Below are 57,671 nucleotides of genomic sequence, written 5' to 3' on the forward strand. Positions count from 1 at the left end.
GTTATCAGCGGCGTGATGGCGATTCCGGTTACCAGCGTCGCGATGGTGGTTCCGGTTATCAGCGGCGTGATGGCGATTCTCGTCCCCGGCGCGACGGCGACTCCGGTTACCAGCGTCGTGATGGCGACTTCCGGCCCCGCCGTGACGGTGACTCCGGTTACCAGCGTCGTGAGGGCGACTCGCGTCCCCGTCGTGACGATGCCCGAGGCGGACGCGAGGAGCGCGGCTCGCGCGGTTTCCGCGACGGCGGCGACCGGCGCGATGGTGGTTTCCGCGACGACCGGCGTTCGAGCCGGCCGCCGCAGGATGTCCGCGCGGATCGGCCGAGGGATCCGGAGCTCCCGGAGGACATCACGGCACGCGACCTCCACGGTTCTGCGCGCAACGAGCTGAAGACCCTCAGCAAGGAGAACGCCGAGGAAGTGGCCCGCCACCTGGCTATGGCCGCCCGTCTGATCGAGGATGACCCGGAACTCGCACACCAGCATGCGCTCGCCGCAAGCCGTCGCGCCGGCCGGATCGCTCTCGTTCGAGAGACGGTCGCGATCACTGCATACGCCACTGGCGACTTCGCGCTCGCACTGCGGGAGCTGCGGACGTACCGGCGTATCTCCGGGAACTCGGACATGATCGCTCTCATCGTCGACAGCGAGCGCGGCATGGGGCGGCCTGACCGCGCCCTCGAGGAGGGGCGTGGCGTCGATCGGGCCTCGTTGCCGACCGAGGTTCGGGTGTCGCTGGCCATTGCGATGTCCGGCGCTCGACTCGACCTGGAGCAGGCCGATGCTGCCCTCGGTGAGCTCGATATTCCGGAGCTCGATCCCGACCGCGCGTTCTCCTGGAGCCCGGCGCTGTTCGCTGCCCGCGCTCTGGTCTTGGAGGAGCTCGGCCGCGATGACGAAGCCGCTGAGTGGACTCGTCGCGCCGAGGTCGCGGAGGAAGCCCTGTCGGACGGCATGAGCGACGAGATGATCGTGGTGGAGGATCTCTACGTCGAGGACGAAACCGGCGAGAGCGCGTCCGACGAGAGCGCGTTCGACGAGAGCGCGTCCGACGAGAACGCGTCCGACGAGGACGCGGCGGTGCAGACGGCGTCCGCGGCGGTCGAATCCGATGCGATCGTGGCGGAGGAGCCCGATGGTGTCGCGGCGGAGGTCGCTGAGCTCCTGGGCGAGAACGACGAGCAGACGGCTGTGGCGGAGCCGGTGGTGGCGAAGCCGAAGCGTGCGTCGCGTGCGAAGAAGGTGAACGCTGCTGAGGTCGAGGCTGAGGCTGTGGCGGAGCCGGTGGTGGAGAAGCCGAAGCGTGCGTCGCGTGCGAAGAAGGTGGACGCTGCTGAGGCTGAGGCTGAGGCTGAGGCTGAGGCTGAGGCTGTTGCTGAGCCGGTGGTGGAGAAGCCGAAGCGTGCGTCGCGTGCGAAGGCCGTTGATGCCGACTCGCCGCGCAAGCGTGCCCCGCGTCGCGTCGTCGAGGACTGAGCAGTGCCGCTGTTTCGTCGGGACGCCGCGCGCCGCGAGGCGACGCCGTTGGACGGCGTGGACACGGTCCTCGCGGACCTCGACGGCGTCGTGTACGCCGGAGCGGGCGCGATTCCGTATGCCGTCGAGAGCTTGAATCGGGCCCGATCCGGCGCTCGGATCGGGTACATCACCAACAATGCTTCGCGCACGGATGCGTCCGTGGCTGCGCATCTGTCGGAGCTCGGCCTGCCCACGCGTCCGGATGAGATCGTCACCAGCCCGCAGGCGGCCGTTCGGCTTCTCGCCGAGCGGGTGGCTCCCGGCGCCACGATTCTCGTGGTCGGCGGCGACGGTCTCATCGACGAACTCACGAAGGCCGGTTTCGCGGTGACGCGCAGCGCGGACGATGCTCCCGCTGCGGTGGTACAGGGTTTCGCTCCCGAGGTGGACTGGAAGCAGCTCGCCGAAGCTGCGTTCGCGCTGCAGACGCCGGAGGACGAGGGCGGTATTCCCTGGATCGCGACCAACACGGATTGGACCATTCCGCAGTCCCGCGGCATCGCGCCGGGAAACGGCACCCTGGTCTCGGCCGTCCACACGGCGGTCGGCCGCCTCGCGACCGTCGCCGGCAAGCCCGAGACACCGATCTTCGAGGAGGCGGTGGCTCGCTTCGATGCCACGTCGCCGCTGTTCCTGGGCGACCGTCTGGACACGGACATCGCCGGCGCATCGCGCGCAGGCATGCGCTCGGTCCTCGTCCTCACCGGGATCGATCGGCCCAAGCACGTCCTCGCCGCTCCCGCCGGATCGCGGCCGGACTACATTCTGGCTGACCTTCGCGGCCTCTTCCAGCCTTACCCGACGGTCGTGACGGACGGAGACCGGGTCACGGTCGGGTCGTCGACGGTGCGGGTCGACGGTGCGCACATCGTCATCGAGCGCGCGGGCGATCAGCTGGATCTCCTGCGTGCCGGAGCTCGCGCGATCTGGGACTCCGGCCGGGCGATCTTCGGCTTCCGTGTGCCGGAGCAGCTCTACGCCGACCCGTTCCGCTCACGCTGAGCGTCGGGTCGGGCGCGTAGAGTTGGCTCCGTGACCGACCTCAACACTTCCGACCAGGGATTCGTCAGCCGGTTGCGCGTGATCGAGGAACAACCGCTCGCGTCGCGCGCCGACGCGTACGCGAATCTGCACGACGAACTGTCGCGCCGACTCGACTCCGGCGTTCCCCGATCCACTGCCGAGTCCGCCTGATGGGGCGCCTTGATGCGGAGCTCGCGGCGCGCGGACTCGCGCGGTCCCGCACCCACGCCGCGCGGTTGATCGCGAACGGCCTGGTCACCATCAACGGCACACCGGTCGTGAAGGCTTCGACGGCCGTCCCCGCGGACGCGGTGCTGGGTATCGCCGAGACTGATCACTACGTCTCCCGCTCAGCCCACAAGCTCATCACGGCCCTGGACGGCTTCGGCATCGACGTCGCCGACCGTGTCGCTCTCGACATGGGCGCATCCACCGGCGGATTCACCCAAGTCCTGCGGGAGCGCGGTGCCGAGCCGGTCCTCGCGGTCGACGTGGGCCACGGACAGCTGGACGGACGGATCGCGGACGATCCGGGAGTGCGTCCGGTCGAAGGATTCAACGTCCGACATATGACGCCGGCCAGCCTCGCCGCCGCAACAGGGGTGGCGCTTCCTCCCCAGGTGATCACCGGGGACCTGTCCTTCATCTCGCTGACCCACGTCCTGCCCGCCGTGACTGCGGTGGCCGCTGCGGACGCCGACATCGTGCTGCTGATCAAGCCGCAGTTCGAAGCCGGTCGCACCGCCGTGCGTGGTGGACTCGTGACGGATCCGGGCATCCGGGCGGACACGATCTCCACGGTGCTGTGGGCCGCATGGGACTGTGGGCTCGGCACTGCCGGCCTGTTGAACAGCCCCATCCTGGGCACGCACGGCAACGCCGAGTACCTGGTGCGGCTCTCCGCGGCGGCCGGCGTGAATCCGACAGAATACAGAGACCGAGTCCTCGAGGTGACGGGAGCATGATGGACGAGCGGAACATCCTCGTCGTCGCACACGCACGTCGTGACGACACCGTCTCGGCTGCAGTGCGCGTGATCGAGGCGCTGCACACCGCCGGCGCGCGTGCGGTGATGTCCATCGAGGACCTGCGCGATCTGTCCGAGTCGTTGGGGGACACCACAGCCCTGCGACCGGTCTACCTCCTCGGTGAGCAGGTGGCCCCGGCCGCCCTGGAACTGGCGATCGTGCTCGGTGGCGACGGAACGATCCTGCGCGCCGCGGAACTCGTGCGTGAGGGATCCGCCCCCGTGGTCGGGATCAACATGGGCCATGTCGGCTTCCTCGCCGAGGGCGAGCGCGACAACCTCGACGAGGCCGTGCGCCGCGTGATCGCGCGCGATTACACCGTCGAGGAACGGATGGCGCTGAGCATCCGGGTCAAGAACGAACAGAACGACACGGTTTACGAGACCTTCGCGCTGAACGAGGCGTCCATCGAAAAAGGCGATCGGGAGCGGATGCTCGAGGTCGTGATCGAGGTCGACGGACGTCCGCTGACCAGCTACGGCTGTGACGGGGTCGTCGTTTCGACTCCCACGGGGTCGACCGCGTACAACTTCTCGGCCGGCGGTCCCATCATCTGGCCGAACGTCCAAGCGATCTCGGTGGTGCCGCTGTCCGCGCACGCCCTGTTCGCGCGCCCGATCGTGATCGATCCCGCGTCCTGGGTCGCCATCGAGGTCATGGAGCGGTCAGCCGGCAACGGCGTCCTGTGGGCGGACGGGCGCCGTTCTCGAGAGCTGCCCCCGGGCGCTCGCGTGGTGGTGCAGCGGTCGGTCAAGCCCGTCCGTCTGGCCCGTCTGCACACGGCGGTGTTCACCGACCGCCTCGTCAACAAGTTCCGGCTGCCCGTGGACGGGTGGCGCGGGCCGGACCCGGCGACCGGCATGATGCGGGCGCTGCGAGGTGACCGTTGATCGAAGAGATGCGGCTTCGCGACCTCGGCGTCATCCACGAGGCTGCCCTGCCGATCGGCCCCGGGTTCACCGCCATCACCGGGGAGACCGGCGCAGGCAAGACCATGGTGGTCACCGGTCTCGGGCTACTGCTGGGGGCGCGCGCCGATTCTGGCGCGGTTCGGGCGGGTGCGGAACAGGCGGTGGTCGCCGGCGTCTGGATCGTGCCGGAGACCGGCGCCGTGGCCGACCGCGTCGCAGATGCCGGGGGAGAGGTCGAGCCTCTCGGCAACGGCACCGCCGAGCTGTACGTCTCGCGGACGCTCACCGCAGAGGGGCGATCGCGGGCCAGCGTCGGGGGCCGCGCGGCTCCGGCCGGAGTGCTGGCGGATCTCGCTGATGACCTGGTGGTCGTCCACGGCCAGTCCGACCAGCTGCGTCTGCGGTCGGCGGCAGCGCAGCGCGATGCGCTGGACCGCTTCGGTGGCACTGCGATCGGTGAAGCCCTCGCCGACTACCGGATCGTCCACGACCGGCTGCTCACCATCGACGCCGAGCTGGACGAGCTCGTCACCCGCAGGGACGAGCGCACTGCCGAGGCGGATCGTCTGCGCGCCGAGATCAGCGAGATCGAGCAGGTCGATCCGCAACCCGGTGAAGACACCGAACTGCAGGCACGGGCCGAGCGCCTGTCGAACATCGAAGACCTTCGTTTCGCCGCGGTCACCGCGCACGAGGCGATCTCGAGCGACGCCGATGCTCCGGACGTCACCCTGCTGCTGGGGGAGGCCCGACGGGCGCTCGAGCGCACCACGGATCCGGACCTGAGCGACCTGAGCGCGCAACTCGCCGACGTCGGGTACCGCGTCGCCGACATCGCAGCCGGGCTGTCCGCCTACCTCGCGGACCTCGACGAGTCCGGTCCGCATGAGCTCGCGACCGTCGAGGAACGGCGTGCGCTCCTGGCCGGTCTCGCCCGTGCGCACGGGTCGGTCGATGATGCGCTGGAGCTCCTGGCGACCGGCTCGGCGCGACTGATGGAGTTGGACGACGACTCCGATCGCATCGACCGACTCACCGCCGAGCGAGAGGACACGGCGAGGGCCGTGGTCGATGCCGCCGCGACCCTTACCGCAGCGCGGACGGAGGCCGCGACGCGGCTGAGCGCGGCCGTCACGGAGGAACTGCACGCCCTGGCGATGCCGGACGCCTCTCTGGTCGTCGAGGTCACGCCGGGCACCGCGTCCACCCATGGACACGATGACGTCGCGATCCTGCTCGCACCGCACCCGGGGGCCTCGGCCCGGTCGGTCTCGCGCGGTGCGTCCGGTGGGGAGCTGAGCCGCGTCATGCTCGCGATCGAGGTCGTGATCTCCGCGACCGATCCGGTTCCCACCTTCGTCTTCGACGAGGTCGATGCCGGTATCGGCGGAGCAGCGGCGATCGAGGTCGGGCGGCGCCTGGCGCGGCTGGCGGAGACGAGCCAGGTGATCGCCGTGACCCATCTGGCGCAGGTCGCGGCGTTCGCGAACAACCACCTGTCCGTCGTGAAATCGAACGATGGGAGCGTGACGGCATCGTCTGTGCGTCGCCTCGACGGCGGCGAACGGGAATCGGAGATGGCCCGGCTGCTGTCGGGACTCACCGACTCCGATGCCGCGCTCACGCACGCTCGCGAGCTCCTGGCGCTTCGGGCCGGAGCCTGAGCACGAGCGCACCCCCCGAGATTGCAGTAGGCCGTTCGGTGCGATTCGTCGGCTTGTGAGCGGTACGTATTCTCATCCAAGATCTACGGCTTCCGCACTGCACCGGCGAGAGACATTCCGGCTCCCACGCTGAGAGCAGGGCCCGCGGAGCCGGGGGCAGAACGGCATCTACGCGCGGAGACGCTGATATCGCGCGGAGACGCCTGCTGCGGAGGCGGGCTGGGCGTGCCCCTGCCCAGGATGCGGATCTAGATTCACCGTCATGAGGACTTCGGGGGCGATGGGCTCGGGCGGCACACCACAGACGCCGCCCGCACTGGGTCGCTCTGCCACGATCGACGGCATCCTCGCCCTCCTGCGCGCGCGCCAGGACGTCGTGGTCGACGGCGAGGTGGGGCTGGGCCAGGAGTCGCTGCGAGCCGCGCTGGCCACGGCCGCCGAGAACGACGGATGGCGCGTCGTCGCGCCCGACGGACTGGCCGGTGCCCCGCTGACCACGCGGGTGCTGCTGCTGGCCGACCTTGACGAGATCGAGGGGTCCCACCTCCGCGATCTCACGGCCCTCCGGCTGCGTACTCCCACGCGCTTCGTTCTCACCCGGCGTCCGTTGCAGCCGTTCGCGGCGGCCACTCGCCATGACAGCAACCCGGCCATCGCCGGTGCGGTGCGGGTCGACATCCGGCCGCTCACGCTGAGCGAGAGCGACCAGCTGGTGGATGAGCAACTGGCGCGCGGAGCATTGCCGCGAGACGTCAGCGGTGTGGAGCGTCGGTGGGTGTGGGTGACCAGTGGCGGCTTCCCACGTATCGCGCTGAGCCTGCTGCACGACCTGATGCACGCCGATGAAACACCGGTCGGGCCCGTCGCGCTTTCGCGAGCGACAGTCGTCGAGGCATCGGCCGTGATCTCGGCCCTCCCGAGCGTGCTGCGCGAGCTCGCCGAGTCTTTGCTCCCGTTGATCGGGGTGGGGGTGACTCGGTTGCAGCACAGCTTCGACCAGGCGGAGCTCTCGCTGCTGTTCGAGAGCTTCGTGGTGCGGCGGCATGAGGACGCGCTCCGCATCCCGGCACCGATTCAGGCGGCGTTGCGGTTGCACGCCGGGGGGACCCGCATCGGAGCTCGAGCGCGCGAGGTGCTGGTGGACATCTGCACCGCCATCGCGGTGGATGCCGGCTGCAGCGAGTCGGAGGTCGCGGTGGCGGCCGCGGCGATCATCGCGGACCCGGAGCTGCGAGCACTGCTGACCGACGAGACCCAGCGATCGGTGATGTCCGCCGGAATGTGGGCCGCACGCCGCCGCGGCGACACCACCGCCGCTGCCGCGCTCGCGCGGCGCCTGATGACCGTCTTCCCGGATCAGGAGAGCGAGGTGCTGCGCGTGGCCGCTCGTGGTGCGCGCGATGATTTCGCCGGGTACGCACGTGAGGTCGCCGCCGACGATTTCGCGGGCGTTCCCCCACCGGGGCTGTGGGCGTGGGTGATGAGCATGCGGTTCCCGATGACCGGCGCGGCGGACGGACTGCTGGATCTGCTCGGCGCAGTGCGGGATCGACTCCCGTCGGATGAGGCCCGGCGGCTGGACGCGCTGGTCGTGGCCATTCGGTCTGTTGCGGCGCTCGAGGCCGGGGATGTGGGGACAGCGGTCTCGCTCGCGGCGCAGATCTGCGGTGGTGCGGACACCGACGTGTTCGCTCAGTTCCGAGCGCTCGCGGTCCGAGCCGCGGTGGCATCAATTCGTCTGAACCACGCCGAATTGAGCCGCGTTGACGCCGAGTTCGTCGCTCTCCTGCGCCGCCGAGACCAAGTTCCGGGATTGACGGATGCCTTCGCGCGTCGTACAGCGGCGAATGCTGCGCTGGTGATCGCGTTGGCGTTCACCGGCGCAGGACTGCAGCGAAGTGCGGAAGCGCGGGCGTTCGAAGACACGTGGCTCACCGAGGCGATGATCGTCGGCGACGCCACCCGCTTGCTGCCTCCGCTGGTGACCCGGCTGCTCTCCGCGGTGCATGACGGTGACAGCCGCGAGCTGCAGACCGTGACGGCCTTCATCCGTCGGCACGGCGCCTCGGAGCTGGGCGTGCAGGTGCTCGCGATCCTCGACCGCGACCCCCACGCCCCGCTGGAACGCGCCCGGATGTCGCGTTTCATGCGCTTCGCGGTGTCCGCGATGCGTGCCATCGGGGTGGGCCTGCGCGCGACGATGGGGGAGTTCGCGGAGTCCCTGCGCGCGATCGAAGAACAGCGTTCGCCCCTGCTGCGGCTCGGGCTGGACTTCGTCGCCGCGGCGTCGGGTGTCGCGGTGGCGGCCACCGGACCGGCCCTCGACGCCGAAATCGAGGAGCACACGGTTCCGGGTGCCCTCGCGGGTTATCTCGCCGGAGTGGCCGCCGCGGACCCGACGCCCGTTCTGCGCGCGGCCGCGGTGTTCATCGAGGCCGGTGCCGCGCAGCCGGCCGCCTCTGCGCTGGAGGCGGCGCTGCTGCTCACCGGGGACGATGCAGAGCTGAGCGAGGAGATCCGCGCCATGCGGCAGACCCTCGGCGCCGCGTCGGATGCCGCCGAGCACTCACCCCAAGCCCTGACGGCTCGTGAGCGTCAGGTGGCGTTGCTGGCGGCGCAGGGTATGCGCAACCGGGACATCGCGCGCCGGCTGTACCTGTCCGTCCGCACGGTCGAATCCCACCTCTACCGAGCCAAGCGCAAGCTCCTCATCCCGCGCGAGAGTCTCCAGCTCGCGACTCTGCTGCAAGAACCCGGCCCGCCGACTGACGCCGCCGACCCGGAGGGCGGCCCGGAGCCCGTCCCCGAGGCCTGAGCCGGTGGCGCTCGTGCCGAGACGTCCCGCTGATCGCACGGTCCGGTTCGCGCAAAATGCAGTGCAGAGAATCAACAGGCCGTCCTGGTTGAACGATGTTCGGTGACAGCCCCGAAGCACTACGGAGGGTACCCCGACACGCACGTAGACGAGTGCACGAAAACACTGCGAGCATGCACTGCGTTCTGCGCGTCTGAACTGCATCCCGACTCCCGTGCTCTGGCCTGCGATCGGGGCGACGGCACGCTCGACCGTGCCGGAGTTTGTTCCGGCTGAATGCCGTCCTAGATTCGCCGTCATGACGACTTCGGGGACGGGCAGTCACGCAGCCCATGCGCGCTGGACCGCACCGACCATGGGGCGGGCCGGGATGATCGCAGACATCCTCGCGGCCGTCCAGACCCACCAGTCCGTCCTCATCGACGGCGAGGTCGGATTGGGCCTGGAGGCCGTGCGGGATGCCGTGGCTGACGCCGCGATCGCGGACGGATGGCGAGTGATCGCGCCGGGAGAACTGGTCCGAGCGCAGTCCGGTGCGCGCCTGCTGCTGATCGGTGATCTCGCGGACCTCGGGTCGGCGGAGGCGGGGGCGTTCATCGCCCTGCGCTCGCGGTCCTCCGTACCGTTCGTGCTGAGCCGTCGTCCGGCGCAGTCGTTCGAGGGCTCAGCGCCACTGGACCGCCGCATCGGCGCCGCGGGCGCCGTCCGGTTCACGCTCGAGCCGCTGACCCCGGAGGAATGCGATCTGCTCGTGGACGAGCAGGTGAACAGGGGGGATGTCCCGAGGGATGTCAGTCCGGTCGAGCGCCGCTGGATCTGGACCACCAGTGGCGGATTCCCGCGCATCGCCGCTGCCCTTCTGCACGATCTGATCCGTGCCGACGATGCGCCTCCCGGTCCGATCGCGCTGTCTCGAGGGACGGTGCTGGAAGCCACGACCATCGTGAACGCGCAGCCGCCGCTGCTGCGCACGCTCGGTGTGGCGTTGCTGCCGTTGATCGGTGTGGGCGTCGCGCGGCTGCGGCGCAGCTTTGACGCGGTGGAGCTGTCCCTCCTGTTCGAGAGCAATGCGGTCACGCAGGTCGACGAGGTGCTGCGAATCCCGATGCCGTTGCAGGCCGCCTGGCGTCTGCAGGGTGACACCCACCGACTGCAGGATCCGGCGCGGGAGGTGCTCGTCGACATCTGCACGGCGGTCTCCGTGGACGCCGGCTGCTCCGAGGGCGAGGTCTTCGCCGCTGTGAACGCCCTCGCCATCGATCATGAACTCCGCGTCGTCGTGGGCGAGGACACGCACTTCGCCGTCCTGTCGGCGGGCATGTGGGCCGCACGGCGGCGCGGGGACAACGCGCTGGCAGCTGCCCTCGCGCGTCGTATCGTGACGGCGTTTCCGGCGCGTGCGTGCGAGCTGACCCGCATCGCTGCGCGTGGCGAGGACGACGACCTCGCCGAATACACTCGGGAGCTCCGTGACGGCGAACTGTCGATGACACCATCGCAACTGTGGACCTGGGTGCTGAGTCTGCGTACCGTCATGACCGGAGACCGCTCGGGCGTCGTGGGCTTCCTGTCCGAGGTGCGTGAGCACCTGCCCGCCACTCGCGCGGACAGCGTCGATGAGCTGTCTCGCGCCGCGCAGGCGGCGGATGCGCTGGAGGCCGGCGACTGGGAGGAGGCGGCCGCTCTCGCCGATGCGCTCGTCGGCGACGAATCGGCCGCGGTCACCGCTCGTTACCGCGCGTTGGCCGTGGGCGCCGCGGTGGCCGCGGTCCGCCTGGATCATGACGCCCTGCACCGCGTCGACCGCATGTTCGTGACGGTTCGGCGCCAGCACACCCTCTCGGGACAGCTCTCGGACGATTTCGCGACCCGGACCCAGGCGAGTGTCGCGATGTACATCGCGCTGGCCTTCGTCGGCTCGGGGCTCGCGCGCAGCGCCGAGGCCCTGGACTACGAGAACACCATGATCACCCGGGCGATGGTCGCGGGGGACGGCCCGCTGCTGCTGCCGTCGCTGATCACTCGGATGCTGTCCTCGATGGAGACGGCGGATGCGCGCGAGCTGCAGGCCATCGTCCGCTTCCTGAGGCGGAACGCGGGCAGTGAGCTCGGTCGCGGCATCGTCGCGATCATCGATTCCCCCCGCCCGGGGGGCGAGCGCCGGCGAGGCATGTCTCGATTCGTGCGCTACGGGATCGGGAGCGTGCGAGCACTGACCATCGGACTCCGGTCCTCGACGGCGGACTTCGGGTCCGCCCTTCGTGCGATCGGAGAGCCGGCGACGCCGCTGGTGCAGCTCGGGTTGGCGTTCGTCAACGCCGCCACGGGGACGGGACCGATCGCACCCGACCGGGGGAGCACAGCGCTGGAGTCGCATACCGTGCCCGGGGCTCTGCGGGACTACCTCCTCGGTCGGGAGCGATCCGATCCGGAGACGCTCATGTCTGCGGCGAGTGTCCTGCTGGCGGCCGGTGCCGCTCAAGCCACCGAGGCGGCGCTGAACGCGGTACTTTCCGCGGCCGACGACGATGAGGACCTCGCGCGACGGGTGCGATCGATGCGACGCGTGGCGGGATCGCGTGTGCCGGACCGCTCGCGAGCCCAGCAGGCGCTGACTCAGCGAGAACGACAGGTCGCGCTCCTCGCCGCGCAGGGCATGCGCAACGGCGACATCGCGCGGCGCCTGTATCTGTCCATCCGGACCGTCGAGTCGCACCTCTACCGTGCGAAGCGGAAGCTCCTCATTCCGCGCGAGAGCCTGCAACTGTCCATGCTGCTCCGGGAACCCGAGCGTCGTCAGGCTGATCGGATCGGGGATCTCCGTGACTCGCAGATCCGACGCATTCGCGAGGCGGACACGACCGACGAGGCCTCGGACAGCGGCGAAGCCGTCTGAGCCCGCGGAGGCTCCCCAGCCTCGGCTGACGCGACGCGGAGGTCACTCCGGCGCCCCCGGTGGGCGGCTCGGAGCGGCCACCGTGCCGATGGTCGATGTCGTCTGCGCGCCGGCACCCGGTCGCGCTCCGGGAGCCGATCGGCGGAGCCGCCGGCGTCGGTGTCCGGCCCGGTGAGCGGCGAAACGGCGCGGACGGGGCGAGTGCAGTGAGAAATGCCGTGGATATTCGCGTCATCCGGCAGTGATCGCGCAGCCGGTGCAGAGCGGCCCCGTGAGAATGCGGTTCGCCGCGCGTCGAGCGGGACGAGCTTCCGTTGCTACTTTTCCGGCTGTTGGGGTGTTAGTGCGCGCGATCGTGCCCGCACCCCGGGCTCGCGCCGCGGGCCGACGGGCGGATTCCCGACTGCCGAACTGGGAGGAAACAAGTGAAGAAACCAACGAACGGACGACGACGACCGTGGGGGAGGGTGGCGTCCGGCGGCGTTGCCGCGCTCGTCACGGTCGCGGCGGTGGCACTGCCCTCCGTGGGCGCGAATGCACTGCCGTCCGATGACTCCGAGGCGCAGGCTCAGGTGCTGCGCTCGACGATCTTCCCCGCCGACCTGGCGGGGATCGGCCTCAGCCATTCCGCGCTCCCCAGTGATCCGGGCGTGGACAACGGTGCCCTCGATCTCGGAGTGCTCGCCGCGCAGACGATTGAAATCGGCGGCGTGCAGGTGCCGTTGTTCGGACCCGACGGACTCATCGATCTCGGTGAACTGGGCGCGTTGACCAGCTACAGCGACGCCGTGTCCGAGACGAATGCCAAGGCCGCGGCCGGTCTCCTCGGCGAAGGCGGTTCGATTGCGGTGTCGCCGGGTGCCGGCGTGGGCACGGATCCCGCGTACGTCGATCTGACGCGGCTGTTCGATCAGCTGAACATCAACGGCTTGACCGATCAGGTCCTGGACCAGGCGCGATTGGAGATCGGAGCGCTGGCGGCGGAAGCCGAGACGAACGCAGGGACATTGACGTCCGACTACGTTCTCGCCGGTATCGATCTGAACCTGCGCAGTCCGCTGGTCGGAGGTGTCGCGACCACGCTCGGCGACGGCATCACGTCCGCCCTGGGGCCCGTCAGCGACCTGGTCGCTTCCGGTGGCGCGCTCGATCAGCTCCTCACGACGCTGCAGAACACGATCAACGCCCTGAGCCTCGGTGGCGCAGGAGTGAACGTCACGAGCGCGGATGTGCAGATCAACGGCATCGACGCCGTCGCCGCGACCGTGGTGCAGGAGCTCATCGCCGAGCCGCTCACGGACAGCACCGGCGCCGTGACGGTCGATCTCGGCACCGGTCTGATCCACATCGACATCGCGAAGCTGATCGCTTCTGACCCTTCGCTCGGTGGTGACATCAACAACCTGCCGCCGAACACGGATGTGATCTCGGACGAGTTCATCGCGGCCGTCGTGCAGGGCATCACGGAGTCCATCGAGGGTCTGACGAACAAGGTCACAGACCTCGTTCTGGCAGCCGCGAACGAGCTGTCCGTGAACATCAACATCGGGGTCGAAGGCGGCTGCCTGCCGATCGTGGGTTGCACGGCGACCGGAGGAGTGGAGATCTCCGGCACGCTGGCGCAGTTCGCCGGAACCGATCCGACGCCGTTCACGACGAACGCGAACCTCGTGGTCGCGGGAGTCGACCTCGGCGGCGCCCTGCTGACACCGGTCGTGACCGCACTGGTCAACACCGTCAATGGCGTCACCGGCCCGCTCGTGCTCGCCGCGCTCAACGCCGTGTCCAGCAACCTCACCGAGATCGTGCAGACGACGCTCGCGCCCGTGTACGCGGTCCTGGATCCGATCGGGCAGGCGATCAGCTCTCTGCTGCAGTTGCGGATCAACGATCAGCCGACTCTCGCCGGCGGCGTGGGCGACCTCGAGCCGGAGTCGTTCACCATCCGGGCGCTGAGTCTCACACTCCTGCCCGGAGCCACGGGCCAGGACGGGCTGCTCAGCCTCGCGCTGGCGAGCGCGACGGTGCGGGCGCTCGCGGAGGAGCCCGTGTCCAACGTGAATGCGGCGGCGTCGGCGGCTGCGTCGGCTCAGGCGGATGCGTCCTCGGATGCGGTGGCGGCGGCGGCGGCGGCGGCGGCGGCGAATGCGGATGCGACCTCGGTGGCGTCGGCGGCAGCGGATGCTTCGGCGAACGCGGCGGCTGCGGCTGCGGCTGACGCGGATGCCTCGACGGATGCCTCAGCGTCGTCCACGACGGACGCCAACGCGGCATCGGCAGCGGCGGCGAATGCGGCAGCGAACGCGGACGCGTCCGATGATGCGAACGCGAGCGCTTCGACGGCGGCGGATGCGAATGCGGCGTCGGCTGCGGAAGCGGCAGCGACGGCGGACTCGTCGGTCGATGCCTCAGCGGCTGCGGCGGCGAATGCGGATGCGACCGCCGACGCGACTGCGGCTGCGAACGCGGACGTGAATGCGGCGGCTGCAGCGGCGGCGTCGGCTCAGGCGGATGCGTCCTCGGATGCGGTGGCGGCGGCGGCGGCGCAGGCTGCGGCGAATGCGGATGCGACCTCGGTGGCGTCGGCGGCAGCGGATGCTTCGGCGAACGCGGCGGCTGCGGCCCACCGGCGCTCCGATTGCTGCTGGTCATCGGCGCGGTGTTCACGCTCTGGCACGTGTTCGCGTCATTCCTCTGGATCGCACCCGTCAGCCCCCTGCGGGAGACCGTCCCATCCGGCATGCTGTCGGGCTACATGCTTCCGCTGTTCGGTCAGTCGTGGAGCGTCTTCGCGCCCGAACCCATCAACGGCAGCTATGGCTTCCTCGTCCGCGCCGTGACGAAGGACTCGGACGGCAAGGAGCACACCACCGACTGGGTGAGCGCGACGGATGTCGAGCTGTCCATGATCCGGAACAACCTCTTCCCGCCGCGCGCCGGAATTCAGGCAGCTCAGCTCGCGAGCGAGGTCAAGGGTGCGTTCGATGACCTCACCGACGACCACCGCGTGATCGCGGGACTGAACTACTTCGATGGTGATTGGGAACAGCGGATGGAGACCAAGATGGCCTCCTACGGCGGTGCGGACGCGGTGACGGCGTTCATCGCGAAGGACCACATGGCGGTCGCCTACGCCACGCAGGTGGCCCGCGCCGTCTGGGGTCGCTCGGTCACGCGCGTGCAGTATCGAATCACTCGGCAGAACGTCGTCCCCTTCGCCCAGCGCAACGATCCGGACGCCCAACCACCGGCGCTGAAAGTGACCGTGACGGGGTGGCGGGGGCTGGCCGTGAACCCCGGGCAATCGGATGCCGCCTTCGCGGATGTCTTCCGCGCGCAGTGGGAGGCCACCCGATGAGGCTGTCGCGAGTCGGAGCCGTCGGAGGCGTCCTGACACGCACCGTCCGGGCTCTCGCGATCGCTGCGGGGACCGGTTTCCAGGACCTCCTGGTGGATGCCGGGCGTCTCATCCTGCGGACCGGGGCCTGGGTCGAGGCCTGGCTTCTCGATTCGAAGAAGGCGGAATACGGCCTGGCGGTGACGCGCATCCTCTTCGGTGTGGCCGCGGTCGGACTGCTGGTGTCGAACTTCCGCACCCGGCTGTACTCCTTCGGGAGCGGCTCGCTCTGGAACGGTGAAGGAGTGGCCGCCAAGAGCGACTTCCCGCAGTTCTGGCTGTTCAGCGCGTTCCACCGGGCGATGGCGAACGACGTCGTCTACACCGTGCTGTACGTGCTCCTGCTGGCCCTCGCCGTCGCCTTCCTCCTCGGCTGGCGGACGCGCGCGGTGCATCCGGTGTTCTTCGTGATGTGGGTGTCGTTCATCGAGGCCAATGACATGCTCGGCGACCAGGGCGACAACATGTTCCGCATCGCCCTGTTCTTCATGATGTTCGCCGACTGCGGGGGACGGCTCTCCCTGGATGCGCGTCGCCGCACGCGCCGCGGAACCGTGCGGCGCACCACCTCGGCCTGGTATCAGGCCGAGACGCTGGCCCACAACCTGGTCCTCGTGATCCTCACGGCACAGGTGTCGTTCGTCTACGTCTCCGGCGCGCTCTACAAGGCGTCCGGGTCTCCGTGGTCCGGCGGATACGCCGTGTACAACCCCCTGAGCACTGACCGATTCGGGACCTGGCCCGCGCTGAGCGAGCTCGTCACGGCGTGGGGACCGGCGGTGACGATCGCCTCGTGGGGATCGATCATCATGCAGCTGTCCTTCCCGTTCCTGCTTCTCTCGCGACCCACCCGCATTCTCGGACTCGGCGGCATCCTCAGTTTCCACGTCGCCATTGCCGTCCTGATGGGCCTGCCGTGGTTCTCGTTGGGGATGATCGCGATCGACTCGATCTTCATCCGCGACCGCACCTGGCGAACGATGGGAACGGGGCTGCGGCGACGACTCCAGGCCGCGCGCCAGACCGTTCCGCCGCCGGCGTCGCCGGGAACGTCTGACGAGGCGCGCGATCGCGGGCCACGCGAAGCGCGAGAACTCGCCGGAGCGCACCGGGCGTAACAGAGCGTCCGACGGCGGACACTCGGGCGAGTCTGTGAGTATGCTGTGTGCATCGCTTGCGCACGCCGCGCCGGATCAAGGGGGAGATCTGTGGCTGACCACGCCGACGACAGTGTGAACGGAGTGCCTGAGGGCATCAGGCCGGAGGACGGGTCCACCGGGCTCACGCCGCGACCGGAAACGGCGGGTGCCGGCGTTGCAGCTGACGCCGTCTCCGGTGGTCCCGAGCAGTGGGCGCCGCCCGCTGACGAAAGCCACCCGGCCGCGGCCGAGACGGAGCATCCGGTGCCGGCCAGCGGGACGGATTCGCCTCCGCCCGCTCCCGCGCCGCGCGAGCACGTGGTGGCACCGCCGCTCGTGCCGGCCGCTGCCGTGCCACCGGTGACCGCGCCGCACGACACTCCGGCAGCGGAGCAGGCGGCGACGGCGCACGCCCTTCCGGGTGCGCCGCGGTCGGAAACGCAACTCGCGATCCTGGCCGAACTGCGCGGACTCGTTCAGCCGCGGGGATGGCAGACACTGCTGCTGCTGCTCGCGGTCGTCGTCGGCGTGCCACTGATCACCGCGATGCTCCTGTTCGCCGTGATCTCCGGTTCCGTCGGCGAGAACCTGCCCGTCGCGTCCGGTGATGCGGTCTCGATCCTGATGCTCGGGTGGGGCCTTCTGCTCGGCGGCGGAATCGACGCGGTCGGCACCGTCCTCGGATCGACCGGCGGAGTCGGATTCACCGTCGTCGCGCTCGGGACCTTCGCGACGATCTGGGCACTGTCCTGGTTGGTCGTGCGCTTGCGCTACCGGGGCGACATCGCGCACGGCACCGCGGTCGCGTCCGGTCGCGTCGCACTGCTCGCGCGGTCCGCGGTAGAAGCCGCCGCCATCGCGGTGGTCGCGGCCATCATCGCCGCCTTCGCGCGCTGGGACATGAACTCCGGCGTCTCTCTGTTCTCCGCCGAAGTGTCCGTCACCTCGCGTCCGTTCGCGGTGTTCCTCTGGACACTGGTGCTGGTGGGAACCGCCGCGTTCGCCGCGCGATTGAGCGTGCGCAGGCTCCCGGTCCGAGCACCCCGGCTCTCCGCGGTGCTGCGGGAGATCGCATGGTACTTCGCGATTCCGGTATCCGTGCTCACGGTGCTCGCCCTCGTCGGTCTTCTCGTCGCAGGGCTCAACGCGGACCCCGCGCTTCCGCAGATCGCGCTCGCGTGGATCCCCCTCGGGGTGAACCTCGGCCTGTACGCGTTCGCCGCCGGGCAGTTCGGCCGTGTCGTTGCGGGCACCGGTCCGGGTGCCACGCAGGCCGCGTACGCCTGGGAGCTCCTGCGTGGCTGGGGCGTCGCGCTGGTGATCATCACGCTGCTCCTGCTGCTGTTCGTCGCGATCTTCCTGGGCGTGCGCCGTACGCGCACCGGCCGCTTCGAGGCCGGACGGATCTGGCAGCTCCCGCTCGGTGTCTTCCTCGTCTACGGCTTCCTGGCCGTCGCCATCCTGCCGTTGTCCGGGGACGTGCTCGGGTTCGGCGGTGTCGCCGGGCTGTCGTGGGAGACGACGCTTCTGGTCGCGGTGTTCGCCGGGGCCGTCTCCGCCGGGGCCGAGGTCCTGCCCGCGTTCGTCCACGGCATCAACCCGGCGCTGCTGAGCACGCTCGCCGGAAAGAAGGCGACCGCGCGCTGGATCACGGGGTCCACCCGTCCGGCCGCAGATGCGTCGGCCGCCGGCGCCCCCGCGGTGCCGCTCGCGGCGGCGGCGGGGGACACGCTGCCGTTGGCCCCGGCGGACATCGTCGACACGGTGCCGCTCCTCCCGACGGAAGCGGCGAACGCCACACAGCCGACCGTTCCGCTGCTTTCGCCGGCGGCCGTCGCCGGCGGGCCGCCCGCTCCGGAGGGGAGCGCACCCGAGCTCACGCCGATGTCCGCGAAGTCCAAACGCGCCACCATCGCCGTCATCGGCGGGCTGGTCGGTGTCGGACTGCTCGTCGCCGCCGGTGCCGTCACGATCAACGTGCTGAACTCGCTGCGCGACCCGGCGGCGGAGGTCAGCGCGTATCTCGGTCTGCTCGAGAACGGGAAGTACGACGAAGCCACCGCGACGGTCAACCCCGGCGTCAAGAACGACCAGCGCGTGCTGCTGACCTCTGCTGCGGCCGCGGATGCGACGCCGCTGACGGTCGACTCCGTCGAAACCACGTCCCGCGGTGACGGACGGGCCTCCGTCCGCGCGAAGTACTCCGTCGACGGAGAGCAGTTCACCCGCGACTTCACGGTCAGCGCCGGCCCGAACGAGTTCCTCGTCCTGAACACGTGGCGCCTGGACGAGCCGTTGATCGTTCCGGTCTCGCTGCGCGGTCCCGCGGACCTCGCCGTCACGGTCGGCGGCGCCGAGGTGACGTTGCCCTCCGCCGGCGACGGTTATGGGGCGGAATCGAGTGGTGTCGGCCTGTACGCCTACCCGGGGATCTACCCGGTCTCCGGCGACGGAGGGAAGTTCTACGAGGTCACCGGCGCCACGCTCCGGGCCACCTCCGAATCGGGAGAGAACGGCGTCGCGCTGGAGCGTTCTCCCAGCGACGCGCTGCGGGACGCGGTGTTCGCCAAGGTCAGCGAGCGGCTGAAGGCCTGTGGTGAGATCCCGACCAACATGGACTCCGAGTGCCCGAGCCTGGTGCGCGACACCGACCTGTCGGCGTTCGCAATCACCCCGCCGAAGTCGTTCAGCTCGTTCGAGAACGGGCGCTTCGAGACGGAGCGGTACACCGCGACCGCGACGCGGGACGCGACCATGTGGAACAAGAACCCGACGCCGACGGAGCGCGAGTACACCATGTCCGGCACGTACGAGGTCGCCGACGGCGAGGTCGAGGTCGACTTCAACGGCAGCTGGTGGTGACAGCTGCGGTCGGTCCCGACGCCGGGACCGACCGCAGCGCCCGCCGACACGCACGGAGGACGGTGTCATGTGCGCCGCACCGTCGGGTTCGCTGATAGCATGGAAGCCCGTGGCGGATACTTCTTCAGCAAGCGCGAACTCATCCACTTCGGCCCCCCGGTCGGTCCCCGACAAGGTCACGAAGCACATCTTCGTGACGGGAGGTGTCGTCTCTTCGCTCGGCAAGGGACTCACGGCCGCCAGCCTGGGGAATCTTCTGACCGCACGCGGTCTTCACGTCGTGATGCAGAAGCTCGACCCGTATCTGAACGTCGACCCGGGAACGATGAACCCGTTCCAGCACGGCGAGGTGTTCGTCACCGACGACGGCGCCGAGACGGACCTCGACATCGGCCACTACGAGCGGTTCCTGGACATCGAACTGAGCCAGGCGGCGAACGTCACGACGGGCCAGATCTACTCGCAGGTGATCGCCAAGGAGCGCCGCGGCGAATACCTCGGCGACACGGTGCAGGTCATCCCTCACATCACCGACGAGATCAAACGTCGCATGCGTCTGCAGGCGGACAACGACCCCCAGCCGGACGTGATCATCACCGAGATCGGCGGCACCGTCGGCGACATCGAATCGCAGCCGTTCATCGAGTCCGCCCGTCAGATCCGCCACGAGCTGGGCCGGGACAATGTGTTCTTCGTGCACGTCTCGTTGGTGCCGTTCATGGGCGCTTCGGGGGAGCAGAAGACCAAGCCGACGCAGCACTCCGTGGCCGCGCTGCGCTCCATCGGCATCCAGCCGGACGCGCTCGTGCTGCGCAGCGACCGTCCGGTCACGGAGTCGAACAAGCGCAAGATCGCGCTCATGTGCGACGTGGACGAGCGTGCCGTCGTCAACGCGGTGGACGTGCCGAGCATCTACGACATCCCGACGATGCTGCACGACCAGGGGCTGGACGATTACATCGTGAACTCGTTCCGCCTCGCGGATGTCGCGACCGACGTGGACTGGTCACGCTGGGACAAGGTGCTCGGCGCCGTCCACAACCCCAAGCATGAGGTCACGATCGGCCTGGTCGGCAAGTACATCGACCTGCCCGACGCCTACCTGTCCGTGACGGAAGCGCTGCGCGCCGGCGGGTTCGCGCAGGAGACGCACGTCACGATCGAGTGGATCGCGTCGGACACCTGCGAGACGCCGGAGGGTGCGGCCAAGGCCCTCGGACACCTCGACGGCGTGATCGTCCCCGGCGGCTTCGGCATCCGCGGGATCGAGGGCAAGCTCGGGGCCCTGCGCTTCACGCGGGAGCAGGGCATTCCGACCCTCGGCATCTGCCTCGGCCTGCAGTGCATGGTCATCGAATACGCGCGCGACGTCGCGGGTATCGCCGGGGCGTCCTCCAGTGAGTTCGACCCGGACACGACCGAGCCGGTCATCGCCACGATGGAGGAGCAGGTCGACATCATCGCCGCCGGCGACCTGGGCGGAACGATGCGCCTCGGGCTGTACCCGGCGGCCCTCGCGGAGGGATCGATCGCGGCGGAGGTGTACGGGTCGACGACGGCGCAGGAGCGCCACCGTCACCGCTACGAGGTGAACAACGCGTACCGCGACCGCCTGGCAGAGGCCGGGCTCGTGTTCTCCGGCATCAACCCGGACCTCGACCTCGTCGAGTTCGTGGAACTGCCGCGCGAGGTGCACCCGTACTACATCGCCACGCAGGCGCACCCGGAACTGCGATCGCGTCCGACGGCCGCACACCCGCTGTTCCGCGGACTCATCGGTGCGGCGTTGGAGCGGCACCGTGCGAGCGAGCTGTTCCGGGACGAATCCGATGACTGACCTGCGTGACGAGGCGTTCGAGCCGGAGGTCATCCGCCGCGAACGTGTCTTCGCCGGCTACATCTGGGATGTCGTCAGCGAGACGTTCCGCTACGGCGACGCGGAGCTGACGCGGGAGTTCATCGAGCACCCGGGTGCGGCGGCGGTCGTCGCCCTGGACGCCGAGGAGCGCGTCATGGCGCTGCAGCAGTACCGGCACCCGATCCGGACGCGCGACTGGGAGCTGCCGGCGGGAATTCTCGATGTTCCGGGCGAGGATCCGCGCGACGCGGCGGCCCGGGAGCTCGCCGAGGAGGCCGACCTGGCCGCGGACCGCTGGGACCGCCTGGTGTCGGTGCACACCACCCCGGGCGGTAACAGCGAGCTGATCCATGTGTACCTGGCGCGCGACCTGCGCCCCGTGAAGACGGACTTCGTTCGCACGGGTGAGGAGGCGGACATGCGCCGGGCATGGATACCGCTCGGCGAGGTCATCGACGCGGTCCTCTCCGGAGCGATGTGCAACGGCATCCTGGCCACCGGTGCACTCGCGGCCGCAGAACTGCTGCGCCGCGAGCGGGCGCACTGAGATGCAGCCGGATCGTGCCGTGGACGCGTACCTGCGCCACGTCACGATCGAGCGCGGCCTCTCCGAGCACACCGTCGCGGCCTACCGCCGGGACCTCGCGGGGTACGTCGCCTGGCTCGCGGAGCGGGGGATCGCCGACACCGCCGCAGTGACCGGACCGATCGTCGCCGAATTCGCCGCCGAGCGAGCGTCCGCGGAGCCGGCACCGGCGGCGACGAGTCTGGCGCGTCTGCAGTCCTCGGTTCGAGGCTTGCATCGGTTCCTCGTGCGCGAGGGGATCGACACCGATGACCCCACCGGGCGCCTGCGCCCTCCGAAGCCCCCGCGCCGCCTGCCGAAAGCGCTCACGATCGCACAGGTCGAGACGCTGCTGAACGCCCCCAGCCCCGAGGAACCACTCGGTATCCGCGACCGCGCGCTGCTCGAGCTGCTCTACGCGACCGGTGCTCGCGTGTCCGAGGCGATCACGCTTGACGTGGACGATCTCACGCACGGCGACATCCTGCGCCTGCGCGGCAAGGGAGACAAGGAGCGGATCGTCCCGATCGGGTCCTACGCCCGGACGGCGGTGGACGCGTATCTGACCCGCGTGCGCCCGGCGCTCGCGGCGCGTGGTTCGGCCACGCCTCGCCTGTTCCTCGGTGCTCGCGGGGCCCCGCTGTCCCGGCAGAGCGCCTGGCTCGTGATCCGCGCCGCCGCCGAACGTGCGCACCTGAGCGAGAACGTCTCGCCGCACACGCTGCGGCACTCCTTCGCGACCCACCTCCTCCAGGGCGGAGCGGATGTCCGCGTCGTGCAGGAACTCCTCGGGCACGCGTCGGTCGCGACCACCCAGATCTACACGCACGTGACGGTGGACGCGCTGCGGGATGTCTACGCCACGAGCCACCCGCGAGCGGTCTGAGTCCACCTCGGAGCAAAAGTTACATCTTTCGATGTATTTCCCATCACGTTCCTGTGACATTTGTCGCGGTCCGCGGGAGTCGCCCCCTACTCTGATCCGAAACGCTGACGTCTCTGGGGGATCAGATCATGCATGTTCGGTCGATTTTCGCCGCCGCAACGATCGCGGTGGCCGCGCTCGGGCTGGCCGCCTGTTCCGGCCCGGGCGCCGGAACCGGAAAGAACGGTGAGCTCACCTGGGAGGACTCGCCGCTGAACAAGTACCTCTCCGCCGGCTACGACTCCGGGATCAGCGACGAGGACCGGCAGGCCGAGTTCGACAAGCAGAACGCCAAGGTCGAGGACGTCGTCGCCGCATGCATGGCCAAGGAGGGCTTCGAGTACAGGCCGAACACGAACAACTCCGGCGTCGTGTACTCCGACGAGGACAACCCCTGGAAGCCCGACGACCGCAAGTGGGTCGAAGAGTACGGCTACGGGATGCTCAAGTCTCCGTGGCAGGAGCAGTCCGGTGAGGAAGTTTCCGAGGACCCGAACCAGAAGTACGTCGAGGGACTTTCGGAGAGCGAGCGGGCTTCCTACTACGAGACGCTCTACGGCGGGGAGCCGGACCCGGAAGACGTGAACGAGGACGGCTCGTACACGCTGACGTGGGAGCAGAGCGGCTGCCAGGGCTCGGCGCAGCACGAGGTCTACGGCGACGACGCCTCCGACCTGCTCAGCGAGCAGTACCAGGACCTCTTCGACGCGATGAATGACATGTACACCAAGCAGTGGGACAGCGCCCTGGCGGTGGACAAGAAGTGGTCCGCGTGCATGGAGGAGGGCGGCTACCCCGGCATGGAACGTCAGTCGGCTGCGCAGGAGGCCTTCAGCGACAAGCTCAACAAGATGTATGAGAACGCTGACCCGGAGAAGGGACCGGATACGAACTCGGAGGAGTACAAGAGTCTCCAGAAGGACGAGATCAAGCAGGCCCTGGTCGACCTCGACTGCCGGGAGAAGGTCGACTACGCCCAGGAGCAGCTGAAGGAGCAGTTCGCCGCCGAGGAGGAATTCATCGCCGAGCACAAGGCTGAGCTGGACGAATACAAGAAGGCTGCCGAGCAGGCGGCGAAGAAGTCGTGATCCGCAAGCGAGGCCGCCGAGATTCTGACGAGACCGCGGAGATCACCGCATCCGACCCGACGACGCCCGAGGCGCGGGACGGGAGCTCGTTCGACGAGTTGATGACGACCGCGGCGCCGGAGCCGGAGCAGGTCATCGTTGAGAAGCCGTCGCGTCGGGTCGCCGGATGGGGGCGCGTGTTCCGCGGCAACAAGACCCTGTGGATCGTCGCGGGGGTGGCCGTGCTGTCCCTGGTCGCGGGACTCCTCGTGCAGCGCTTCATCATCTCGCCGGCCGAGGCCGCGTCGAACACGGAGCCGCCGGAGCCCGGCCTGGTCACCGCGCCCGTGGACTTCGGTCCGCTGAGCAACGACGTCGTCATCCGGGCCGACGTGGGGTACGCCGATTCGGTCGAAGTGAAACTGGACACGTCGGCGATCTCCGGGCCGGCCGTGGTCACCGGCCGTGTGCCGAAGGTGGGGGACGAACTCGCCGCGCTCAGCATCGTCACGGAGGTCGCCGGACGACCGGTCATCGTGCTGCCCGGTGAGCTGCCGGCCTACCGCAACCTCCGGATCGGCGTCGCCGGCCCGGACGTTCTGCAGCTCAAGCAGGCGCTGGTCAGCGTCGGTATCGACCCCGGCGACGTGGCCTCGGACGCGTTCGATCAGACGCTGGCGGACGCGATCGGACGACTGTACGACGCCGTCGGCTACCCGTCTCCCGCGGGTGAGGCGACGGCCACGGAGGCGTACCGTGCCGCGCAGGACTCCGTCACCGCGGCGCAACAGGGGATCGCATCCGCGGAAGCGGCGCTCAGCCAGGCCGGTCAGGGACCGAGCGGGGCGCAGGCGAAGGAGCTCGACGTGGCCGTGAACCGCGCGCAACGCGAGCTGGACGCCGCGCGAGCGGACCCGGCTCGTCAGGGCGAGGTCGCCGACCTGGAGGACGCCGTCGCGGTCGCGGTCGCCCAGCGCGACGACGCGTACGGCGGCAAGGACCTGAGCGGCGAGCAGGGAGCGGTGAACGCCGCGTACGAACAGCTCAACCGCGCGCAGGAGGGCCTGGAGCTCGCGCGTCAGGGCGTGCAGCCCTTCCTGCCCTCCAGCGAGGTGCTCTACCTCGCCTCGCTGCCGCGACGCGTGGACGACGTGAAGATCACCCGCGGCGCGATCCTGGAGGGGGTCGCGATGACCGTGTCCGGCGCCAACATCCGTCTCACCGGTGCCGCCGCAGACGCCGACGCGAAGCTGCTGAAGGTGGGCGATACGGCGTCGTTCCGGTTGCCGGATGACACCGAGGTGCCCGCGAAGATCGCGTCGGTCGAGCAGCCGAAGGGGGAGAAGCGCTGGACCGTCACGTTCGAGCCGGGGAAGCTGACCCCGGAACAGTGGGCGACGGTCCAGGGCAGCAATGTGCGCGTCAGCATCGGCGTGGGCGCGACCGACGGCGACGTGCTCTCCGTGCCGCTGGCCGCGCTGACCGCCGGGTCAGGCGGTGAGGCGCGCGTCCAGGTCGTGGACGGCGACCCGCGTGACGGCGAGAAGGCCGAGACGCACCTGGTCACGGTCACCACCGGACTCGCGGCCGGCGGCAGCGTCGAGGTGACGCCGGTGGAGGGGGCCCTGGAGAAGGGCGACCTCGTGGTGATCGGGGAGTGAGGTGAGTCTGGTCGAGCTGCAGGACGTCACCCGGTCCTTTCCCGGCCCGCCCGAGGTGCAGGCGCTCAAGGGCGTGAACTTCGCCGTGCAGGAGGGGGAGTACGTCTCCGTGATCGGGCCCAGTGGGTCGGGCAAATCCACGATGCTGAACCTTCTCGGACTGCTGGATCGCCCGAGCGTGGGCGAGTACCGACTCGCCGGGACGAGCACGGGGGCGCTGAACGAGGACCAGCGCGCCGCTGTGCGCGGCCGTTTCATCGGCTTCGTCTTCCAGGCCTTCCACCTCATGCCGCGCCGGTCCGTGCTCGATAACGTGCTCATGCCGATGCAGTACAGCGGGGTGCCGCGGGAAGAGCGCGAGCCTCGGGCGCGCGAGGCGCTGGAGCGGGTCGGGCTCGGCCACCGGGTGGACTTCCGCCCCGGCTCGCTGTCCGGCGGTGAGCGCCAGCGCGTCGCCGTCGCGCGCGCCGTCGTCAGCCGGCCGCGTCTGCTCCTGGCGGACGAGCCCACCGGAAACCTGGACCAGGCGACCAGTGCTGAGGTGATGAGTCTGTTCGAGGAGCTGAACGCGGATGGTCTGACCCTCGTCGTCATCACCCACGACGACAACGTCGCCGCCCGTGCCCACCGTCGGGTCCGCATCGCGGACGGTCGGCTGAGCGAGGTCGCGTGAAGTGGTTCCGGCGGCGCCGATCCGCCGCAGACGATGAGACCTCGCCGGCGACGGGGGAGGACCTCGTCGCGCCGATCCCGCACGCCGACCGGTTCCTCTTCTCCGACCTCGCAGCCGAGGCGACCGCGGACATCGGGTCGCGGCCGGGTCGATTGGTGATGACGACGGTCGGCACCGTTCTCGGCATCGGGGCACTCGTGGCGACGATCGGTTTCGCGCAGACCACGGCGGGACAGATCTCCAGTCAGTTCGACGCCGTCGCCGCCACCACGGTGGTGGTGCAGCCGCAGGAGGCGAAGGCCGGTCGCGAAGGGAAGCTCGCGGCCACCGGACGACTGCCCTGGGATTCGCCGGACCGGGTGGAGAGGCTCGTCGGGGTGGAGGACTCCGCTCTCATCGGTGAGGTCGATCTCGGCGGACAGGACATCACGGCGGTCCCCGTCGTGGATCCGTCCGCCGTGCAGAAGGCGCCACCGGACCTGATCGGTGCGACCCCCGGACTGCTGCACACGCTGCGGGGCGAGATCGTCACCGGTCGGATGTTCGACTCCGGACACCTGACGCGGGCGGACCGGGTCGCGGTGCTCGGCGCGGGTGCCGCCGAGCAGCTCGGGGTGTCCCGCCTGGACACGCAACCGGCCATCTTCATCGCGGGCGTGCCGTACGCCGTGATCGGCATCGTGGACGGTTTCGCTCGACGGGCCGAGCTGACGGACAGCGTGATCATTCCGATGTCCGCCGCGCAGGCGGACTTCGCGCTGCCGGCCCCGTCGCAACTGCAGATCCGGATCGGCGTCGGGGCGGGGCCGCAGGTCGCCCGGCAGGCCGTGATCGCGCTGGCACCGGACGCCCCCGAGGGGCTGAAGGCGAACTCGCCGCCCAAGCGCAGCGACCTGGCTCAGGACGTCCAGGCCGACGTCAACTTCGTGTTCATCGTGCTCGGCGCGATCGTCCTGCTCGCCGGTGCCCTCGGCATCGCGAACGTGACGATGCTGAACGTCTCCGAACGCGTGGGCGAGATCGGCCTGCGTCGCGCGCTCGGTGCGACCCGGCGGCAGATCGGTTCGCAGTTCGTGCTGGAGTCCATCGTGATCGGCCTGCTGGGCGGTCTGATCGGGTCGGCCGTCGGTGTGTTCGCGATCGTGGGCGTCTCCCTGGTGCGCGGCTGGTCGCCGATCATCTCCCCGTGGGTGGCGCTGGCCGGCGCGGTTCTCGGCGCGGTCGTGGGTCTCGCGGCCGGCTGGTTCCCGGCACGACGCGCCGCGCGCATCGAACCCGTCACCGCGCTGCGTGGCGGTTGAACGGCGAGTGAACCATGCGGATCCGATCCCGTCGGTAGACTCGACGGAGCGAACGGATACGGGAGACTCGGTGGCGCACAACGTGAAGACGGGCAAGACCCAGGCCGGCGACGAGGTCATCATGGGACCGACGGGTCGGCCGTACCACGGCTTCGACACCCCCAAAAAGCTCGACCAGCACGGTCCGGCACGCATCATCGCGCTGTGCAACCAGAAGGGTGGCGTCGGCAAGACGACCACCTCGATCAACCTGGCCGCGGCCCTGGCCGGCTACGGGCGCAAGGTGCTCGCCGTCGACTTCGACCCGCAGGGCGCGCTGTCCGCCGGACTGGGTGTCGCAACGCACGACGTCCCCACGGTCTACGACCTGCTGCTGGATCCGAAACGTGACGCGCACGAGGTCATCGTGGAGACCGCGGTGGAGGGTCTGGACATCCTCCCGGCCAACATCGACCTCTCCGCGGCCGAGGTGCACCTGGTCAACGAGGTCGCGCGCGAGATGATCCTCTCCCGCGTGCTGCGTCAGGTCGCCGGTGAGTACGACGTCATCCTGATCGACTGCCAGCCCTCGCTCGGCCTGCTCACCGTCAACGCGCTGACCGCCAGCCACGGCGTCCTGATCCCCCTGGAGTGCGAGTTCTTCGCCCTGCGCGGTGTCGCGCTGCTGATCGAGACGATCGACAAGGTCCGCGATCGCCTGAACCCCTCGATCGAACTCGATGGCGTTCTCGCCACGATGTACGACCCCCGCACTCTGCATTCGCGCGAAGTGCTGGAGCGCGTCGTCGACGCCTTCGGCGATGACGTCCTGGAGACCGTGATCGGCCGTACCGTGAAGTTCCCGGACGCGTCCGTCGCCGGCATGCCCATCACGGAGTTCGCGCCCGAGCATCCCGCCGCGCAGGCGTACCTGCGCCTCGCGCGGGAGTTGGTCTCCCGTGGCGCCGTCGCCTGACGACGCCCCGGGTGCGGCGGTCGCGCCGGCCGAGGAGGGCAGCGGCTTCCGTGTGTCCCTCGGCAACTTCGACGGCCCGTTCGACCTGCTGCTGACGCTGATCTCGCAGCATGAGATGGACATCACCGAGGTGTCCCTGAGTCGAGTGACGGACGAGTTCATCGCGTACCTTCGCGACCTGGACGATCCGTCCGAGCTCGATCAGGCCTCCCAGTTCCTGGTCGTCGCAGCGACCCTCCTGGACATGAAGGTGGCCGGGCTCCTGCCGCAGGGCGAACTCGTGGACGCGGAGTCCGTGGCGTTGCTGGAAGCCCGCGACCTGCTGTTCGCGCGGTTGCTTCAGTACCGCGCCTTCAAGGAGGTCGCGGTCTGGTTCCAAGGACGCTTGGAGAGCGAGGACCGTCGCCATGCGCGCGCGGTGCGGCTGGACGAGAAGTTCCGCGCGCGCGTTCCGGAGCTCATCTGGACGGCGTCGCTCGAGGATTTCACCGCCACTGCGCTGCTGGCGTTCGCGCCGAAGGCGCTGCCCACCGTGGGTCTGGATCATCTGCACGCCCCCCTGGTGTCGATCCGCGAGCAGGCGGCGATCGTGGTCAGTGCGCTGCGCAGCCGAGAGTCGATGACCTTCCGCGAACTGATCGCCGGGGTCGACACCGCCGGGGTGATCGTCGCCCGCTTCGTTTCCGTCCTCGAGCTGTACCGGCACGCGGCCCTGTCCTTCGAGCAGCTCGAACCGCTCGGCGAGCTCACGCTGCGGTGGACCGCGCAGACCTGGTCCGAGGACACCCTCGCCACATTGGGAGCCGACTATGACCGATGACATGGACGTCGCAGAGCGCGTGCTCACCGACCGTGAGATCGCCCAGCGGCTGGAGGCGATCCTGCTCGTCGCCGAAGAACCGCAGGCCGTGGTGAGCCTCGCCGCGGCGGTCGGCGCGCCCACCAAGGCCGTGCGTCGAGTGATCGCCGAGCTCGTCGCGGACTACGACGGTGAGTCCGGGGGACCGGTGCGCGGGTTCGAGCTGCGCGAGGTCGGCGGGGGCTGGCGTTTTTACGTCCGCGTGGAGCAGGACACACTGGTCAGCGACTATGTCAACGCTCAGGCGCCCGCGCGGCTGTCCCAGGCGGCGCTGGAGACCCTCGCGGTGATCGCGTACAAGCAGCCGGTCAGCCGCAGCCAGGTCGCCGCCATCCGCGCCGTGAACGTCGATTCGGTCGTCCGGACGCTCGTCGCGCGGGGGCTCATCACGGAACTTTTCACCGACGCCGAGACCGGCGCCATCAACTACGGCACCACCGATCTGCTGCTGAGCAACCTCGGCATCAACTCGCTGGACGAACTGCCGCCGATCTCGCCGTTGCTCGATGACGGCGCGGACGGCTTCGACGAAGGGATCTCATGACCGAGCAGGACGGCGTCCGCCTCCAGAAGGCGCTGGCGCACGCCGGTGTCGCCTCCCGGCGCGTGGTGGAGGAGATGATCACCGCCGGGCGCATCCGCGTGAACGGTGAGGTCGTCACCGAGCTCGGCTCGCGACTGAACCCGGAGACCGACCTCGTGGACGTGGACGGCACGGCCGTCCAGCTGGACACGACCAAGCGCTACGTCATGCTGAACAAGCCCACCGGGGTGGTCAGTTCCATGAAGGACGAGCAGGGCCGCCCGGACCTTCGTCGCTTCACGAGCGAGTTCGAGGAGCGGCTCTACAACGTCGGGCGTCTGGACGCGGAGACCAGCGGTCTGCTGGTGCTGACGAACGACGGCGACCTCGCGCACGTGCTCTCGCACCCGTCCTTCGGCGTGACGAAGGTCTACATCGCGAAGGTGCGCGGGTCCGTGACCCCGCAGACGATCGCGAAGCTGACCAAGGGGATCGAACTCGAGGATGGCCCGATCGCCGCCGACAAGGCCCGATTGCTGGACTCCTCGAAGGGCACGAGCCTGGTGGAGCTGACCCTGCACTCGGGACGCAACCGGATCGTCCGGCGCATGATGGCCGAGGTGGGTCACCCCGTCATCGAGCTGGTGCGGCGGCAGTTCGGCCCCCTTCACCTCGGCACGCTCGCCGCCGGCGCGATGCGCGAACTGAACGCAGCCGAGCGCGGAGCCCTGCTGACGATCGCACGCGACGCTCAGGAGTGACCAGCGCCTTCCGGATCGAGACGCGCTCGCGACACACGCCGGGGGCGCTGTTCGACGTGTCCCTCGACATCGACGAGCACGTCGGGTCGATGGCGGCGTCCGGCGAGCAGGCGGTTGCGGGGACGGTCTCGGGGCGGATCGGCCTGGGAGAGACCGTGACCTGGCGTGCCCGGCATTTCGGAGTGCGCTGGCGGATGACGTCCCGGATCGAGGAGCTGGACCGGCCGCACCGCTTCGTGGACGCGCAGGTGCGGGGTCCGTTCCGGTCCTTCCGGCACACGCACACGTTCGTCCGGGAGGGCGATCAGACGGTGATGACCGACGAGATCGAGCTCGCATCGCCCGTGTTCGGCCGTCTCGCCGAGCGCCTGGTTCTGGTGCCGTACCTCCGGCGCCTCATCCGCCGTCGCAATGCGCACCTGCTCGCCGTGCTCGACGCTCGCTGAGCGGCGATCGGTGCGGTCTGCTCAGCGGGCGTAGGTCAACACGGCGTAGGCCACGGTGTCCGGTGTCGTCTCGCCGGTGATCCGCAGCTGCACGTCTTGATGCGCGGAAGAGGCGGGGGTCGCCGTGTTCTGCGTCTCGTGGCCGTCGCAGGGGCCCTCGCCGCTGGTGATGAGTGTGCCGCTGGTCGTCGTCACTTCGTAGCCCAGCCGGGTCGCGCCGCTGCAGGCGAAGATGACCTGCGTGCCGTCCGTGTTGGGATCGATCGTCACGGTGACGCTGTGATCTTCGTTGGATTCGACGAAGGCGCGGGCGATCTCGTTCGGGCCGGTTGGCGGCTGCGTGATCGTCGGGGCGGGGGCAGCGAGCGTCGGCGCCGTCGTCGGGGTCGGCGACGCGGTCGCCCTCTCCGGCTTGTCGTCGGCGGTGCAGCCGGAGAGCAGCAGCGAGCCCGCGATCGCGGTCCCGAGGATCCATCGTCGTGCTGTCATGTCCGCGCCCGTCGTCGAGTGGTCGTGCGATGAGGATAGCGGTGCCGGTGGGCACCCCGTGTCGGCGCGCGAGCGCGCGCCGGTAGACTGGGACGTCGGCGCTCGAGACATCGCGCCGCCCGGGGATCCCCGGAGGCGAGATATCAGGAGACACCGTGACCGAGACCGCGAACGCGCTGCGCGTCGCGCCGCGACTGGAGGGCACCGTCCGCATCGTCGGCGCGGGGCTGCTCGGCGCGAGCATCGGCCACGCGCTGCGGCTGAAGGGCCTGGACGTCGTCCTCGCGGACACGTCACCGGCGCAGCTCCGGCTCGCGATCGACTACGGCGCCGGACGTGCGGAGCGCGACGATGACCGTCCGGTGCTCGTCGTCGTGGCGGTGCCGCCGGATGTCACCGCGGCCGTGATCGCCGCGGAGCTCGCGCGCTTCCCGGACGCCGTCGTGACCGACGTCGCCAGTGTCAAGCTGGAGCCGTTGCACGCGCTGCGTGAGCGCGGCATCGACCTCACCCACTACATCGGCTCGCACCCGCTCGCCGGTCGGGAGCGCGGCGGTGCCATCTCGGCGCGCGCGGACATCTTCGTCGGTCGTCCCTGGGTCGTCTGCCGCGACGAGGAGACGCCGCGCCGCGACCTCGCCCTTGTCGAGGCGCTGGCCCTGGACCTCGGTGCCATGCCGGTGGAGATGACGCCGGAGGAGCACGACCGGTCCGTCGCCCTCACCTCGCACGTGCCGCAGCTGGTCGCGTCGCTCCTGGCCGGACGGTTCCGCGACGTGGACGAGGGCCTGCTGCGGCTCGCCGGTGGTGGCGTGCGGGACACGACGCGCATCGCGGCGTCCGCTCCCGAACTGTGGGTGCAGATCCTCGGTGCCAATGCGGCTCCGGTCGTCGATGTCCTCGATGCGCTCGCGGCGGATCTGGCCGCGGTCGCGGACGCCCTGCGCGTTCCGGACGCTCCGGGCGCCCGCCGTGACGTCGCCGAGACGATCCGCCGCGGCAACGAGGGTGTCGAGCGCCTGCCCGGCAAGCACGGACAGACCCGGGCCTTCGAGACCATCGTCGTCATGGTGGACGACACCGCCGGTCAGCTGGGGCGCCTGTTCGGCGACCTCGGGGAGCTCGGGGTGAACGTCGAGGACCTGCGCCTGGAGCACTCGCCGGGCGCGCAGTTCGGTCTCGCCGAGATCAGCGTGGACCCCGCGATCGCGGTGCCGGCGCAGGACGGGCTCCAGTCGCGCGGCTGGCGGATTGCGAGTATGAATGACTGACACGTTCATCGTCGCCATTGACGGACCCGCCGGGAGCGGCAAGTCGAGCGTCTCCAAGGAGATCGCTCGTCGCCGCGGCTACGGCTACCTCGACACCGGGGCTGCGTATCGCGCGCTGGCATGGCATGTTCTCGAGCGCGGTGACAGCACCGAGGATCCCTCGGCCGTCCTCGCGGCGCTGGACGACTTCGACCTCGCTCTCGGGCTCGACCCGGACGAGCGTCGCGTGAGCGTCGGCGGCGTCGACGTCACCACAGACATCCGTGACACCCGGGTTTCCGGTGCGGTCAGTGGTGTCGCGCGTGTCCCGGCGGTGCGCGTGCGGCTGAACGAGATGTTCCGTGCCATCGTGGCCGATTCCGGACTGGAAGCGGTCTCCATCGAGGGGCGCGACATCACCACCGTGGTGGCTCCGGACGCCCCGGTGCGGATCCTGCTGACGGCGTCGCCCGAGGTGCGCGCCGCCCGACGTGGGCTGGAGATGGCGGGACAGGACGCGGCCGCGGTCGCCGAGGCGCTGCACAAGCGCGATGCGTCCGATTCCGCCGTTGTCGACTTCTTCGAGCCCGCACCGGGCGTGGAGCTGGTCGACTCGACCGATCTTGATTTCGAAGGCACCATTGAAGCGGTGCTCGCGGTCATCGACCGCGCGACGGGAGGCAGTAATGGCCACTGAAGAAGAGTACGAGGGCGGTCCCGACCACCTCGAGGACACCCTGGCGGACCTTGACGAGGAGCTCGCCGAAGCCCGCGCCGCGTCCCTGCGCGCGAGCCTGGAGGACTACGACCTGGACGAGGAGGACGAGCAGCTCCTTGAGGTCGTCCAGCTCGGCCCGGACGGGATCGAGTACCTCCCGGCGCTGCCCGTGGTCGCGATCGTGGGGCGTCCGAACGTCGGCAAGTCCGCGCTCGTGAACCGCATCCTCGGTCGTCGTGAGGCCGTCGTGGAGGACACCCCCGGTGTCACGCGCGACCGCGTCACGTACAAGGCGGAGTGGCTGGGCCGCCGCTTCTCGCTGGTGGACACCGGCGGGTGGGAGCCGGACGCGCGCGGCATCGACGCGTCCGTCGCCGCGCAGGCCGAGATCGCCATCGACCTGTGCGATGTCGTGCTGTTCGTCGTGGATGCCATGGTCGGTGCGACGCACACCGACGAGCACGTCGTGAAGCTGCTGCGCCGCAGCGGCAAGCCGGTGTTCCTGGTCGCGAACAAGATCGACGACGGTCGGCAGGAGCCGGAGGCCGCGGCGCTGTGGAACCTCGGTCTCGGCGAACCGCACCCCGTGTCCGCGATCCACGGCCGCGGTGTCGCGGACCTGCTGGACGAGGTCATGAAGGTGCTGCCGACGGTGTCCGCCGTCGCCAAGCACGAGATCGGCGGACCGCGCCGTGTCGCGATCCTCGGTCGGCCGAACGTCGGCAAGTCCTCGCTGCTGAACAAGGCCGCGGGGGAGGAGCGCGTGGTCGTCAACGACCTCGCCGGCACCACCCGCGACCCGGTCGACGAGATCGTCGAGCTCGGTGGAAGGCTCTGGACCTTCGTCGACACCGCCGGTATCCGTCGTCGCGTGCACCTGCAGCAGGGCGCGGACTTCTACGCGTCGCTGCGCACGTCCGCCGCGCTGGAGAAGGCCGAAGTCGCCGTCGTGGTGCTGGACGTCAGCCAGCCGATCAGCGAGCAGGACGTGCGCATCATCGACCTGGTGCTCGAATCCGGCCGCGCGCTGGTGCTCGCGTACAACAAGTGGGATCTGCTGGACGATGACCGTCGCCGGTACCTGGAGCGGGAGATCGAGCAGGACCTGGCGCACGTCGCCTGGGCGCCGCGCGTGAACATCTCCGCGCGGACCGGTCGTCACCTGGAGAAGCTGGTGCCCGCGCTCGAGCTGGCCCTGGACTCGTGGGACACCCGTATTCCGACCGGCAAGTTCAACGCGTTCGTCGCCGAGCTCGTGGCCGAGCACCCGCACCCGGTGCGCGGTGGCAAGCAGCCGCGCATCCTGTTCGGTACCCAGGTCGCGACGCGTCCGCCGACATTCGTGCTGTTCACGACCGGTTTCCTGGACCCCGGCTACCGCCGGTTCATCCAGCGCCGCCTTCGTGAGATCTACGGCTTCGAGGGGTCGCCGATCGTGCTGAACATGCGCGTTCGGGAGAAGCGGCAGCGCTGATCCAGCCGGACACGGGAGGTAATTCTTCCGGCGCGGTCCGCGCATGGGGGCCGTTCCGGTGCCTACGCTGGGACGGTGACGATCGTTCCTCCTGAGCCCGGTGAACCGCGTCGACCGCAGGGCCCGCGTGACCCCGGTGATGCCTGGGTCATCGCGGAGTCGGGGGAGCGGTACTGGGGGCGCTTCGGCGCCGCCGGATTGCTCGCGGTTGACGAGCATCGGGGTGTTCTGCTGCAGCACCGGGTCGCGTGGAGCCATTTCGGCGGCACCTGGGGCATTCCGGGTGGCGCGCTGCACGAGGGCGAATCGGTGATCAGCGGTGCGCTGCGCGAGTCCTCGGAGGAGGCCGGTGTGCCGGGCGCGTCGGTGCGGCCGCTGCTCGCCCACACGCTGGACAAGCAGGTCTGGAGCTACACCACGATCGTCGCGACCGTGGTGGAGCCGTTCACGCCGGAGATCACGGATCCGGAGAGCGTCGAGCTGCGCTGGGTGCCCAAGGACGAGGTGCTCGACCTGCCGCTGCATCCCGGGTTCGCCGCGGCGTGGCCGGAGCTCGTGCGGCTGATGGATGTGCGGCCGGTGATCGTCGTCGACGTGGCGAACCTCATGGGTTCGCAGCCGGACGGCTGGTGGAAGGACCGCGCCGGTGCTGCTCAGCGCTGGCTGGAGCGGCTGGCCGACCTCGCTGCGGAAGGGATTGATGCGGCGCGGTTCGGGCGTCCGGGGATTCGGTTCTATCCGTGGATCGTGGCCGTGCTGGAGGGGGCGGCGCGCGACGCGGCGGATGTGGACGGGATTCATATCGTGCGCGCGCCCGGGGCTGGAGATGACGCGGTGGTCGCCGCGGTCGCGCTGGCGGGTGATGAGGTGGACCTCGAACCCGACGTCACGGCGGTGACGAGTGACCGTGAGCTGCAGGAGCGCGTGCGCGCGCTCGGAGTCGTGGCCGAGGGTGTGTCGTGGCTTCGGGAGCTGATCGACGAGGTTCCTTCCCGGGGCTGAGTCGCCGGCGGGGTCGTCGGGGTTCGGTGAGATCTGCGGCTCGGCGCCGGCGAGTCGAAGCGCCATTCCGTGCGTGGCGGAGGTTCTCGTGTTGCGTTCCGGCGTTGTCGCGTTCATTTCGCTTAAGACCGCACGGGTTGTCGGGGCGGGTGGGTTCACGTGTCGGCGCGCGGATGTCGGTGTGGTTGGGTCGGGTGCGCTGGGTGTGGGCGGAGTTCTCCCTGGACATCACGCACCCCGCTTCGGCTGTCCCGCGGCCCGTGGGCCGGTGGGTTGCCAGGTCTGGGTGGTGTCGATCCAGTCGGGTGGTCGCACTTCCGGGACGCCGTCGTTCATCCGGATGTCCCAGCGCATGCGGTCGATGAATCGGTGGTGGTGCCAGCAGATCAGCACCCCGTTGTCGACATCCGTCTGACCGACCCTGGACCATTCCTTCACGTGGTGGATCTCGCACCACCGGGCTGGGGTGTGGCATCCGGGGATGACGCAGGACCGGTCGCGGACGGTGATCGCTCGCCGCTGGTCGGGGGAGAAGAAGCGCTTGTCGATGGTGAGCTTGACGATGTTTCCGTTGGGGGCGGTGGTGAGGTGTTGGATGGTGCCACAGCATCCGACGTGCTTGGCGGCGGCGAACGGGACCGGCACATCCGTCCCGGTGCCATCGGCTCCGGGGATGGTGGCCCACCCCTCACCGGCACGAACGGTGTCTTCCGTCGCGTGGATCACCAGCACGGGTGCGCCGCCGCCGTTGGTCGGCATGTCCGGAGCATTGGGGACCGCGGCAAGGATCGTGCCGGGGGCGTCATGGTTCCGTTGCGCCATCGTGCGCGCATCCGCGTTCTCGTCGGATTCGTCCGAGGGCCGGAACTTCACGCCCGCGGGCTGGCCGTGGGGGTTGTTGATCGAATCCAGCAACACCGACAGTGCACCCGCGACATCCGGGACGAGTTGACCCGAGACGGGCACGAGCCCGTTGCGCTTGACCCCGAGCCTCAGGGCCCGACCCCGGAAGGACTTTTCTTCTTCATCCTCGGCACCGGTGATGTCCAGGTCGGTGGCGAGCCGGAGGGAGAGCTCGCGGAGCGTGTCGCACATGACCGGCGCGCCGGTGGTCGTGGTCATCGCCGCGAGAACCTCGTCAACCTCCGCGAGATCCGCCGGCTCGACGCGATCCTTGATCTCCCGCAGGGGCCGGGTCGCGGCTTCCAGCCCGTCCGCCCCGATGGCGCCGGTGGTGAGCGCCTCACGGAGGGCGGGGAACTCGGCCGGCTTCTGCTCACCCGAGGACAACACCCGGGCGGGCTTGATCGTCGCGGCGAGTCGGCTCCACCGCTTGACGGTGGTGGGGGCGGCACCCGTGGTGCGTTGCAGGACTTCGTTCGCACTGCGGCAGTCGGAGGAAACGTCGAAGCGCTCCGCCGTGGCGGAGCGCTTCTCGATGACACCGGTCAGTTCGATCGCGGCGGCTTCTGATTGCCGGAGCATGTCTCCGACGCTGATCGCGAACCCGAGAACGTCCTCCCGAGACGCCTCACCGAGGGTGCCGGAGGCGAGGATGGAACGGAGGTCGGCGACGGCGTGAGCCATCGTCTCCCGGGTCTGTTCCATCGTCGTGTTCATAACCCATATTTTACGCCGGGGCACCGACAGCGGACGTTGAATATCCCAGGCTGTGGATAGATTTCGGCCTGTGGAGATGAGGTTGCTCTCACCCCCGATCGAGCCACGCATCTCACGCCGTTTCGTCTCGCTGGTGCGTGCTCACAAGAGGGGTGTCGGCCCGGAAATCGGGAACGTCAGCCGGCCTCCGGAACGCTCCCGCCCACCGGGCAGTCTTAAGCCGAAGCCCAGCCCCTTCTCCTCCCCGAAGCGCGGCAGGAACGGCCGCGCGCGTAGAAGCGCACCCGACCCGCCCATCCCGAGAGCCGTGCGCCGGGGCGAGAACGCGAGCGCCCGCAGAACCCGTGTCGTCCGAAGCCGCAGGAAACCCGGCCCCGCAAAAAGGAGGGGCGCGGCAGAAACCGCACCCCTCCTGAACGAAAGAAGCAGGGCCGCCTCGACAGTCGAGATCGCGAGACTGAATCGAGTCGCAGGAACCGCCGCCCGGACAGAGACCGACCGCCTACTCGCGGCCGCGGAGCCGATCGATGTCGCGGCGCTCGCGTTTGGTGGGGCGTCCAGCACCCCGGTCGCGCGCGGCGAACAGCGCGTCCGGGCGCGGTCTCTCGGGCGTGCGATCCTCCACCGCTGCGGCCGCCAACGGTGCCCCGACGCGCTTCGAGATCGTCTGCCGCACCACGAGGATGCGGTCGAAGCCGCTGATGCGAACCCGCAACTCGTCACCGACGCGCACCGGCTGGGCGGCCTTGGCCCGTTCACCGCCCACGCGCACGTGTCCGGCGCGGCAGGCCGAGGTCGCGGCGGACCGGGTCTTGTAGATGCGGACGGCCCAGAGCCAGCTGTCCACCCGGACGCTATCGCTCACTCCGTGCCCGCCTGCCGGGACCGCAACGTGCCGATCACGCCGGCGGCGAGCAGGCCTTGGCCGATGCAGTACGTCGCCATGACGAGCGGGTCGCTGACCTGCACGGGCATGACGTCCGGTCGGAAGATCTGGAACGCGAGCAGGGTGTCGGATGCGAGGAAGAACAGCGCACCGACAAGCACCATGGGGGAGCAGCGTGTGGCGAACGCAGCCGTGAGACCGAGGACGAGACCGTACAGTGCCACCGCGACGAACAGTTCCTTCGCAGCCGGACCGATCAGCGCCAGCATCGCCGCGTACCACCCGACGAACAGGAGCGCCCACCACGAGAACGGCCGGATCGAGATGTGGCGCCAGAGCAGCACGATGTAGGCCAGGTGGGCGATGCCGAAGAACGCGAGCATCATGGGCAACGTCGGCAGGAAGGGCACGAACGTTCCTGCGCCGTCGCCCAACCAGGAGAACAGCTGTGCGATCAGCAGCAGCGTCAGCGCCGCGGTGGCGCGCAGCCCCCGGCCGGTCATGATGACCGCGAACGCGAGCAGCGGCATGAGCAGGAGCTTCGTCGGGCCGGCGACGGCGTCCAGCTGCAGGATCAACGCCACCACGTGGACGATCGAGACCACGATAAACGGCAGATACGCCCACCGCGGGATTCGGCCCCGGACGACGCGCGACCGGGAGTCGTTGACGCTCGGGGCGGTGCTGAGGTCTTCCTCGGATCGCGCCATTGCGGCTCCTTCGCTGGGGTTCACCTCATGCTAGGACGAGGATTCCCCGACCCTCGGCAGCGACAGGGACATCACCGCACGTCCGGTCTTCGGCCGCGCGGCCACGGCGAACCCCGCTCGCTGAAACATCGCGACGGTGCCGAGGAAGAGCTCGTTGACGCTGCGCTGGACCTCCGCCGTGTCCACCGGGTAGGCCTCGACGACGCGTGCTCCGTTCTCCTGCGCGAAGGCGACCGCCGCCGTCGCCAGGGTTTCCGTCAGTCCGAGCCGACGGTGATCGCGTCGAACGGAGAAGCACGTGATCGCCCACACGTCCGTGGCGTCGGCCGGTTCGCTCGAGCCGGCGGCCACGATGCGGGTCCGCCCGATGCGCGGCTGCGCCGGCCGCGGACCGACCCGGACCCATCCCGCGGCGACACCGTCGACGTACGCCACGAGTCCCGGCACGGGGCTGCGGGCGGTTTCCGCCCGCAGCAGCTCTTCCTTGTCCGCGCGCGAGGAGCCGGAGAACTCGCGCTGGGTCATCAGCCACCACTGGCACTGACAGGAAGCGCCGTCGCCGCCACCGGTGAGCGTGTGCTGCAGGTCATCGAACCGGTCTGCAGTGACCGGCGAAACACTGATCGAGGTCATGGCCGCGACGGTACTCCGCCCCGCCGACATGCTCAGCGCACACGCCGGATCGGCAGTACGGCGAGTCCGCCCAGGATTCCGAACACGATCGCCGCGACGTACAGGGCGGTGTAGTTCTCCCCGCCGCCGATGGCCAGCAGCGGCACCGCGATGATCGGCACCAGCAACTGGGGGATCTGGTAGGACAGCGCGACGATGCCGAGGTCCTTCCCGGCGTCGTCGAAGTTCGGGAGCACCTCCGTCATCAGAGCGACGTCAACCGACACGTACGCGCCCTGCGCCGCCCCGACGATCGTGATGCCGACGAAGAACCCGCCGAGTCCCGGAGCCAGGATGGCGATCAGCAGCCCGACGGCGGACAGCGCGCAGGAGATCCAGATGATCGGCTTGCGCCGACCCGTCCGGTCTGAGATCCACCCGAACAGCAGCGCCATCGCGATGTTGCCGACGGTGAAGACGATCAGCGCGGTCGCCTGCACGCCGGACGCCTCCTCCTTGGGGATGCCGAGGTGGTCGATGATGAAGAACAGCAGGTAGGTGGACACCGACACGATCGACATCGTCACCAGCAGACGGCAGGCCCACGCCCAGAAGAAGTCGCGATAGCGCACCGGGTCGAGCCAGTAGGTGTCCAGCAGGTCGCGCCATCGCCACCGTGGGGGCGCGTCGGTGCGCACGATGTCGTGCAGACCGAAGAACAGCAGGACGCTGAACAACGCGCCGAGCACGCCCGGCAGGACGAACCAGGCCCACTGCGCATCATTGGGCAGTCCGGCGATCAGCAGCGCGCCCGCGATCAGAGCGACGCCGCCGGACGCACTCGCGGCCGCCGCGACCCGCGCGCGGATCCGTGTCGGAATCTGATCGGCGAGCAGCGCGTGCACCGCGGCGTTCGAAGCTCCGAACCCGGCCTGCACGACCACCCAACCGATCACGATGGTCCAGAGCGAACCGGAGAAGCCGAGGAGGACGGCGCCCAGGAGCCCCACCACCGAACCCCAGAGGATCCACGGTCGCCGCTTGCCGAGCCGTGACATGGTCCGGTCGGACAGTCTGCCCGCCAGCGGGGTGAGGATCATCACGACCGCCCCGCCGATCGCCGCCGTGATGGACAGGTCCAGTCCCTTCCCCGCCTCGTCCAGGAACGCGAAGGCCTTCGGGATCGAGGCGCCGCCGATCGTGCCGGTGGCCAGGGTGATTCCGAACCAGGCGAGAATGTACAGCGCCAGGAAACCACGCGGTTGCCTTCTTCCCGGCACGGTGTCGCCCGCGGGGGTCGCGGTGATGCGGGGGAGCGTCGGGGTGTGCTCGTGATCGGGGGCGGACATCATCGTCTCCTTCGTTCAGTGGTGGTAGGCGCGAACGAGCGCGTCAGTGAGATATCGCTGCCACTCGCGAGCGGCGGCGAAGGTGGCGGTCAGGCCGACCGACCCGTGGACATGTCCCGTCCCCAGATACACGTTCACGGGCACGTCGGCGGTGGTGAGGCGGCGGGCGTAGGCGATCGCCGAGTCGCGGAGGGGGTCGTATTCCGCGGCGAGAATGAGCGTGGACGGCAGTTCGGACAGGTCCACCGCGGACAGTGGTGATGCCTGGTCACGGGGTGTTCCTTCCGGGGCATAGAGCCGGGCGACGGCCTCTGCGTCGTCCACCCCGAACCCCTCGCCGTACAGTGCCGCCGACTCGCCGACGGGCTCGAGCGACGCCGGCAGCACCTCCAGCGCCTGATGCATCAGGGGGCTGTCTCCGCGGTCGCGCAGCGCGAGTGCGGCGCTGGCCGCGATGAGCGCCCCCGCCGAATTCCCCCCGATGCCGACGCGCGCCGGATCAGCCCCGAGCGCGGGGTCCGTGACGGCCGCGTCCACCGCTGCCAGTGCGTCCTCGATCCCGGCCGGGAACGGGTGCTCCGGGGCGAGCGCGTAGTCGACGGACAGGATCTGGATGCGCGCATCGCGCGAGCGAGCGCCGCAGAGCCGGTCGTTGAGAATCTCGTCCGGCGTCCCGGCCCAGAAGCCCCCGCCGTGCAGCCAGACCTGGGTGGGCAGGAGACCGGAGGCGTCTGCGGGACGATAGCGGCGAATTCGCAGGTCGCCGAGCGGTCCGTCGATCGACACGTCGTCGATCACGACATCGTCCGGTTCCGGCGAGGTGAACTCCTCGGCGAGCACGTCCGAGAGGAGGCGGGCGCCGAGCCGCCGCTGCGGAAAGTCTGAGGCGGCGAGTTCCGGAATCGTCGACGCAAGCTCGGCGATGCGACGCTGCCATTCGAGGATGGCGGGGTCGAGTGTCACCGGCGGTTTCATCGCTCGCCGCTCACGTTGGGATACGTGGCCGGATCGTCGTGCAGCGTGCGCAGGGTGGTGACCATGTCGCGATGCAGGTGATCCGCCGCCGGCACCGCGTACCAGAGTCCGCCCGACGTGTGCGTTTGACCGATGTAGCGCACGCCCGTGGCGGGGACGCCCGCCTCCGTGAGTCGACGGACGAAGGCCTCGCCGTCGCCGCGCAGCGTGTCCAGCTCCGACGTGTACACGACGGTGGGTGGGAAGACGGAGAGGTCCTTCACGAGCAGCGGTGAGGCGTATCGGTGCCGGGCGGTGCGCTTCGAGCGTCCCAAGTAGCCGCGGACGAGCTGCCGTCCGATGCGACGCAGGATCGCGCCGGGAACCTTGATGTCCGCGGCCCCCACGTCGGCATGGTGCATCGTGAGGTCCAACGCCGGTGCTTCCAGCGCGAGCAGGCGGATCGGGTGCCGGTCGCGGTCGGCGTTCATCAGGACCACGGCGGCGGAGAGGTTGCCGCCCGAGGATGCGCCGCCGATCCCGACCCGGTTCGGATCCCCGCCGAGTTCTCGGGCATGAGCGATCATCCACGCGAAGGCCGCATGGCACTGCTCCGGCTGGGTCGGGAAGCGTGTCTCCGGCGCATGGGAGTAGTCCGCCGCCACCACGATGACGTTCGCGTCCTGCGCTCGACGGCGGAAGATCGCGTTCCAGCCCACCCAGTCGATCCCGGCGAGCGTGAATCCGCCGCCGTACAGCTGCAGCACGATCGGCAGTCCCGCGCCGGGTGCGGCGCGCTCGCGGTCCGGCCAGTAGACGCGCAGCCGCACGGTGCCGTGACCGGGCACCGGAATCGTGTGGTCTTCGCTCGCGGTGTCCGGACCGCTGATGCCGAGCTCGCGGTTCGCGGCGACGTCGAAGGCCGCGGCCTGCTCTCGGCGTGCGACCGGATCGGTGGGCTGCTTCGTCTGGAACGGCTGCAACCGTCGTTCGGCGGCGCGCACGAAGGCATCGGTGCGGGGGTGGGTGGCGTCGGACATCCTGCTCCTTGATCGACTTGGCCCCATCGTGGAGGATCGAAGAACTTCGATGAACTGCTTCGTGAGGACTTCCGCATGCGTGCCGCGCCCGAGAAGGTCACCGTCTACACCGTCGCGAAGCGCGCCGGTGTGAGCATCTCGACGGTGTCGCTGGCCCTGAACGCGCCGCATCGCGTCTCGGAGGCGACACGGCAGCGCGTCGTGGATGCGGCGACGGCACTCGGATATCGCAGCGGACGCGGCGGACGTTCGCCCGAGTCCGGGGCCCTCCGGATCGCCGTGGCCGCGCCGTTCACGAGCTATTCGTCCTACTACCGTCGCCTGTCCGGCATGCTCGCGGTGGAGGCGACCGCCAACGTCGAGCTGCTTGCTCACGACCTGGACTCCGCCGCCAGCGCCACCTCGCCGCTGTTGGACGCCCTGCCGGCCCGTCCCGGAGTCGACGGGTTGATCGTCATGGGGGTGCCGCCCGGAGGCGCGGCCCTGCGCGCGGCGCGGCAGGCTCGGATGCCGATGGTGCTGGTCGACGTGCGGCGGGAGTCGGCCGCACTGGATGACCTGCCGACCGTGCTGGTCGACGATGAACGAGGCGGTCGGCTCATCGGCGAACACCTCCGGGATCGGGGCCATCGACGTGCGGTGTTCGTCCACGAGCGCCAGCTGTCGCGGGACTACCTCTCCAGCGGAATGCTCCGCGTTCGCGGGCTGCGCGGGGGCCTGGAGCTGGTCGACCTTCCGATCACGCCGGGGGAGGACTTCGACGACCGGCTCGTCGCGACCGTCCGCGCGGATCGGGCGGTGACGGCGGTGGTGGCGAATCACGATCTGCTCGCCGCCGGCGTCTGGCGTGCGCTCACGCACGCGGGAATGTCCGTCCCGGACGATGTGGCCCTGGTCGGCTACGACGACGGCGACCTCGCCGCGACGCTCGACCTCACGACGGTTCGCCAACCCTTCGAACAGTCCGGCCGCACCGCCCTCGACGTCCTGCTTTCGGTCATCGCCGGGCGAGATTCACACATCTCGCGGATCGAGCTTCTGCCCGAGCTCGTGGTGCGCTCCACGACGTGACACTCCCGGCGTCGCCGGTTCGCAACGCCCCCGGCGACGCTGTAGGATCAGATGGTTGCCGCCTCGGCGGTGATGCAACTGAACATCGGGATGTGGCGCAGCTTGGTAGCGCACTTGACTGGGGGTCAAGGGGTCGCAGGTTCAAATCCTGTCATCCCGACAGATAAGCCCTGGTAGATCTGAGGATCTGCCAGGGCTTCGTCGTTGGTGGAAACGGATGGGGCTCCGAAAGGGCTCCGGTTGCCCAAAGGCTGAGCGATAGCATCCGAGCGTGAATGCCTTCCTCCTCGCCGCAGCGGACACCCCTGCCGGATTCGACTGGTCCACACTCATCACTCCGGGATTCACTCTGCTCGGCACCCTTGCCGGTCTCGCGATCAGCAACTGGTTCGCCACCACCCGAGAATTGCGCACTGCCTCGGCTACGCGACAGCACGAGTTGACGATGCAGCAGCTATCACGGCAGCTTGAGGCCGACACGGCTCACGCAGATAGGCGGCTGGAGGCGTACACGACGCTGATCGCGGAGATCACTGGGCAGCCAGAGCGGAACGAACGCAAGATCGCTGAGGCCCGAGAACGGGGAGAGAGCGGAGGATTGCTCTACGCGACCGAGATCAGCACGGCGCTTGCGCGAGCTCAGCTGCTCTCGACGGGTACGGAAGCGCAAGCTCTTGAGAAGGCGGTCAACGACTTCACGCGGAGCTACAGCGAGGACGTCGGTACCGCGACGCGAGCTATTGTGGCAATCTACAGAGGCGAACGAGCACCAGTCGTGGACGGGCCTCAACCGCCGATCGCAACGACCTGACCGGGCGGGGCGCTCCCCGACGCAACGTGAGCCGAGAACGCGGAGCGGTGGGCGCTGTAGGCCCTCTTGCGCAGGTGGGCGTACATCTTGTTGGTGATTACTTCGGACTCAGGGCCCATCGCCGCAGAGAGCCCGCAAATCGTGAGCGCCCGGGACTCCAGAGAGCGCTTGGCGAAGGTGCGGTGAGCCCGTGAGGCGCAGTCCCGGCAGTCCCGCGCAGTCGCACGCTGGCTTGAAGGTGTAGCGGTAGAAGCCCTTGGGGTCGAACTCGCGGTCGTAGCTGATCGTGTTGTGCCCCAGGACCTTCCCCGGCGACAAGCTCGCCTCCAGGTTCTGGCGGTTCCGGTGGGATCGGACGTGCATGACGAGGTCGCGGAACAGCGTCTCGTCCAAGAGACGACGTCGTCTTCGAGATCGAGCTCGTGAAGCAGGTCGAACTCAACGTCGACTGCATCCTGATGTTGGTCGAAAAGTACCGCGCCAGCTTCGGCGAGGGCAAAGATCTACAAGTCCGCGCCCAGATCTTCCGCGCGGTGGACTCGAGCCCGAGCCTCCGCTCGAAACGCGACCTCGTCGAGTCGTTCGTCGACTCGGTCCCGGCGGACGGCACCGTTGATGAGCAGTGGCAGGTTTTCGTGGCTGCTAAGCGTGAGGCAGAGCTCGAGGCGATCATCGTCGAGCAGAAGCTCAAGCCTGAGCAGACCCGCGCCTACGTCGAGGCTGCCTTCCGGGATGGACAACTCCGCACGACGGGCACAGAAATCACTCGTAGCCTGCCGCCGGTGTCTCGCTTCAACCGCGAGGCTGGTCATGGTGACCTTAAGCGGCGCGTTATGGGAGCCCTGACGGTCTTCTTCGACCGGTTCTTCGGTCTCGGTTAGGAGGCGGTCGGTGGGGAGCTGACGTCTTCGACTGGTACGCGCGCGAGCGCGATCTTCGTGAAGCCGAGCCGATTCAAGTCGCGGACTGTTTGCATAAGCGTGAGTCGGCTGAAGAACGGAAGCCACTCGATGCCCTTCGCCTTCGAGTTCGCGATCACTGCGTAGGTGACGGTGACCTTGTCTCGTTCGGCGGCTGCGCCGCTGGGTGGCACCAGCGCGAGCCAGCTTGACGCGTCTCTGGACCCGGCTGCTTTGGTTATGGCTGCTCGCACTTGGTTGCGAAGCTGGCCATCGACGAGCGTTTCGGCCGAGACGTGCCCCTGCGCGAACAGGTGGCTCAGCTTCGACGAGCGTGACTTTCGCTTGACGTGGATCAGGGATCCGTCGGTCGCGATGAGGTCGCAGAATTCGATTCTCGTTGTTGCGCCGCTCGGCGCGACCAATTGCTTGTCGAGGAGAGCGAGTTCGGCCGATCCTGCTGCTGCTCGTGCGTTGTAGTCGCCTTCCGACTCACCGGGACGTCCAGGCGGGAGCGCAACCGTCATTTGGGGTATCGCGGAGACTACCGAGTCCACCTGCTTCACTAGCGTGTTAGCGATCTCGAACCATCGCCCCTCAACGAGGGCATAGAGCTTGTCAATGACTCGCTGTTCGGATACGAGGCACTGGTACACGCTCCAGCGGTCAACGGCTTCAGCGCTGCTGATGAACTTGACAGCGACCTTGCGCTGTTTGAGCTGCCCGACGGTCGTGTCTGCCGTTTTTGTCCCTGGCTGCTGAAGGTATCGGTCCAGGTCGAGTTCGACGAACTGGGTCTGGCGGCGGGTTGGCGCGATCAGGAAGTACTCAATATCTTCCCAATCGAGGTTCTCCGGCATGGCCATGTGCGTCGAACTCGTGTCACTCCCTCTGAGCTGATCGACTAATTGAGCATCAAGACGCTCCACGAGCGTGGGATCTTTGACTTCAGCGAGATGGTCTACCCACCCGAACGCGGCTTGGTACTTGGTCGCGGTGTAGTGACCGTAGATATCGCGAAGTAGCTTCGGGAGATCCGTGACAGGTGACGCGACCCCGAGAACCAAGGCGTCTGCGCCGCTCACGCCCTTGTATCCGGTAGCCGCAGGAGCGATCCCTGTCACCGCCCGCACAATGTCGCGGAGAACGTCCACCCCGAACGCTGGAAGCTCGGCCGTCCGACTGGTCTGCGTATTCTTTGACACCACCATCTCGTCGAAGAGCTTCGTGTCGAGGCTGCGGATCTGCGTCTCGTCGATCAGGTTGAGCGCAACCTTGAGGCCAAAGCGTCGTTCGATCTTGGCCTGATCGAGAAAGCTCCGGCCGTAGCCGAACGTTAGCGCGAAGGTGTGGTTGTCTACCTGCAGCACGAGGAGGCCAGAGGCCGAAGCTGACTGCACACCGCGGATGCCGCCCTCAACGGCCGGCTCGACGTACTTGGCCCAGCTCGGCGTGCTCGGAAAATTCTTCTTGGAGTAGAAGCGGCCGGTAAGGCCCGACGCGTCGGTGAGTTCACCGATCTGCAGACTTGGCCCAGCATCGTCGTCGATGGCGTCATCGACCTGGTCGACGTCCCGCAGCAAGAAGATGGTCAGGCGTTGAGTACGCACCTTGGCGTCACCTCCTCGTTGACAGCTCTCGTGAGATTATCGAAAGTGCTCCATCCCGGCAGCATTGACACGACTGCCGCTGGGAATGACAGAGCAGAGTGCGCGCAGGTTTTGCAGGCAAGACCTCGGCGTCGAATCGTCTTCGGCGACAGCACAAGCGGCTCGTGCGGGAGGATCGCCGGGCCCCGAGCTGAGTGACCGCCAACCGGTTCCGCCTCTGTCAAGCGAACGTCTCCCGTACCTGTGTGTAGCAAGCGACGTGCACAAAGTGAAGGGGCGAGCTGTGAAATGAACCTCAGATGCCTGCCAGCGAGTCGAGCGAGCGCCGTCGCCACATGGCATGAAACGGCGCCCTCTGCTCAGTGGAGAGGCCCAGAAAACGCGGAAAGCGCCTCAACCGTCTACCTGGGGGTCAAGGGGTCGCAGGTTCAAATCCTGTCATCCCGACAGCATGGGCTGTTGGTGGAACTGTTTGCAGAACTTGCCTGATGAAAGGGGGCCGGACTCCGCGTGATGCGGATCCGGCCCTCTGTCGTTGTTTCTGAACCCACGGGTTTGGGCAACCGACGGCGCCGAGTGCGCGCTCGCGCACCGGTACTCCCGACAGCATGCCGCGCGGCATCGGGGTGACCTGGCCGGTGAGCGCCGCCGGATGTCGGGCTGACGGGGCGGGCGGCTACTCTGTGCGTATGTGTTCGCCGGTTTCGTCGTGGTGGTGGCTGCGGTAGCAGCCGGTGACGCATGTTTCCTGGGCTGCACGGCAGCCCTCGAATCGGTCGTGGTGTCCGTCGTGTAGCCCTCAACAGGGAGGGTGATGATGGATTCTTTTTCTGCGACGGTGAGTCGGATGGCGGCGTTGGAGGCGCGCGTTGCCTCGGATCCGGGGCGCTTTCGGGTGCTGACGGGGGAGCGTCCAACGGGGCGGCTGCACCTCGGGCACTATTTCGGGACGGTGCGCGAGCGCGTCCGGTTGCAGGGCCTCGGCGTCGAAACGGTACTTGTTCTGGCGGACTATCAGGTCATCACAGACCGGGACACCGCGGACAACGGGGCGACGAACGTCCGGGACGCGATCCTGGACTACCTGGCTGCGGGCATGGACCGGGCGGCGACGACGATCTTCACGCACTCATCGGTGCCGGCGTTGAACCAATTGCTCCTGCCGTTTCTGAGCCTGGTCACGGAGGTGGAGTTGCGTCGCAACCCGACGGTGAAGGCGGAACTGGCGGCGTCGGGTCGGAGTCTGAGCGGGTTGATGCTGACGTACCCGGTCCATCAGGCCGCGGACATCCTGTTCTGCAAAGCGAACCTGGTTCCGGTGGGGAAGGACAATCTCCCGCACGTCGAATTGACCCGGACGGTTGCACGCCGGTTCAACGACCGCTTCGGGGCGGTGTTCCCGGAACCAGAAGCGCTCATCACGCGGGCTCCGGAAGTGCCCGGTCTCGATGGGCGGAAGATGTCGAAGAGCTACGGCAACGCGATCGCTCTGTCGATGACGGCCGACGAGACGGCTGCTGTCGTTCGCAGGACGCTGACGGACGCTGAGCGGCGGATCACGTTTGATCCCACTGGTCGGCCCGGGGTGTCCGCACTGCTGACCACCGCCGCGCTGTGCACCGACAGCACTCCGGAGGCGATTGCGGAAGAACTCGGGAACGGTGGTGGGCGGGCGCTCAAAGAATTCACCATCGAGGCCGTCAACACTCGTTTCGCTCAGCACCGACGCCGGCGGGCGGAACTCGCGAAAGACCCTGGTCTGATCACCGATGTGCTCAACGCCGGCAACCGGCGCGCCAACGAAGTGGCGGAGGCGACGTTGGACGAGGTCCGGGCGGCGATGGGAATGAACTACTCAGCGCCGTGAGGCGACCACTTCGAGCATGCGGGAGACGACGTCGTCGCAGTGTGCCCGCATGCGGGAGGCACCGCCGTCGGAGGCTCCGCGGCGGGGAGTCTTCGGTTGGGGGCATACCGACGCTTGCTGAGGTGAGAGGACGGTTCTCGCTTCGACATTGTCGTTTCGGGAGTCAAGCGCGACCCTTGGAGTGACGGCAGGAAGCAGAATCGAGGTGCGACCATGAGTGCACAGTTGCTTGCCCGATTGCCTGATCTGCTCGACGGCGGCGACGTTCAGCTCACCCGTTTCGGCGAGGCCTCCGATGTCGCTTCGCTCTTCGTCGTTCTGACCGCCGAGGTCTGGACACATATCCCTGGAGGCGAGCCCGTAGACGTAGAGGATCTGCGGGCCAGGATGCTCGGCAGGATCGCGAAGACACCGTCCTGTGTGACGTGGCTCATCTACCTCGACGGAGCGCTTGTGGGGACGACTTCGCACTTCGGGCAGCCAGATGGGTCGGAAGCCCTGGAGATCGGTGCGACCTACATGGCGCCGAGCACGTGGGCAACAGGGCTCAACGCTCGAGTCAAAGAACTCATGATTGCGGCCGCACGGGAGAGCGGGGCAAAGCGGGTGCTGTTTCGGACTGACGAGCGCAACGTTCGCTCAGCCCACGCGATCCTCAAGCTGGGGGCCCGTGCAGTCGGAACGCGACGTGAGGAAATCATTCGTGCTGATGGATCGCAGCGGCCCAGCCTGTTGTTTGAACTGGACATTGGCTCGTCAGACGCAGTGAGAGCGCCTCGGCCACACCCGCGCGCCCTTCACCTTCCGCAAGCCGCCGAACTGCGTCATCCACCGGGGCCCGAGGAACGACGCCCATAGTGTGCAGCGGAGAGCGTGCACGGGCGGCGCGGCAGGGCCGCGCTAGCCCGAATGGATTGCCGCGGTCGTGCACGGGGCGAAGCGAGTTCTCACGCTTCGGCTCCGTCCGGACCGTGGGTCAATCCACCGCGCCTTCGGCGACCCAGCGGTCGAAGAGTGCGATGTGCTCCGGGGACCAGGCACCGTCGCAGGGCATCGACCCGTCATGGAGACGTTGGGCGATCGCTGAGGCGTGCGTGCGCACGTCCGCCGCCGACCAGAGGTCGAATGCTTTCCGCATGGCCTCACGGTCGGACTCACGGAACAGGGGTTTGATGTCCTCGCTGAACGTGATGGTGCCGTTGGAACTCATCGCGCCTCCCTCGCTTCGGTGACCCGGACACAGGTCACCTCACCAATATGGCACCATCCGTCGGAGATGGGTCGACAGAAGCCGCGAAGACAGCGATCTCATAACGAGATCGCCGGCTGCCTCGCCGCGTGCCGGCGGACCCCCAGACCTCGGCGGGTGATGCCTTCCCGAGCCGCCGGCGGCCGAACGTGTCGACCTCGTGATCGCGGGTCAGATCGGGGCGCTCGCGGAAGCGGAGGCGTCGCAGGATGGACGTCGGGGAGAGGCTGCCGGGGCGCCCCGCGATCCCGTCCGAAGGCGGAGATCGCGGGGCTCTTTCGGGTTGCCTACGACTGATCAGCCGTGGTGCGAGCCCGACTTCGCGGCCGACAGCTTGGGCACCAGCAGGGCTGCGACGAGACCGACGACGGCGACGGCGGCGCCGATCCAGAAGCTCGTCGTGAATCCGTCCTCGAGGGGGAGGCCCTGGGCGGAGACCTGGCCGCCGATGACCGCTCCCACGACGGCGGTGCCGATGCTGCCGCCGATCGTCCGTGCGATGGTGTTGACGCTTGTGGCCTCGCCCGTCTGCTCGGCCGAGACGTTCGCGACCACCGCATTGATAGCGGACGAGAGCATCAGGCCCATGCCGGCACCGCTCAGTGCTCCCGCGAGCGTGATCTGCGTGACGGTTTCGTGGGATCCGACGGCGTAGAGGAAGGACGCGACGAGGATCACGCTCCCGAGAACGAGCGGGACTTTCGGACCGACGAGTCTGATGAGGATTCCTGCGATGACGGCGAAAGCAGCGAGGGTGCCGATCATCGGGAGGAGGAACAGGCCTGCCTCCGAGACGGTCTTGCCGAAGCCGAAGCCGGTGACCTCGGGCAGCTGCAGCATGGTCGGGATGAGCACGAACGACGCGAACATCGCGAAACCGACGATGGCGGCGCTGACGTGTGCGGTCCAGACTCCGCGCTTGCTCAGCAGACGAACATCGATCAGCGGCTCACTCACCTTCAGTTCGATCAGGACGAAGACGACCAATGCGACGGCTCCGCTGACGAACAGCCAGACGGTCTTGCTCGAGTCCCAACCCCATTCAGAGCCCTTGCTCACGGCGAGCAGCACCGTGATGAGAGCGATGCTGAGGACCGTCGCGCCCAGCAGGTCGAGCCTGCCCGACGCCCGGTGCGATGCCTCTTGGATTCCGAACATCGTGCCGATCAGCGCCACGAGAACGACGGCGCCGGGCAGCCAGAACAGCCACTCCCACGAGAAGTTCTCGACGATGGGGCCGGCCACGAGGATTCCGATGCCCGCACCGATACCGGCGATGGCGGACAGGATGCCGATCACGGTTCCCATGATCGAGGGCGCCAGCTGATCGCGGACGAGCGCGATGGACAACGGGAGGACGGCTCCGGCAGCGCCCTGGAGCACGCGGCCGAAGATGACGAGGCCGAGGTTCGGGGCGAGCGCCGAAATCACCGTTCCGGCGAGCGTCAGCGCGAGCACGACGACGAGGATCTTCTTCTTGCCGGTCATGTCGCCGAGCTTGCCGAGGATCGGGGTCATGACTGAGGCGGCGAGCAGGTACGACGTCATGATCCAACTCGTGGACGCCGTGTCAGCGTCGAACGCCGTACCGATCGTCGACAGCGCCGGCGAGACGAGTGACTGGAGCACCGCGAAGGACAGGTTGGCGAGCGCGAGCACGGTGATGATGACGGCCGCGCGCCCGCCCGTGGCGTGTGCGGGCGTGGGGTCGGTTCTCAGAAGTGTCGGTGCGGATTGCATGCACGATTCCTTAAGGTAAATGACTGTTTACAACAATGCCTCTGGTACGGTAGCACCTAAGTAATCGCACGTTTACATCGTGCGCTTGGCTCACAGGAGAATCACGATGGCCGAAGAGACCGACCGGTCCACGGTCAGGCACGGACGCGCGGAGGCGACCCGCGCCAAGTTGCTCGCGTCGGCTCGTGTGCTGTTCGCGCGTGGTGGGTATGCCGCGACGACGATGCGCGACATCGCGTCGGATGCTGACGTCAACGTCGCGCTCGTGAACCGGTACTTCGAGTCGAAGGAGAAGCTGTTCCAACTCTGCTTGGCGCAGGTGGACACCGAGCTGAACGAAGAGATGTTCGCGCAATCGGCGTCGACCGAAGCGGTGCTGCGCCGAATCGCGTCTCATGTCATGGCTCCACAGGACACGAGGGTGGCGCTACGGCTGCGATTGCTGTTCCAAGCGTCGGGAGATGCCGAGGCGGAGCGTATCCGCCTCGAGACGCTCCGCGGTTTCATCGACCGATTGCTGCTCGTGGGCGGCGATCAGCCGGTGTCACCCGAGCGAGAGGTGCGCGCGCATCTGGCCTTGGGGCTGGTCATCGGCAGCGTCTTGCTGCGCGAGGAGGGCCGACTCGAGATGGTCAGTCGTGACGCACCGGACCTGCTGGAGAGCGAGCTGGTGGGCACACTCGCGCATCTGCTCGCGAACTGACGAGCATCCGTCGCGTGCCCGAGGAATGACGCGGGTCGGTGAGCGCGTCACCCACCCTCCGGAACCGTGTACGCGCGGCGGATCCCGCCGTCCACCGGCAGATCCGATGCCGTGAGATAGCTGCTGTCATCCGACGCCAGAAAGGCCGCGACCGCAGCCACCTCCGTCACGGTCGCGAAGCGTCCCGTGGGGATGTGCGCGAGCCGTTCGGCCAGCGCCGCCGCCGGCAGCCGCGCGAACATCGCCGCGCTCTGCGGGGATTCGACGGGGCCGATGCTCAGGGAGTTCACTCGGACCCCCGACGTGGCCAGGTGCACGCCGAGATCGCGGGAAATCTGGATCACCGCGGCCATCGCCGCCGAGAACGCGGTCTGCGCTGACGCCGCGCCCATCTCAGCGAGGAACGACCCGGTGTTGATGATCGATCCGCTCGCCTGGCCCCGCGTCACGGGGACGACGTGCTTGCACGTCAACACCACGGGCGTCACGAGATCGTCGAACACCGCGCGCCACGTCTCCATGGAGCTCGATTCGAGGCTGCGATCCTGCGGGTTGAGCGTTCCGGCATTGTTGTAGAGCACGTCGACGCGACCGTGCTCGGCGAGGATCGCGGCTACGGCCTGCTCGACCTCTGCCTCGTCACGCAGATCCGCGACGTGCAGGTGATCGACGCGACCCGTGCCGTCCTGCCGGTCGATGCCGATCACCACGGCTCCCTCGGCGCGGAACCGGTCGGCTACGGCCTCACCGATCGCGCCTCCCGCGCCGGCGATCACGGCGAACCTTTCCCGCCAGACGTCCCACCATGGCGTCATCGTAGACGCGCTGGCGGCGGCGAGGGACGGCATGCGATCGATGCGTTTGGGAGATGCGTCCGGCGCTGACATTTGACCATCGCTCGCGCGCTCCGCGGATCAGCGCGGTACTGATCGCGTTCCCGCTGCCGGGAAGCCGAAGGCCGCGGGACGTTCGGCCTCATCGTCCTCGCTCGTCGGTACCGGGAACGACGAGGCCGGACTCGTAGGCGGCGATCACCAGCTGCGCCCGGTCGTGGGCGTCGAGCTTCATCATGATCCGCTTCGCGTGCGTCTTGGCCGTCAAGGGTGAGATCGTGAGCGTCTCGGCGATCTCGTCGTTGGAGAGGCCTCGAGCGATGAGGGCGAGCACTTCGGTCTCCCGATCGGTGAGGACGTCGGGGAGAGGATGCCGGGGCGTCACGGGCGCGGGAGCGTTCAACGACCTGTCGATCAGGGACCGCGTCGCCAGCGGGGAGAGCAATCGGTCGCCCGCGTGGATGGTCCGCACGGCACGGACGATCTCGGACGGCTGCGCACCCTTCCCGAGGAATCCCGACGCGCCCGCGCGCAACGCCGCGAACAGGTTCTCCTCGTCTTCGAACGTGGTCAGCACCAGCACGCGCGTACTCGTGAGTTCCGGCGTGCGGACGATCGACCGCGTCGCGGTGACCCCGTCCATGCCGGGCATCCGGATGTCCATGAGCACGACATCGGGACGGTGCGCGATCGCCAGCGCGATGGCCTCTCGGCCGTCGGCGGCCTCGCCGACGACCTCCACGTCCGCTTCGTGACGCAGCAACGCGACGACCGCCGAGCGGATGAGCGCCTGGTCGTCGACGACGAGCACGCGAATCATGAGGACGTGCCTTCGATCGGCACCGTGGCGGCGAGTTCGAATGCGCCGTCGCGATGGTGGACCGCGAGCTCGCCACCGATCTCCGCCAATCGTTCCCGCATGCCCACGAGGCCGTGGCCATCCGCTGAAGAATCCCGCGAAGCCGGTGCCGCCGGGTTCGCCACCGTGATCGTGAGGGACGACGGCGAATAGTCGAATCGGAGATCCGCCGTGCGGTCGCTGCCGTGCTTGAACGCGTTCGTGAGCGCCTCCTGAACGACCCGGTATGCAATTCCACCGGACTTCTCGGACAGACGGACGGGCTCTCCCGACACCTGCTGATGAACCTTCAGACCGCTCTGCGCGAAGAGTCGGAGCAGTCCGTCGACGCGACCGAAGTCGGGTTCTTCGACGATGTCCCGATCGGCCGACTCCCGCAAGAATCCGAGCATCTCGTTCAGCTCTCCGAGCACGCTCCGCGCGGCGTCTCCGATCACGGCGACCGCCGTCTCGGCTTCCTCCGGGGCATGCCGGATCGCCTGCTCAGCGACTCCGGCCTGCAGATTGATCACGGCGATGCGGTGCGCGACCGAATCGTGCAGGTCCCGGGCGATGGCCAGGCGATCCTCGGCGACGCGGCGCCGAGCTTCCGCCTCTCGGGATTCCTCGGCGCGCCGCGCACGTTCGCGGGCTGCCGTGAGGGCGTCGAAGTAGTAGCGGATGGCCGACCCGAGGGCGGCGGCGAAGCCGATGACCACGGCGGGCAGAATCGTCGCCGGCTCGATGAGCTGGCGCGCCCCGAACCCCGCTTCCGCGACGGTCAGGGCGAGCGAGGACATGACGATCATCATCCCCACGGCGAGCCAGACGGTCTGCGTCCGCGATCGGTGCCGCGCCACGCTGTACATCGCGATCGCGACGGGGAGGATGAGCGCCGGTGTCGAGGGGAGGGTGAACACGGCAGTGGCGATCGTCACCGCGGCGCAGGCGAGCAGGACGAGGATCGGGAAACGTCGCCGACCGAGCAGCAGCAGCCCTTCGAACGCGAGCACGGGCAGGACGCTCAAGGCGTGCGGATTCGGTTGGTCGCGGATCGTCGGCGCGAACGCGGTTGCGCACACGAGCGCGATGATCACGAGGTCGACGGCGACCGACCGGACACGGTGAGAATCACCCATCGTGCTCCCTTCCGTCGGTCGCCGGACATCTTCCGTCAAGCATCGCGCAATCGCGCGAACCCCCGCATCCCCTCGCCGGCGCACCGCCTCCTACCCCCGACGGGGTATGCAGGTGACCGTTCCCGGGGGACGACGGGGATCTCGCGCTCGACAAGACTCGATCTGCGGGGCCGGACACGGTGTCCTGATCGCTCGTTGGGCGGCCGGCAAGGAGAGAACCAGAACATGTCAGAAGCGGTACTGGAGGTCCGGGATCTCCACAAGTCGTACGGAAACGGAGCCGACCGATTCGACGCCCTGCGCGGGGTGTCCCTGCGCGTGAAGCCCCAGGAGAGCCTTGCGATCGTCGGCAAGAGCGGTTCGGGCAAATCGACGCTCATGCATCTGCTCGCCCTGCTGGACCGGCCGACCTCGGGGGATGTCCTCGTCAGTGGACGGAACGCGCGTGACGTGCGCGGAGGCGAACTCAACCGCATGCGCAATGCGGAGTTCGGCTTCGTGTTCCAGCAGTTCTTCCTGAACGCCCATGCGAGCGTGCTCGATAACGTCATGCTTCCGCTGGTCATCGCGGGAGTGTCGCGTCCGAAGCGCAAGCAGCGGGCGCTGGAAGCTCTGGACCGGCTGGGGCTCGCCGACAAGGCGCGCAACCGTGCCAACGACCTCTCCGGCGGGCAGAAGCAGCGCGTCGTCATCGCCCGAGCGCTGGTCAATGAACCGCGCGTGATCTTCGCCGACGAGCCGACCGGGAATCTTGATTCGACCACGGGTGCCGAGGTCGAGGGCATGCTGTTCGACCTGCACCGCGAGCAGCGCATCACACTCGTCGTCGTCACCCACGATGACGACCTCGCCGCCCGCTGCGAGCGGAGGATCACGATGCGCGACGGGCTGATCAGCGACGTGTCGGAGGTGGCGGCATGAAGACCGGGGACCTCATCAGGGCCGCGATCGCGAACACCTTCCGCAGCAAGCTGCGGACCACGCTCACGGTCATCGCGATCTTCATCGGCGCGTTCACCCTCACCCTCACCACGGCGGTGGGTACGGGGGTGTCGAACTACGTGACCTCCCAGGTGGCCTCGTTGGGGACGACCAATTCCCTCACGGTGACCAAGACGGTGAGCGCCACGGCGGTGACGGGCTCCGGACCGCAGAAGTACGATCCGGACGCGGCCACGAGCGCGTCCGGCGCGCGCGCGGCCGGCGAGCGCTCCGCCGCACTGAGCACCGACGACCTCCAGACCATCCGGGACGTCTCGGGCATCACCGGCGTCACCGGCACCGCGCCGTTGCGGCCGTCGTGGATCAGTTATGCCGACAACGGCAAGTGGGTCCTGTCGATGAACACGGTCACGGGGCTGAAGGCCGATCTCGCGGCGGGTGCGCAGCTGGATGCCGCGTCGACCGAGAACCAGGTCGTGCTGCCCACCACTTATCTGTCGAACCTCGGTCTCGGGGACGCCGCCGACGCGGTCGGGAAATCGGTCACGATCGGCGTCGAGGACTACACGGGCACCATGCACGAGGTCACCGCGACCGTGGTCGGCATCGAGAACACGAGCCTGTTCGCGTCCGGAGCGTCGGCCAACGACGCGCTGCGCACGGCGATCGAAGACGTGCAGAACACCGGCAAGCCGGCCGCCGTCGCGACGTCCTACGGCAGTGCGACCGCCACGTTCTCGGCGTCCGCCGATGCTGCGCAGGTCAGCGCCATCAAGGCGAAGCTGAGCGATGCCGGCTTCACCGGGATGACCATCACCGATCAGCTCGGCAGCATCACGACGGTGATCAACGGCATCGTCGGCGTGCTCAACGCCTTCGCGGTGATCGCCCTCATCGCGGCGGGCTTCGGAATCGTCAACACCCTGCTGATGAGCGTCCAGGAACGCACCCGCGAGATCGGGCTCATGAAGGCGATGGGCATGGGCGGGGGACGGGTGTTCACCCTGTTCAGCCTG

General features: G+C 68.7%; 50 protein-coding genes, 1 tRNA gene and 1 pseudogene (1 of these 52 running past the window's edge). 37 read left to right on the plus strand and 15 right to left on the minus strand.

Annotation, left to right across the window (positions count from 1 at the left end):
• On the minus strand, positions 1-371 hold a 371-nt coding region (locus BN1193_RS02990; RefSeq protein WP_230206390.1), incomplete at its 3' end, for a hypothetical protein.
• A gap of 69 nt (positions 372-440) precedes the next feature.
• Between BN1193_RS02990 and BN1193_RS18225 the strand changes: the two genes are divergently transcribed.
• From BN1193_RS18225 to BN1193_RS03100, 24 genes are all read left to right on the plus strand, one after another.
• On the plus strand, positions 441-1,478 hold the full coding sequence (locus BN1193_RS18225; protein ID WP_230206391.1) for a tetratricopeptide repeat protein: 1,038 nt from the start codon (positions 441-443) through the stop codon (positions 1,476-1,478).
• 3 nt (positions 1,479-1,481) lie between these two features.
• Positions 1,482-2,522, plus strand: coding sequence for an HAD-IIA family hydrolase (locus BN1193_RS03000; RefSeq protein WP_052460376.1), 1,041 nt, complete (start codon positions 1,482-1,484; stop codon positions 2,520-2,522).
• Positions 2,523-2,552: 30 nt separating this feature from the next.
• Entirely contained in the window at positions 2,553-2,714 is a 162-nt protein-coding gene (locus BN1193_RS18115) for a hypothetical protein (protein WP_195907787.1), read from the plus strand.
• Positions 2,714-3,508, plus strand: a complete 795-nt coding sequence (locus BN1193_RS03005) for a TlyA family RNA methyltransferase (protein ID WP_040164017.1) — start codon at positions 2,714-2,716, stop codon at positions 3,506-3,508. Before BN1193_RS18115 ends, BN1193_RS03005 begins: the two co-directional genes overlap by 1 nt.
• A complete protein-coding gene (locus tag BN1193_RS03010) occupies positions 3,508-4,461 on the plus strand; it encodes an NAD kinase (protein WP_407662086.1) in 954 nt (317 codons plus the stop codon). Before BN1193_RS03005 ends, BN1193_RS03010 begins: the two co-directional genes overlap by 1 nt.
• Positions 4,458-6,146 carry a DNA repair protein RecN gene (recN, locus tag BN1193_RS03015; RefSeq protein ID WP_040164019.1) on the plus strand — a complete coding sequence of 563 codons (1,689 nt, stop codon included), beginning with the start codon at positions 4,458-4,460 and terminating at the stop codon, positions 6,144-6,146. Before BN1193_RS03010 ends, recN begins: the two co-directional genes overlap by 4 nt.
• A gap of 262 nt (positions 6,147-6,408) precedes the next feature.
• Complete coding sequence (locus BN1193_RS03020) at positions 6,409-8,961, plus strand: helix-turn-helix transcriptional regulator (protein ID WP_094770242.1); 2,553 nt, start codon at positions 6,409-6,411, stop codon at positions 8,959-8,961.
• Between the two features lie 298 nt (positions 8,962-9,259).
• Positions 9,260-11,857 (plus strand): helix-turn-helix transcriptional regulator, encoded by a 2,598-nt coding sequence (locus BN1193_RS18230; protein WP_230206392.1) that lies wholly within the window; start codon positions 9,260-9,262, stop codon positions 11,855-11,857.
• A gap of 425 nt (positions 11,858-12,282) precedes the next feature.
• Positions 12,283-14,697: a choice-of-anchor G family protein gene (locus tag BN1193_RS18235; protein WP_230206393.1), complete on the plus strand. Its 2,415-nt coding sequence runs from the start codon at positions 12,283-12,285 to the stop codon at positions 14,695-14,697.
• Positions 14,598-15,215, plus strand: a complete 618-nt coding sequence (locus tag BN1193_RS03030) for a DUF5819 family protein (protein WP_230206394.1) — start codon at positions 14,598-14,600, stop codon at positions 15,213-15,215. The genes BN1193_RS18235 and BN1193_RS03030 overlap by 100 nt, the downstream gene beginning before the upstream one ends.
• Complete coding sequence (locus tag BN1193_RS03035) at positions 15,212-16,372, plus strand: HTTM domain-containing protein (protein ID WP_094770243.1); 1,161 nt, start codon at positions 15,212-15,214, stop codon at positions 16,370-16,372. Before BN1193_RS03030 ends, BN1193_RS03035 begins: the two co-directional genes overlap by 4 nt.
• 123 nt (positions 16,373-16,495) lie before the next feature.
• On the plus strand, positions 16,496-19,255 hold the full coding sequence (locus BN1193_RS18000; protein WP_154670779.1) for a hypothetical protein: 2,760 nt from the start codon (positions 16,496-16,498) through the stop codon (positions 19,253-19,255).
• Positions 19,256-19,364: 109 nt separating this feature from the next.
• Positions 19,365-21,092, plus strand: a complete 1,728-nt coding sequence (locus BN1193_RS03045) for a CTP synthase (protein WP_040164024.1) — start codon at positions 19,365-19,367, stop codon at positions 21,090-21,092.
• Complete coding sequence (locus BN1193_RS03050; protein ID WP_040164025.1) at positions 21,085-21,660, plus strand: NUDIX domain-containing protein; 576 nt, start codon at positions 21,085-21,087, stop codon at positions 21,658-21,660. The genes BN1193_RS03045 and BN1193_RS03050 overlap by 8 nt, the downstream gene beginning before the upstream one ends.
• Position 21,661: 1 nt before the next feature.
• Complete coding sequence (gene xerD / locus BN1193_RS03055; RefSeq protein WP_040164027.1) at positions 21,662-22,564, plus strand: site-specific tyrosine recombinase XerD; 903 nt, start codon at positions 21,662-21,664, stop codon at positions 22,562-22,564.
• 128 nt (positions 22,565-22,692) lie between these two features.
• Positions 22,693-23,691, plus strand: coding sequence for a hypothetical protein (locus tag BN1193_RS03060; RefSeq protein ID WP_040164029.1), 999 nt, complete (start codon positions 22,693-22,695; stop codon positions 23,689-23,691).
• Entirely contained in the window at positions 23,688-25,331 is a 1,644-nt protein-coding gene (locus BN1193_RS03065; protein WP_230206395.1) for a hypothetical protein, read from the plus strand. Before BN1193_RS03060 ends, BN1193_RS03065 begins: the two co-directional genes overlap by 4 nt.
• 1 nt (position 25,332) lies before the next feature.
• Positions 25,333-26,004, plus strand: a complete 672-nt coding sequence (locus BN1193_RS03070; protein WP_040164030.1) for an ABC transporter ATP-binding protein — start codon at positions 25,333-25,335, stop codon at positions 26,002-26,004.
• Positions 26,001-27,305, plus strand: a complete 1,305-nt coding sequence (locus BN1193_RS03075; protein WP_326845042.1) for an ABC transporter permease — start codon at positions 26,001-26,003, stop codon at positions 27,303-27,305. Before BN1193_RS03070 ends, BN1193_RS03075 begins: the two co-directional genes overlap by 4 nt.
• A gap of 121 nt (positions 27,306-27,426) precedes the next feature.
• Positions 27,427-28,260 carry a ParA family protein gene (locus BN1193_RS03080; RefSeq protein WP_052460464.1) on the plus strand — a complete coding sequence of 278 codons (834 nt, stop codon included), beginning with the start codon at positions 27,427-27,429 and terminating at the stop codon, positions 28,258-28,260.
• Positions 28,244-29,080, plus strand: coding sequence for a segregation and condensation protein A (locus tag BN1193_RS03085; RefSeq protein WP_040164033.1), 837 nt, complete (start codon positions 28,244-28,246; stop codon positions 29,078-29,080). The genes BN1193_RS03080 and BN1193_RS03085 overlap by 17 nt, the downstream gene beginning before the upstream one ends.
• Positions 29,070-29,663, plus strand: a complete 594-nt coding sequence (scpB, locus tag BN1193_RS03090) for an SMC-Scp complex subunit ScpB (RefSeq protein WP_040164034.1) — start codon at positions 29,070-29,072, stop codon at positions 29,661-29,663. The genes BN1193_RS03085 and scpB overlap by 11 nt, the downstream gene beginning before the upstream one ends.
• On the plus strand, positions 29,660-30,403 hold the full coding sequence (locus tag BN1193_RS03095; protein ID WP_040164036.1) for a pseudouridine synthase: 744 nt from the start codon (positions 29,660-29,662) through the stop codon (positions 30,401-30,403). Before scpB ends, BN1193_RS03095 begins: the two co-directional genes overlap by 4 nt.
• The gene (locus BN1193_RS03100) at positions 30,400-30,849 is read left to right on the plus strand and encodes an SRPBCC family protein (RefSeq protein ID WP_040164039.1); all 450 of its coding nucleotides are present in this window, start codon (positions 30,400-30,402) and stop codon (positions 30,847-30,849) included. The genes BN1193_RS03095 and BN1193_RS03100 overlap by 4 nt, the downstream gene beginning before the upstream one ends.
• 21 nt (positions 30,850-30,870) lie before the next feature.
• On the opposite strand, the gene BN1193_RS03105 is transcribed toward BN1193_RS03100, so the two are convergent.
• Positions 30,871-31,338 carry a hypothetical protein gene (locus tag BN1193_RS03105; protein WP_040164041.1) on the minus strand — a complete coding sequence of 156 codons (468 nt, stop codon included), beginning with the start codon at positions 31,336-31,338 and terminating at the stop codon, positions 30,871-30,873.
• A gap of 155 nt (positions 31,339-31,493) precedes the next feature.
• On the opposite strand from BN1193_RS03105, the gene BN1193_RS03110 reads away from it, so the two are divergent.
• The 4 genes from BN1193_RS03110 (at position 31,494) to BN1193_RS03125 (ending at position 35,782) form a co-directional block, all read left to right on the plus strand.
• The gene (locus BN1193_RS03110; RefSeq protein WP_040164043.1) at positions 31,494-32,609 is read left to right on the plus strand and encodes a prephenate dehydrogenase; all 1,116 of its coding nucleotides are present in this window, start codon (positions 31,494-31,496) and stop codon (positions 32,607-32,609) included.
• Complete coding sequence (cmk, locus tag BN1193_RS03115; protein ID WP_040164044.1) at positions 32,602-33,285, plus strand: (d)CMP kinase; 684 nt, start codon at positions 32,602-32,604, stop codon at positions 33,283-33,285. The genes BN1193_RS03110 and cmk overlap by 8 nt, the downstream gene beginning before the upstream one ends.
• Entirely contained in the window at positions 33,275-34,780 is a 1,506-nt protein-coding gene (gene der, locus BN1193_RS03120; RefSeq protein WP_040164046.1) for a ribosome biogenesis GTPase Der, read from the plus strand. The genes cmk and der overlap by 11 nt, the downstream gene beginning before the upstream one ends.
• A gap of 75 nt (positions 34,781-34,855) precedes the next feature.
• Complete coding sequence (locus BN1193_RS03125) at positions 34,856-35,782, plus strand: NUDIX domain-containing protein (protein WP_040164047.1); 927 nt, start codon at positions 34,856-34,858, stop codon at positions 35,780-35,782.
• A gap of 228 nt (positions 35,783-36,010) precedes the next feature.
• On the opposite strand, the gene BN1193_RS03130 is transcribed toward BN1193_RS03125, so the two are convergent.
• From BN1193_RS03130 to BN1193_RS03160, 7 genes are all read right to left on the minus strand, one after another.
• Positions 36,011-37,402, minus strand: coding sequence for an HNH endonuclease signature motif containing protein (locus BN1193_RS03130; protein ID WP_040164048.1), 1,392 nt, complete (start codon positions 37,400-37,402; stop codon positions 36,011-36,013).
• Positions 37,403-37,904: 502 nt separating this feature from the next.
• Entirely contained in the window at positions 37,905-38,267 is a 363-nt protein-coding gene (locus BN1193_RS03135) for an RNA-binding S4 domain-containing protein (protein WP_040164050.1), read from the minus strand.
• Positions 38,264-38,998 carry a lysoplasmalogenase gene (locus BN1193_RS03140; RefSeq protein WP_094770246.1) on the minus strand — a complete coding sequence of 245 codons (735 nt, stop codon included), beginning with the start codon at positions 38,996-38,998 and terminating at the stop codon, positions 38,264-38,266. The genes BN1193_RS03135 and BN1193_RS03140 overlap by 4 nt, the downstream gene beginning before the upstream one ends.
• A 30-nt stretch (positions 38,999-39,028) precedes the next feature.
• Positions 39,029-39,631: a GNAT family N-acetyltransferase gene (locus tag BN1193_RS03145; RefSeq protein ID WP_040164052.1), complete on the minus strand. Its 603-nt coding sequence runs from the start codon at positions 39,629-39,631 to the stop codon at positions 39,029-39,031.
• 32 nt (positions 39,632-39,663) lie between these two features.
• Positions 39,664-40,959, minus strand: coding sequence for an MFS transporter (locus tag BN1193_RS03150; protein ID WP_195907788.1), 1,296 nt, complete (start codon positions 40,957-40,959; stop codon positions 39,664-39,666).
• A gap of 15 nt (positions 40,960-40,974) precedes the next feature.
• On the minus strand, positions 40,975-41,922 hold the full coding sequence (locus BN1193_RS03155; protein WP_195907790.1) for an alpha/beta hydrolase fold domain-containing protein: 948 nt from the start codon (positions 41,920-41,922) through the stop codon (positions 40,975-40,977).
• An 8-nt stretch (positions 41,923-41,930) separates the two neighbouring features.
• Entirely contained in the window at positions 41,931-42,953 is a 1,023-nt protein-coding gene (locus tag BN1193_RS03160; protein WP_094770247.1) for an alpha/beta hydrolase, read from the minus strand.
• Between the two features lie 75 nt (positions 42,954-43,028).
• On the opposite strand from BN1193_RS03160, the gene BN1193_RS03165 reads away from it, so the two are divergent.
• From BN1193_RS03165 to BN1193_RS03185, 4 genes and pseudogenes are all read left to right on the plus strand, one after another.
• Positions 43,029-44,024, plus strand: a complete 996-nt coding sequence (locus tag BN1193_RS03165) for a LacI family DNA-binding transcriptional regulator (protein WP_040164054.1) — start codon at positions 43,029-43,031, stop codon at positions 44,022-44,024.
• An 86-nt stretch (positions 44,025-44,110) separates the two neighbouring features.
• Positions 44,111-44,184, plus strand: a tRNA-Pro gene (locus tag BN1193_RS03170).
• Between the two features lie 111 nt (positions 44,185-44,295).
• A complete protein-coding gene (locus BN1193_RS03175) occupies positions 44,296-44,835 on the plus strand; it encodes a hypothetical protein (RefSeq protein WP_040164055.1) in 540 nt (179 codons plus the stop codon).
• Positions 44,836-45,230: 395 nt separating this feature from the next.
• A pseudogene (locus tag BN1193_RS03185) lies at positions 45,231-45,716 on the plus strand (type I restriction endonuclease subunit R, EcoR124 family); the annotation flags it as partial.
• On the opposite strand, the gene BN1193_RS03190 reads toward BN1193_RS03185, so the two are convergent.
• Positions 45,713-47,344, minus strand: coding sequence for a DUF6119 family protein (locus tag BN1193_RS03190; RefSeq protein ID WP_040164058.1), 1,632 nt, complete (start codon positions 47,342-47,344; stop codon positions 45,713-45,715). The pseudogene BN1193_RS03185 and the gene BN1193_RS03190 overlap by 4 nt on opposite strands.
• Positions 47,345-48,161: 817 nt before the next feature.
• On the opposite strand from BN1193_RS03190, the gene trpS reads away from it, so the two are divergent.
• Complete coding sequence (trpS, locus tag BN1193_RS03195; RefSeq protein WP_040164584.1) at positions 48,162-49,211, plus strand: tryptophan--tRNA ligase; 1,050 nt, start codon at positions 48,162-48,164, stop codon at positions 49,209-49,211.
• 213 nt (positions 49,212-49,424) lie between these two features.
• Positions 49,425-50,069: a GNAT family N-acetyltransferase gene (locus BN1193_RS03200; protein ID WP_094770249.1), complete on the plus strand. Its 645-nt coding sequence runs from the start codon at positions 49,425-49,427 to the stop codon at positions 50,067-50,069.
• 118 nt (positions 50,070-50,187) lie between these two features.
• Here BN1193_RS03200 and BN1193_RS03205 read toward each other — a convergent pair whose 3' ends face one another.
• Entirely contained in the window at positions 50,188-50,421 is a 234-nt protein-coding gene (locus BN1193_RS03205) for a hypothetical protein (protein ID WP_040164060.1), read from the minus strand.
• 336 nt (positions 50,422-50,757) lie between these two features.
• Entirely contained in the window at positions 50,758-52,200 is a 1,443-nt protein-coding gene (locus BN1193_RS03210) for an MFS transporter (protein ID WP_052460382.1), read from the minus strand.
• Positions 52,201-52,306: 106 nt separating this feature from the next.
• On the opposite strand from BN1193_RS03210, the gene BN1193_RS03215 reads away from it, so the two are divergent.
• On the plus strand, positions 52,307-52,903 hold the full coding sequence (locus tag BN1193_RS03215; protein ID WP_052460383.1) for a TetR/AcrR family transcriptional regulator: 597 nt from the start codon (positions 52,307-52,309) through the stop codon (positions 52,901-52,903).
• Between the two features lie 47 nt (positions 52,904-52,950).
• On the opposite strand, the gene BN1193_RS03220 is transcribed toward BN1193_RS03215, so the two are convergent.
• The 3 genes from BN1193_RS03220 to BN1193_RS03230 all read right to left on the minus strand — a co-directional run bounded on the left by BN1193_RS03220 (position 52,951) and on the right by BN1193_RS03230 (position 55,713).
• On the minus strand, positions 52,951-53,790 hold the full coding sequence (locus BN1193_RS03220) for an SDR family oxidoreductase (protein ID WP_094770250.1): 840 nt from the start codon (positions 53,788-53,790) through the stop codon (positions 52,951-52,953).
• A gap of 88 nt (positions 53,791-53,878) precedes the next feature.
• Positions 53,879-54,556 carry a response regulator transcription factor gene (locus BN1193_RS03225; RefSeq protein ID WP_040164062.1) on the minus strand — a complete coding sequence of 226 codons (678 nt, stop codon included), beginning with the start codon at positions 54,554-54,556 and terminating at the stop codon, positions 53,879-53,881.
• Complete coding sequence (locus BN1193_RS03230; protein WP_052460385.1) at positions 54,553-55,713, minus strand: sensor histidine kinase; 1,161 nt, start codon at positions 55,711-55,713, stop codon at positions 54,553-54,555. Before BN1193_RS03230 ends, BN1193_RS03225 begins: the two co-directional genes overlap by 4 nt.
• 225 nt (positions 55,714-55,938) lie before the next feature.
• Here BN1193_RS03230 and BN1193_RS03235 point away from each other — a divergent pair, with 225 nt between their 5' ends.
• Both BN1193_RS03235 and BN1193_RS03240 read left to right on the plus strand, forming a co-directional pair.
• Positions 55,939-56,634, plus strand: coding sequence for an ABC transporter ATP-binding protein (locus tag BN1193_RS03235; protein WP_040164064.1), 696 nt, complete (start codon positions 55,939-55,941; stop codon positions 56,632-56,634).
• Positions 56,631-57,671 carry the 5' portion of an ABC transporter permease gene (locus BN1193_RS03240; RefSeq protein ID WP_040164066.1) on the plus strand. It continues 252 nt past the right edge of the window, so only the first 1,041 of its 1,293 coding nucleotides appear in the window; the start codon lies at positions 56,631-56,633; its stop codon lies off the right edge, out of view. Before BN1193_RS03235 ends, BN1193_RS03240 begins: the two co-directional genes overlap by 4 nt.

Origin of the sequence: Microbacterium gorillae, assembly GCF_000826185.2 — a bacterium.
In the GTDB taxonomy this organism is placed as follows: domain Bacteria; phylum Actinomycetota; class Actinomycetes; order Actinomycetales; family Microbacteriaceae; genus Microbacterium; species Microbacterium gorillae.

Excerpts from the sequence above, each read along its gene's own strand:
- BN1193_RS03215 (WP_052460383.1), top strand. The coding sequence starts at position 52,307 with ATGGCCGAAGAGACCGACCGGTCCACGGTCAGGCACGGACGCGCGGAG.
- BN1193_RS03050 (WP_040164025.1), top strand. The coding sequence starts at position 21,085 with ATGACTGACCTGCGTGACGAGGCGTTCGAGCCGGAGGTCATCCGCCGC.
- BN1193_RS03205 (WP_040164060.1), bottom strand. The coding sequence starts at position 50,421 with ATGAGTTCCAACGGCACCATCACGTTCAGCGAGGACATCAAACCCCTG.
- xerD (WP_040164027.1), top strand. The coding sequence starts at position 21,662 with ATGCAGCCGGATCGTGCCGTGGACGCGTACCTGCGCCACGTCACGATC.
- BN1193_RS03150 (WP_195907788.1), bottom strand. The coding sequence starts at position 40,959 with ATGTCCGCCCCCGATCACGAGCACACCCCGACGCTCCCCCGCATCACC.
- BN1193_RS03080 (WP_052460464.1), top strand. The coding sequence starts at position 27,427 with ATGGGACCGACGGGTCGGCCGTACCACGGCTTCGACACCCCCAAAAAG.
- BN1193_RS03220 (WP_094770250.1), bottom strand. The coding sequence starts at position 53,790 with ATGTCAGCGCCGGACGCATCTCCCAAACGCATCGATCGCATGCCGTCC.
- BN1193_RS03160 (WP_094770247.1), bottom strand. The coding sequence starts at position 42,953 with ATGTCCGACGCCACCCACCCCCGCACCGATGCCTTCGTGCGCGCCGCC.
- BN1193_RS03130 (WP_040164048.1), bottom strand. The coding sequence starts at position 37,402 with ATGAACACGACGATGGAACAGACCCGGGAGACGATGGCTCACGCCGTC.
- trpS (WP_040164584.1), top strand. The coding sequence starts at position 48,162 with ATGGATTCTTTTTCTGCGACGGTGAGTCGGATGGCGGCGTTGGAGGCG.
- BN1193_RS03225 (WP_040164062.1), bottom strand. The coding sequence starts at position 54,556 with ATGATTCGCGTGCTCGTCGTCGACGACCAGGCGCTCATCCGCTCGGCG.
- BN1193_RS03165 (WP_040164054.1), top strand. The coding sequence starts at position 43,029 with ATGCGTGCCGCGCCCGAGAAGGTCACCGTCTACACCGTCGCGAAGCGC.
- BN1193_RS03230 (WP_052460385.1), bottom strand. The coding sequence starts at position 55,713 with ATGGGTGATTCTCACCGTGTCCGGTCGGTCGCCGTCGACCTCGTGATC.
- scpB (WP_040164034.1), top strand. The coding sequence starts at position 29,070 with ATGACCGATGACATGGACGTCGCAGAGCGCGTGCTCACCGACCGTGAG.
- BN1193_RS03235 (WP_040164064.1), top strand. The coding sequence starts at position 55,939 with ATGTCAGAAGCGGTACTGGAGGTCCGGGATCTCCACAAGTCGTACGGA.
- BN1193_RS03095 (WP_040164036.1), top strand. The coding sequence starts at position 29,660 with ATGACCGAGCAGGACGGCGTCCGCCTCCAGAAGGCGCTGGCGCACGCC.
- cmk (WP_040164044.1), top strand. The coding sequence starts at position 32,602 with ATGACTGACACGTTCATCGTCGCCATTGACGGACCCGCCGGGAGCGGC.
- BN1193_RS03140 (WP_094770246.1), bottom strand. The coding sequence starts at position 38,998 with ATGGCGCGATCCGAGGAAGACCTCAGCACCGCCCCGAGCGTCAACGAC.
- der (WP_040164046.1), top strand. The coding sequence starts at position 33,275 with ATGGCCACTGAAGAAGAGTACGAGGGCGGTCCCGACCACCTCGAGGAC.
- BN1193_RS03020 (WP_094770242.1), top strand. The coding sequence starts at position 6,409 with ATGAGGACTTCGGGGGCGATGGGCTCGGGCGGCACACCACAGACGCCG.
- BN1193_RS03030 (WP_230206394.1), top strand. The coding sequence starts at position 14,598 with ATGCTGTCGGGCTACATGCTTCCGCTGTTCGGTCAGTCGTGGAGCGTC.
- BN1193_RS03005 (WP_040164017.1), top strand. The coding sequence starts at position 2,714 with ATGGGGCGCCTTGATGCGGAGCTCGCGGCGCGCGGACTCGCGCGGTCC.
- BN1193_RS03060 (WP_040164029.1), top strand. The coding sequence starts at position 22,693 with ATGCATGTTCGGTCGATTTTCGCCGCCGCAACGATCGCGGTGGCCGCG.
- BN1193_RS03210 (WP_052460382.1), bottom strand. The coding sequence starts at position 52,200 with ATGCAATCCGCACCGACACTTCTGAGAACCGACCCCACGCCCGCACAC.
- BN1193_RS18225 (WP_230206391.1), top strand. The coding sequence starts at position 441 with ATGGCCGCCCGTCTGATCGAGGATGACCCGGAACTCGCACACCAGCAT.
- BN1193_RS03200 (WP_094770249.1), top strand. The coding sequence starts at position 49,425 with ATGAGTGCACAGTTGCTTGCCCGATTGCCTGATCTGCTCGACGGCGGC.
- BN1193_RS03105 (WP_040164041.1), bottom strand. The coding sequence starts at position 31,338 with ATGACAGCACGACGATGGATCCTCGGGACCGCGATCGCGGGCTCGCTG.
- BN1193_RS03145 (WP_040164052.1), bottom strand. The coding sequence starts at position 39,631 with ATGACCTCGATCAGTGTTTCGCCGGTCACTGCAGACCGGTTCGATGAC.
- BN1193_RS18230 (WP_230206392.1), top strand. The coding sequence starts at position 9,260 with ATGACGACTTCGGGGACGGGCAGTCACGCAGCCCATGCGCGCTGGACC.
- BN1193_RS03010 (WP_407662086.1), top strand. The coding sequence starts at position 3,508 with ATGGACGAGCGGAACATCCTCGTCGTCGCACACGCACGTCGTGACGAC.
- BN1193_RS03035 (WP_094770243.1), top strand. The coding sequence starts at position 15,212 with ATGAGGCTGTCGCGAGTCGGAGCCGTCGGAGGCGTCCTGACACGCACC.